Genomic DNA, 57,427 nt, shown 5'->3' on the forward strand with positions numbered 1-57,427 from the left:
ATCCTTTGCCCAGCGCAACAGCTGCGCCAAACCGTGATAGGCGTCGGGCAGACGATCCGAATGGTTTCGCGCCAGCCGTCGCATATCGCCACGGTCCAACCCTGTCAGGTCAACGCCTGCATCGGCTGCGGCATCCACGGTCAGGAAGTCCATTTTCTGCTGCAGGATTGCGGCGGAATTCACGCCGCGCGCCTCAATGATCGTTTCGACCAAGCCGTTTAGCCCGAGGAACTTGGCAATCTGGTTCCGCTGAGATGGGTCAAAAACGTATTTGATCGGCATATCGTCGGGTCTGTCGCCCATACAGATCACCGCCGGATGATCCAGATCGGGGAACAGGTAGAGCCCACCGAAGTGCGCCGTCCAGAAATTGCGCTGTTCAAAGGCGGTATGGCGCAGGCGGACGGGGTTGCGGGTGACGTCGCCGGTTTCCTTGGCCGTTTCGATCATCTTGGCGATCAGCACATCGTCGAACCAGGCATCCTCTTCGGTTTTGAACCGTTCGACCATGCCCGCCAGTTGCTGTGCCTTGCGCAGGGTGCCGCCTGCGGTGTCGGCCTCAATCTCGATTTTGCGCAGGTTCAGCAGATCGCGCGGCGTGGTGAGTTTTATGACCGAGTTCACCAGCTCTCCGGCCACCGCATCGGTGGCGGTCAGGGCAAACAGCTGCGCCTCGTTCATCTCGATGAACTCGCGCAGGATTTCGCGCGAGGTCGAGAATTTGACGTTCAGCAGAGGCGCGCGTTTCTGCTCGGTCGTCAAAAGAATGAACTGCCGGTTGACCCCGTTGGGGTTGAGGTAGAGCTCATCCTCCAGCTCAATCCCCACCTCGGGTGAATAGCCCGAGATATCGATGTGGAAATCCGTGAGCGCCGTGGTCTTGCCCGCCAAATGCTGCAGCGCACGGTTATAGCGCTCAACCAGAGCCGGGCTGGAGATGTGGACGAGATTGCCGAACATCAGGCCTTTTTTGATGAGGCGGATCATTCGGCCCACCTATGCGATGCCTGCAAATTGATGCCATTTATCAAACCTGCCCAATAAGGCGCAGTCAAAACCAACCCTCCTAGCAACAGTACTGATGACTCCAACCTTTCGTCCAAATTCAAGATCTCGAAAAGGTAATAAGCCACTGAGCCGATCACACCGATATACGCGGCCACTGCCATAAAAAGAGTGAGCGTCCACCAGAAGAAAAATCGCAGCCACATGAATCTACCCAAAGGAACTGGCAAGCTAAAACGAAAAGCCCAGCGGACGAACTTGATTCCAGCATAGGCTAGAAGAGCACATGTTATCAGAAAGACGACATCAAGCACTCAGGCACTCCTTACAAACGGATCGAGCATGTGTTGCACTCAGTTTACTCTCCGGCTGAGCCTACCTACAAATACTGCGGCCAACGCGAACAAAGGCAATGCAAACGCTCGTGCCGTGATCTGCAGGTTGAAACCTATGTAAGACGCCAAGCTGCCCTCAAATAGGATCAGCGATTCTTCCCATGTGGTGCCCTCGAACCCGCTGCCGGCGTTCACACCGAACTGGGTCAGGAACAGAACCACCACCGCGCCCAGAAAGCCGAGCAAACCCCAGCGCAGGGGCTGGATCAGACCCAAAACAAGGGCCAAACCGGTGATTGCGAGTGTCAATGTCACGTCTGTGCCCCCTTTGACCGACGGCGCGTATACGCATACGCGCCTCCGGCCAAGATCAATGCGGGCACGAACCAGAAAAATGCCATCCCAAGGAAATGTGATGGCATTTCACCGGGACCAAAGGCGTGGAGCAATGAGGTCGGGCGTAAGACAGACGCGCCGTTCATCCAGATTTCGAACAAGGCACTCCAGATATAGGCGACTGCAAAGACGATCAGCACCAGCATGCCAAAAGCGCGCAGGGAGGGCGGTCGACGGCGCGCGACCGAAATGCCGAAAAACAGGCACGAACCGATCATCGACCCGAAGATCAGGATCAGGCTGCCGGTCATATTTTGTCCTCCAAATACCGCCGCTTGGCCTCTTCCATCCGGCCCATCTCACGCACCGCGTTCTCAATGGCGACCTCGTCGCTCTTGTCGGCATAGCGGAACTCGCTGTCGGCGTAGCGGTTGATTTCCTGCATCACCATTTCCACCGTGATCGGCTGGCGCAGGTCCTCGATCATCGCTTTCTTGGTGTCGTAGTCGCGGAACAGGAACAGGTCGGGATTCTCCATCCATTCGTCGGGCAGTTCGAAATCCATCGCGCGGACTTTCACCGCATCGGTGATGTTCTTGATCGCGCGGCCGGTAAAGCGCTCATCCGCCTGCTGGATTGCCTTGAGATAGGTGCCCATCTTGGCAATCGTATCCATCTGGCCGATATCGCCGGAGACCCGGTCATAGACCTGCAGCAGAGCCTCTTCGTGCGGGCGGGAATGACTTTCGAAACTGGCAGCGACAGCCTTTTTGATTTCCTGCGCGGCATAGGCCTCGTGTTCGCCCAGCGGGATGTCGTGATTGCGGCCCATCAGCAGGTGCAGGATATCGATGTAATCCTCGCGCGTCTGCGGCCCGTCAACCAGGAACCGCGCGCCCGCCCGTTGGCGCAAGGCGTCGTCCACATTCTCGGGGTAGTTCGAGAACATGCCAAAGGTGCAGTTGCCCCGAACGACGGTGTTGGCGCCCGCAAAACTCTCCATCAGCACGGCGGTGATTTCCAACTGCCCGGCCGAGGATTGCCGGTCACCGCGCTTACCCGCCAGTTGGTCGATATCGTCGATGGTGCCGAAGCCGATGACCGAGGGGTCGATGATCGTGTTGATAAAGGCCTTCGCGTTCTGGCCTGACTTGCCCTGATAGCTGTCGATATTGTCAGTGCTCAGGTTCTGATAGCGGAACGGATAGCCCGCGTTCTGGCAATAATCGTTGATCAGCCCGGCCATCATCTGGATCAGAGTAGTCTTGCCGGTGCCCGGTTTACCGTCCCCCATGAAGGTGAAGATGAACCCGCCGAGTTCCGCAAACGGGTTCAGGCGGCGGTCAAAATCATAGGCCATCACCATCTTGGCCAGCTTCATCGCCTGATATTTGGCGATATGGTTGCCGACCACCTCGTTCGGTTTCTTGAACGTCATGGTCAGGGTGGTGGATTTGGCCTTGGAGGCCGGTTCGAACCCCCGGATCGTCAGATCATCAGCCTCGATGTGCCATGCGGCGTTCTGGAACGGGGCCAGATGGCCTGCTGACTGCGCGCGCAGCGCGGCCTTTTCCATCAGTTGCTCGGCATAGGCGCTGGTGGCGGCAATCAGGTGGGCATCGTCGGGGGCATGTTTGGCGAGGGTCTGGTCCAGCTCCCACAGCGCGCCATGCAGGGCAAGTTGGCCGTTATCAGTCAGAACCTCTTCGACCTCACCGATGTCAACGGTGGTTTCGCCCAGATGCGAGGACATCAGATAGGCCAGCGCATTGCCGAAGGTGTGGGACGTGATCAGAGCCTCCGCCGTCAGCAGTTCCGAAAACTCAGTTTTTCGCGCTGCAGGCAGGTCTCCGGCCAGATTGGCGCGTTTCAGGTCCGCCAGCGGGGTCTGTTCCGCATAGGCCTCACCCACAGCCAGAGCGATGGCAATCGCGCGGCGAATGGCCTGTTGAGTGGTCGCCTGAGGAGGCGAGACTAGCGTATCTCCATCATCCGAGGCCTCGATCCGTTCGACCAGATGCACTCCGGCTGCGCGCACGGTTCGGTGTGTCACCAGCCCCGGCGTCGTAGAGCGAAACCGCCGCCCAGTTGAAACGCCCGGAGACCGTTCGGTCGCCACCTCAACCGCTTTGGCTATCCGCGGCGCGTGTTCAAAACCGTTCAGCAAGGCGGTCGCTGCCGGATAATGCTTGCGAATATCGTCTTCGCGCAATTCCATCTGATCTGACGTCAAACTCATTTCAAAACCGCCCTTGCTTCATCTTTTCAAAAATACTCCCGCCGGAGGCCAAACTAATAGCGCAGCACCTGCCCGCTCTTGCTGACCACGAATTTGCGCACATCCCCAAATCCCGGCGGGTTGCGTTCAGCCAGCACCTGAAATGGGCGCTGGGGCAGAATGATTGATCGCTGTGTGCGTGTGGCCCCGGTTTCGGCCCCCTGCCCGCCGAACGGGTCCAGCGCGAAAACCTCGCGCTCGACTGTGGAAAACCACCCGGCGCGTTCTTCGATCACCTCTTCGCTTTCCAGCTCTTCTGTGGTCCATGCCAGTGCCCAGTCCTGACCTTGCGGTGCCTGTGCGTCCTCAAGCACCTGCCGCAACGGGCCGGTTTGCTCGGTATAGGCCGAGGAATACATCGGTCCCACGTGGATGCGGCGCAGATGTTTGGGGTGCAGGTCGTCGAAATCCTGATCGAAGCCTTTGGCAATGGTCACCAGTTTCAGACCGCCTAAGCTTTGCGCCATCAGATGCGCCTGCACTTCGGGCCAGCGGCGCTGGTCTTTAGGCAGGGCGGTTTTGCCGCTGTCCTCCAACTGCATCAGGTAGATGACCGGCAGGTTGATCTGGCTGTCATAAACCGCCCAGTGGATCATGAACTTGCGCCGCTCGCCCTCATTTCCGATCCAGTGGCATTCGGAATCATTGCGGGCCCAGAACAGCTGACCCTTTAGCAATTCCTCGTAATAGAGCCTTTGAGACAGGGCGAATTGCAGCTTGGTGGGGATTTCCTGATCGCCAATGATCGTCCGCACCATGTCTGTTTTCAGATCATCTTCAGACGGCATATTCGCCAGATGCACCTGCGCCTGTTGCGCGTCATTGGCCATGGTCAGCAGCTCGGCCGCCACCGGAAATCCGCTGTCACGCTTGTCCATGGCGAGGCTGCCAAAGAACCGGCCCGTATCGCGCCCGACCAGCAGGTATTTCATGGAGAGCGCCCGGAAGGTGTAGAGCAGCCCCGAAAGGTAACGCGACACGATCCGCACCTCTTGTTTCGAGATCGCGCCCTCAGCCTCCATCGTCGCGGCCACGCGCAACAAGTGAACGGTGATCACCTCGAATTTTCGAAAATAGCGGCGCGAGGAGAAGGTGTCGGTTAGTCCCACATGGTCTTTAGTGGGGTCAGTCATGCATCACCGCCACCAAAACCACCTAGGTCCGGGCCAGGTGACTGACTGCCGTCGCTTTGGACATTAGTTGGCACACTGTTAATTCCTTGCGATCTGCGAAACATTTCCAGTCGATAGCCCGACCACAAAGCACCGAGAACACCAACGCCACTCAAAAGGTAAAACCCATTCGCCATCATCGTCAGAAAACAGATGAGGAAAACGAGGCCAATTGCACCCCAAACAAGCTCACCGTTCCGTTCTACCCAAGTCTTGTCTTTGTCTTGCTCTAAGAAAAATGGCATTCGTCGCAACCACTCTTTTTTACCCACCATACAAATTCTTATCATGCTTCTCGACAATCGAGGCGAACCGGCGGGCAAAGCGTTCGTCTGCCTTGGCCTTTTTCTCCAGCACATCACGGGCAAAGACCATGTGGTCCTCATGCGCCTCAAGCATGTCGGCCATCTTCTGGTTGGTCGCGGTGCCGATGGCGGCCATGGCGGTTTGCGCCTCTTGATCCGTCTGTACGCCGATCTCGTTGATGCGGTGGGCCACGTCCTGCTGCTGCGCGGTTTTCAGCGATTTGGTCAGGGCGTCATACAGCACCACACGCTGTTGCGTGTCTGTCTGCAGCTTGTTGATCAGCACCATCTGCGTCGCCGCCTGGTTCTGTAGGGAGTCGACCCAGGTCTTGCCCTTTTCGATGTAGCGTTCGAGCGTTTGTGACTTGGCCAGCTTGACCTGCTCTTCCTGAACCTTGGCATTGTATTGCTTGTTCAGCTCGGCCAGTTCGGTTTCCAATTGGGTCCGCGCGGCGGCGTCCTGTTCGACACTGATCTTGTTTTCCAGAGTGATAATCGTCGGATCCATATCCTGAATCTCAGCCCGCAGCGCCTCTAGTTCAGCAACAGTAGCCTCGCGGTCGTCCAGCGTACCGGTCAGGTTTTCCTCGACCTTCACCCGCTGTTCTTCCAACACGGATAGCTGCCCTTGCAGCAATTGAACGATTACGTCGGATTTGGCGATCAGGTCCTGCAGCTTGTCGTCGATATTGGCGGTGCGCATGCGTTCCTGCCGCATCGACTCGGATTTTCCTTTCGAGAAGATGCCGACAAACGTCTCCCACCCGGACTTCGAGCGCATCTCATCGAAATCCTTGGAAAAGGCGCTGGTGACGTCGTCCAGACCCATGATCAACTCAGCGATATTGGCGTTCATCACCTCGGTATGGGCGTGCACATCCTCAAGTGTGGCGTTTTCGATGTCGATGTCGGCCTCGGCAGAGCCGATCTTAGAACGCGCGGCTTCAATCCGGGATGTCAGCCCTTCGATCTGAGACTGGCTTTCGCGCACTTTTTGCTGCGTTTCCTCAATCAACGCATCAAACTGCTGGTTCGACATCTGTCCTATTCCTTTTTTAATTATGCACCCAACAAGATAGGAGATGTTACGATCATTTACATCCCCTTGGGCAACCAATCCTGTGGAACTTTGGCAAACTCCGCCAAAAAAAGATAGGCGGGTTGACACTTTGGCCTCAGATCGCATGAATGCGCCCCGGTAGGCAAAAAACGTCACGTTTACCATACGAAAACTGGATTGATCTGACCCCACGGGTGGCCATAGACAATCCGGGAGGCACATGTTTGAGTGCTAACAAATTTTTATTGCCGGAGGCTGACCCATGCTGGACGCGACAACCGACCTGAAATCAATCCTGAAAAACCCCGATCTGCTTGTAACCAAAGCCTATATCGGCGGTCAGTGGGTCGACGGGGATAATGGCACCTTTGCAGTGACCAACCCGGCGCGCGGCGACGTTGTAGCCGAAGTCGCAGACCTGAGCCGCGCGCAGGTCGCCGGCGCGATCGCACAAGCTGAGGCCGCGCAAAAGGAATGGGCCAAGCTGACCGGCAAGGAACGCGCCGTGATTCTGCGTCGCTGGTACGACCTGATGATGGAAAACGCCGAAGATCTGGGCAAGATCCTGACCGCCGAGCAAGGCAAACCGCTGGCCGAGGCCGTTGGCGAGATCGGCTATGGCGCGTCGTTCATCGAGTTCTTCGGCGAAGAGGCCAAGCGCGTTTATGGCGAGACGATCCCCGGTCACCAGCGCGACAAGCGGATCATGGTGCTGAAACAGCCGATCGGTGTTGCGGCCTCGATCACGCCGTGGAACTTCCCCAATGCGATGATCACCCGCAAGGCAGCTCCAGCGCTGGCGGCTGGCTGCGCCTTTGTTGCGCGCCCGGCCAAGGAAACACCGCTGTCCGCATTGGTCATGGGCGTTCTGGCCGAACAGGCTGGCATTCCGGCTGGTGTGTTCAACGTATTGCCGTCCTCCAGCGCCAGCGAGATTGGGAAGGAATTCTGCGAAAACCCCGGCGTGCGCAAACTGACCTTCACCGGCTCGACCGAAGTAGGTCGCATCTTGCTGAAACAGGCGGCCGATCAGGTCATGAAATGCTCGATGGAGCTGGGCGGCAACGCTCCGTTCATCGTGTTTGACGACGCTGATCTGGATGCGGCTGTCGAAGGCGCGATGATGTGCAAGTTCCGCAACAACGGCCAAACCTGCGTCTGCGCCAACCGCATCTATGTGCAGGCGGGCGTGTACGATGAATTCGCGGCCAAACTGAAAGCCGCCGTCGAAGCACTGAAAATCGGTGACGGTCTGGCCGATGGCACCACCACCGGTCCGCTGATCAACGAAGAAGCGGTCGCCAAGGTCGAGGAACACATCAAAGACGTTACCGACAAGGGCGGCGCGGTTCTGACCGGAGGTCTGCCGCATGATCTGGGCGGCACCTTCTTCCAGCCCACCATCGTGACCGGCGTGACGCAGGACATGATGGTGGCGCAGGACGAGACCTTTGGCCCGCTGGCGCCCCTGTTCAAGTTCGAAGACGAGGATGACGTGATCGCAATGGCCAACGACACGATCTTTGGTCTGGCTTCGTACTTTTACGCCAAGGACCTCAGCCGCGTCTACAAAGTGGCCGAGGCGCTGGAATACGGCATCGTTGGTGTGAACACCGGCATCATCTCGACCGAGCTTGGCCCGTTTGGCGGTGTCAAACAATCCGGCTTGGGCCGCGAAGGCAGCCATCACGGCATGGAAGATTATCTTGAAATGAAGTACGTCTGCCTGTCGGTCTGATCTGAAAAGACCCCGGAGCACAGCGCCGGGGCCATTCGGTTTGTCACAAAACTGCAAACAAACCGTCACATCCCTGCAATGACCCGCGTTCATCCCCCTCTCATTCAAGTGAGAGAGGATACCACCCGATGTCATTGCGCTATGTCTGCCTGACATCTGCCCTTGCCCTGACCGCCGGTCAGGCAGCGGCAGAAATGAATTTCAACCGAATTGCGTCTTTCCCCGTCGTCAAAAATATGGCCGAGGGGGCGGATACCACCCGCGAAACCTCGCCCGAGATCATCGCGGCTACCGCGGACGGTATGACGCTGGTCTATACCGACAGCCCGTTGGGTGTAGTTGGCATGGTCGACATCACCGACCCTGCGAACCCGGCCCCTCTGGGTGCAATGGATGTAGGCGGCGAGCCGACGTCGGTTGGGATTGTTGGCACGACGGCTTTTGTGGGCGTGAACACTTCGGAAAGCTATACCGCCCCATCGGGCAAGCTGGTCTCGGTCGACATTGCGGGCAAAGCCGAAACCGGTGCCTGTGACCTGGGCGGTCAGCCCGACAGCGTCGCCATTGCTCCCGATGGCAGCTTTGTCGCCGTGGCGATCGAGAACGAGCGCGACGAAGACCTCAACGATGGCGTCATCCCGCAGCTGCCAGCTGGTTCGTTGGTGCTGGTGCCGTTGATTGAAGGTGCTCTGGATTGCGCGGGCATGAAGATGGCCTCGCTGACCGGGCTGTCGGAGGTTGCGCCTACTGACCCAGAACCGGAATTCGTGGACATCAATGATCTGGGTGAAACAGTGGTAACCCTGCAGGAGAACAACCACATCGCCGTCGTCGACAAGGACGGCAACGTGGTCAGCCATTTCTCGGCCGGCGCGGTTGATCTGGAAGGCATCGATGCCACCGACGAACGCGGCGCGCTGATCTTCACTGAAAGCCAAAAGGGCCGCCTACGTGAGCCTGATGCGGTGAAATGGATCGACGACAACCACTTCGCCACCGCCAACGAGGGCGATTATAAGGGCGGCTCGCGCGGCTGGACGATCTTCCACAAGGACGGCGCGGTTGTTTACGAGAACGGCACCGGTTTCGAGAAAGCCATCATCCAGATCGGTCACTATCCCGACAAACGCTCGGACGCCAAAGGTGTTGAGCCTGAAAGTGTGACCGCAGCGACCTTCGGTGACACACCAATGATCTTTGTAGGAGCCGAGCGCGCCTCGGTTGTGGGTGTCTATGACGCCACCGATCCGGCCAACCCAGTTCTGAAACAGCTGCTGCCCTCAGGCGTTGGTCCCGAAGGTTATGTTGCGATACCGGAACGTAACCTGCTGATCTCGGCTAATGAAAAGGACCTGATCGAAGACGGTGGCCCGCGTGCACACGTGATGATCTACGAATATCAGGACGCCCCGGCCACCTATCCGCATCTGACGTCCGCAGGCACGGGTGAGCTGATCGGCTGGGGCGCGCTGTCCGGTCTGGTGTCTGATGAGGACGGCATGATCTACGCGGTCAACGACAGCTTTTATGGCTTCCAGCCTTCGATTTTCAAGATCGACCCCAGCCATAAACCGGCCCGCATTGTGGATGTGATCCGCATCCACCGTCAGGACGGCAACCCGGCACAGAAGCTGGATCTGGAGGGCATCACGCTGGACGATAAAGGCGGGTTCTACGTCGCCTCAGAAGGGCGTACCGACCGTGTTATCCCGCATGCGATTTACCACGTTTCCGCTGATGGCCTGATCAAGGATCGCAAAGGCGAGATCGGCCTGCCACCTGAGCTTATGGCCGTCGAAAAGCGTTTTGGTTTTGAGGGCATCACCCGCGTTGGCAACACCCTGTGGATGGCGGTTCAGCGCGAATGGAAGGACGACCCTGAAAACCACGTGAAACTGGTGGCCTACAACCTTGAGACCAAAGAATGGGGCGCGGTGCACTATCCCAAAGCGGACCCGGAAGAGGGCTGGGTTGGCCTGTCGGAAATCGTGGCCTTTGGCGACCACGTCTATGTCATCGAGCGCGACAATCAGCATGACCACCGCGCCGTGACCAAAAAGGTCTACCGTATCCCGCTGTTAGAGATGACCCCGGCCCCGTTAGGCGGTCCCCTGCCCGTGGTCAACAAGCAAGAGGTCCGCGACCTGCTGCCTGATCTGACCTCGACCGGTGGTTACGTTCTGGACAAGATCGAAGGTCTGGCCATCCTGCCCTCGGGCGAAGCGTTTGTGATGACCGACAATGACGGCGTCGACGATGCTTCGGGCGAGACGATGTTCTGGTCGATTGGTTTGGTGACAGCCGCGAACTGAGCGCTATCTCGAATTATGTTGAGCCCCGCGTATTGCGCGCGGGGCTTGGTGGTCAATGCTCTAGAAACCAAGGCGATACCTCAGTTAGGAATTGGTTTTTATCAGTGATTTTATCGCGCGTATCGAAAATGACACTGCCCCGTTCTTCTCGCAGACCCATCAAGAAATTCGTGACATTTTGGGCGCCGGCAATACCAGGAGCTTGGTAGCAAATGGCTTGTCCGGATTTCCGGGAGTTTACACCAACGCAGTGTTGAGTTTAATCAAAGCGAATAGACCGCAAAGCCAAGGGTAAGCCGAATGAGCATAAGTGAGGCTGAGAATCTGACCGAATTGGCAGATCGCTATGGATCAGACAAAGGTTCATCAAAACATCGATACACCGAACTCTACCATTTGCTGTTTCACCCTTACCGTCATAGCGAAATTGTTTTTCTAGAGATGGGCCTTCTGATCGGTGGACCTGAGCACCGGGTCGACAAAGATCGAGCTACCAAAGATTGCCCCTCGATTCGAATGTGGCTTGAGTACTTTTCGAAGGCACAAATTCATGGCTTGGATGTCTCCGATTTCTCGTGGTTTGAACACGAACGCTTCACATTTCACCGGTGTGACATGAATAACCGAGAGGAAATTGCGAATACAGCAGGCAAGATTGACCCGGCGCCAGATATCGTGATCGATGATGCAAGTCATGCAAGTCATCATCAACAGAGTGCTTTTTTAGAGGTTTTTCCGAAGCTCGCTTCAGGAGGGCTCTATATTATCGAAGATTTGAGGTGGCAGCCAAAAACCTATGAATTAGCGGGCATAACAAAGACTGCCGCACTTTTTCGTAGCTTTCAGAATGACCGAGAATTTACACATTCAGACCCATCCATAGCCGAAGAATTTAACGCACTAATTCCTCAGATTTCGGCCTGCATTATTGAACCTGCGCGGTATCAGAAACACCGCAAAGACCAAGTTCTGGTCGTGCACAAAAAATGAAGAACTAGCCCGCATCTTCGTTGGGGGTAAAACCAGAGCGTCCTCTATCGCAATCCGTTGAAATCTTCGACCCCCCAACGAACTGCAAACACCTGAAGCGTGGATTTTTTTCGCCAAGCGCGACGATACCTCAATACCCTAGTGGCTCTATTTGAGAGCCTCGCTATAACACAACGCCCCGCGTCTGGAGGAACGCGGGGCGTGTGGTGCGATAATCCAGAGAGGAACGATTATCGCGGCGTATAGCGGTCGCCTTAGTTCACGGCTTTGGCGTCGACCACGTCCTTTTCAATGGCATTGGCCGAAGAAATCTCGATCCGGCGCGGTTTCAATGCCTCGGGCACTTCGCGCTTCAGGTCGATGTTCAGCATGCCGTTTTCATGGCTCGCGCCGATGACCCGTACGTGATCAGCCAGAGCAAAGCGGCGTTCGAACGCGCGGGTGGCGATGCCACGGTGCAGGTAGCTGCGCTCTTTGTCCTCGGCGGCTTTTTTGCCAGCAACGATAAGGGCGTTTTCTTTCATTTCGACCGAAAGGTCATTCTCCGAAAAACCGGCGACTGCAACCGAGATGCGATAAGTGTCGGCATCGGTCTTTTCGATGTTGTAAGGCGGGTAGCTCGGCTGAGCCACATCATTGGTCAGCACGCGATCCATCATGTCGGCGATCTGGTCAAAACCAACGGTGGCACGGTGCAGGGGTGCAAAATCAAAACTACGCATGTGTCATATCCTCATATCAGAGCGATCTGTGTTCTGCCCTCCGTTCGGACGGGCATCTGGTTGATACGGGCCCCGTTCGTGGCGACCCGATACAGTTCACATGGGTAGCAATTTGATCGAGTTCAACCCCCGCCCGAGCTGATGAATTTCGCGCCGGAATTCGACTTGCCGGACCCGACCTGCAACCGGCGGATCGTTGCCTGTGGACGCGGCGCATCGCGTCGCAGGTCCGCCTTTAGTTCGGCAACGATTCCAGATAGTTCCATGCCAAATCCTACTTTCTGATACCCGTTGGACGCGACTGCGGAAACCACCGACAGAATCTGCCAACGCGGGCCGTTTTTGGCAAGTAAGGCAGAACCTGAGGACCCAAAGGTGATATCGCAGTTGAAAGTTATCAATCCCTGGTCTCGATCCAATATCCGACAGGACCTTTCACGTGTAATCGCCTCGGACCGGCCGCGCCCGTATGAGGCCAGGCTGACCTCATTTCCCGAGACCCTACCCTGATGCAGGGCAAAAGGATCGGCGATGGAATATGGGATTGGCTCGTCCAGACGCATCAGAGCCACATCAACCTTCACCCGCGGTGCTGACACCGGGCCGTTTGCCACGAAATCCGGGTGCGCCGCGATTTGAATTACTTTGCGGTCGGCTAATGCGTCCTCGCCGCTTAACCCCGCCCGAAAAGTCACCATTCCCGGCGGGTACGGTTCGCCGGTGGCCTTGTCCAACGCACAGTGAGCAGCGGTCAAGACCAGATCCTGCGCAATCAGGGTGCCTGTGCAAAACCCGTCATCGCCGATGTCCAGACGTCCAACCGCCTCCCACCCGTAAAGGTCATCGCGGTCCGTCAGTTTACGCTTGGCGGTCTGGGCGTAAGTTGCAGAAGCGGAAATTGAAAAAAACAAAAGAAAATTCAGAAAAAAGCGACTCATGGTTTTATGAACCTTGCTCCAATATTGCGGCGTGTCCCTCCTTGGGAGGAAGATACGCCAAATCCGCGGCCAGCCGACAATTCTGCCTGCAGCAGCTCCAATGAATCTTCGACCGCGGTGCCGACGGCCACGCGCTGCCCGTTGAATTCGGCCTTGGCTGCGACGACCGAAACGATGCGCGGCCGGTCCCCTTCAAAGGAAAAGACCGGTGCGCCCGACGACCCGAACTCGACGTCACAGGACAACACCAAAACGTTGGATGTGCGCGTCATGACCGAGCACACTTCTTGCAACGAGGGAGCCTCGGCCCGATCCTGCGCGTAGGACACGACCCCCACTTCGGCACCTCGGGCCGGACGGTCTCCGGTCTCGAACGGAATTACGCTCGTATTGCGGATCGGTTGCCACAGCTCGATCAGCGCGATGTCATTGTATAGCCGCGAGGCCGTTGCCTCGGTGCTGTATTCGTAGTCCGGGTGAACAACAGCGCGACGTGCGGCCCGATAGGCCGATGCACGCCCAAGACGCCAGGCGGCCAGAAACTCGACCTCTGCCAGGTCAATCCGCTGACCAGTTACCTTATCGAACAGACAATGGGCAGCCGTCAAAACCTGGGTCGGAGAAATCAGTGTCCCGGTGCAAAACCCGGCGCCGTCCTTGATATCCAGGCGCCCGACCGCCATCCACGCGCGCCCCGCATCGGTGGTGTCCAGGCTTTTCAACCCGGTATCCTGGGCTGCGGCGGACAACGGCGTCAAAGCCAGCGCCAATGCTGTGATCCAGTTTCGCAAACGGCACTCCGGCTTTGCTGTTGACGTATTTTCCTACGTCTCCGGTGCGGCAAAAATAGGGCGATGACGCCCGCGTCTGTTTAACGGGGCGAGTGGTGCGCAGTTGCATCAGCATGGCCTATCTAAGGACCGGAACCTTAGGTTTGGCTGGTTCACGCAATGCACGCGGCACAGGCCCACCCGTTGCCCAATCCAAAAGCTCGACCGTGTGCAGCACGGGAATGTCCGTGCCAGAGCCGATCTGCATCATGCATCCGATATTGCCCGCCGCGATCACGTCCGGCTTTTTGGCTTCCAGCGTTTTGACCTTGCGGTCCTTCAGCTTGCCCGAAATATCGGGCTGCATCAGGTTGTAAGTTCCCGCGCTGCCGCAGCACAGATGACTATCTGTAGGCTCTAACACAGCAAAACCGGCCTGTTTCAGCAGAGTTTTGGGATGAGCTTTGATCTTTTGACCGTGCTGCAAAGAACAAGCTGCATGATATGCAACGGTCAGGCCCCTTTCTTCACCTTCAGGCAGTTCCAGCTGGATCAGCAGTTCGCTGATATCCATTGCAATCGATGACACCCGCGCCGCGTCTTCGATTATGGGATCGTTGCGAAACATATGGCCATAATCCTTGACCGTCGTGCCGCAGCCCGAGGTGTTGATGACAATGGCGTCCAGCCCGTCGCCGTGCATTTCTGCGGTCCAGGCCCTGATGTTGGCCTTTGCGGCCTCATGGCTTTCGCGGGTCTTGCCCATGTGATGGGTCAGCGCGCCGCAGCACCCTGCCCCTTCAGCCACGACGACCTCGCATCCCATCCTGGTCAAAAGTCGAATAGTTGCGTCGTTAATGTCAGTATTCAACGCTTTTTGCGCACAACCCGTCATCAGCGCAACGCGCTTGCGCTGCGGTCCTTTAGCCGGAAATCTCTGCGGGTCGTCATTGCGACTGACGGGCGGGATATGTTTGGGCGCCATATCCAGCATGGCACGCAGCCGGGCGTCGGGCATCAGAAAGCGGAATGGCCGCCCCAGCTTCGCCCCGATCAAAGCCCAGCGGAACCGCATCGGATAAGGCAGGATCTGTGCCAGTACCCAACGCAACGCACGATCCGAGAAGGGGCGTTTATAGTTCTCTTCGATGTATTCGCGCGCGTGATCGACCAGATGCATATAGTGCACCCCCGATGGACACGTGGTCATACAGGCCAGGCATGACAGGCAGCGGTCGATATGCTTGACCGTTTTCTCATCCGGCACACGCTCGTTTTCCAGCATGTCCTTGATCAGGTAAATGCGCCCCCGTGGACTATCCAACTCGTCCCCCAGCACCTGATAGGTCGGGCATGTGGCTGTACAGAACCCACAATGGACGCAGTTTCGCAGGATTTCATTTGATCTTTGGATCGCGGGATCTTGCAACTGCTCTTCGGTGAATGTCGTCTGCATCGCCTTACCCCATCAACCCCGGATTAAACAAACCGCGGGGGTCAAATCTTTGACGAATACCCCTGGTTAGAGCCGCAATACCGGGCGCCTCCGGTTGAAAACGCCCCAGTTCGGCCATTGTTTCGAACCCGGCTCGCACGATGTTTGCGTGACCGTCAAACGCGCCTAATTGCGCCCGCAGATCAGTACCAACCGGCACCAAGGCCCAGATCAACCCACCGCCCCAATCAAACAACGTCCGATCTGCCCGGATGCGCGCAACGATGTCCGGCGCATCCGAAGGTTTGACCGAAATGCGCCAGACATCACCGCTTTGTTCGTGGAAACCGGCTGCATCACGCAGGTCGGCCCACAATGTGCCGGGATGCTCAAGTTCGGCAACCTCGCCGAAACCAGACAGTAGGGATTTCAGTTGATCCGACCGGTATGTCACCGAACCCGCGAAACCTTCGAGGCGCAGTAAGGCGCACCCCATGTCTGGGTCGTACGCTGCTCCGCTGACTTCAAAAGGGGATTTCAATGCGGCGGACAGCGTCGCAATTGCGGTGGTAACATCGGGTACCTGAACAGACAGCGTTGCCGAGACTTCGGGCTTGGGCAGTACCTTCAACGACACTTCGGTCAAAACACCCAGAGTGCCCCAGGATCCCGCCATCAGCTTGACCAGATCATAGCCGGTGACGTTCTTCATGACCCGGCCGCCATTCTTGACGACCTGCCCCATGCCATCGACATAGCGCACGCCCAACAGAAAATCGCGGCATGCCCCTGCCTGTACCCGCCGGGGCCCAGATATGTTGGCCGCCACAACACCGCCTATGGTCGGTGTGCCACTGGTTCCCAGCAGTCCCCGGTGATCCATCGGCTCAAAGGCCAATTGCTGACCTTCAGCGTCCAATGCGGCCTCAATCTCTCCAATCGGCGTGCCGGCCTTCGCCACCAGCGTCAGCGCGCCGGGTTCATACAGCGTGATCCCGGTCAGCCCGCTGGTTTGAATCGCCATGTCCGGCCCCGCGACGCCACGCGTACCGCCGCCGGTAATTCGCACTGGTTCATCTAACCCGGCCACCATCTCGGCCAGTTCGGCTTCTGTCTTAGGTTTCATGGCAATTCTTCTTCTTTAGAGCCGATTATTCAGCAGCAATCCGCGCGATGCGCCGGGATTCAGACGCCTGCAATGGGAACACCTTGGCGGGGTTCAGCAACCACTTTGGATCGAACACGTCCTTTACTGCCATTTGCGCCTCAAGATCCGCAGGCGCGTATTGGTGGGACATCAGATCGCGCTTTTCGATCCCAACCCCGTGCTCACCTGTCAGGCAACCACCCACGTCTACGCAAAGCTTCAGGATATCAGCTCCGAACGCCTCGCATTTCTCAAGATCACCGGGTTTGTTGGCATCGAACAGGATCAATGGGTGCATGTTGCCATCGCCTGCATGAAACACATTGCCGACCGGCAAGCCGTATTCTTCGCTCATTTCACCAATCCGACGCAACACTTCCGGTAGGGAAGAAACCGGGATCGTCCCGTCCAGACACATGTAGTCGTTCAACTGCCCCATCGCACCAAAGGCCGACTTGCGCCCCAGCCAGATTTTCGCGCTTTCTTCGGCCGACTGGCTTTCGCGCAGTTCGACCGGATTGTGGCGCTTGGCGATTTCGATGATCTTTGACAACTGATAGTCCATCTCGGCCTCGGACCCTTCGACCTCGACAATCAGCAAAGCGGTGCAGTTGGGGTAACCGGCATGGGCGAAATTTTCACAGGCCTGGATGCACAGCGTGTCCATGAATTCGATCGCAACCGGCAAAATGCCGGACTTGATAATGTCCGAGACGCATTGCCCGGCAACTTCGTTATCATCAAAACCCATTAATACAGGCCGGGCACCTTCAGGTTTGCGCAGAATGCGCAGCGTGGCTTCAGTCACGACGCCCAACTGCCCTTCAGACCCGCAGATGACTCCCAACAGGTCCAAGCCGCCAGAGTCCAGATGCGCGCCGCCAATCTCGACCACGCTGCCATCCATCAGCACCATCTTTACGCCCAACAGGTTGTTGGTGGTCACGCCGTATTTCAGACAATGCGCCCCGCCTGAGTTCATGGCGATGTTCCCGGCAATGGCACAGGCAAGCTGTGAGGACGGATCTGGCGCATAGAAGAAGTCGTCTTCCTCGACCGCACCGGTCACGCTCAGGTTCGTGCGGCCTGATTGAACGCGAACGAAGCGGTTGTCATAGTCGACCTCCAGCACCTCGTTCATCCGGGCGACTCCAAGGATGACGCAATCCGCCGTTGGCAATGCGCCACCTGCCAAGGAAGTACCCGACCCGCGCGGAACGACTGGAACGCCTTCCTCGTTGCAAATGCGTAGAACGTCCGAGACCTCTTGCGTGGTCGACGGCAGCACCGCCAGCATCGGAGGGCACCTATACGCCGTCAATGCGTCGCATTCATAAGCACGTGTCTCGGACGGTTCATGAATAACCGCCTCTTCGGGCAAGACCTGCAACAAACGTTGAAGAACCACTGCCTTGCGGCGCAGAACGTCAGGATTTGGCGTTGGCATTTCCATGGCTGATCCTCCATTTGGTAAAATAATATTACCAATTTCTCCATCTGGCAAGTTCTCATGTCTGGCCCTAAGGTCGCCGCATGACGTGGATTGATCGGGCACAACTTTTTTCACCGCTGGACTATGCGGCAATTGCCGTGCTGCTAATTGCTTGGCTCTGGATCGGGTGGCGGATCGAAAATCCCTCCCCTAACAAGAGTTCTGTCACGATGATGATGGATGACTATCGTCGAGAGTGGATGCGGGAAATGGTCACTCGGCAGCCCCGAATGTTCGATGCGCAGGTGGTCGCGGCGATGCGGCAGGGCAGCACGTTCTTCGCCTCGACTACGATGATCGCCGTCGGGGGCGGGTTGGCTTTGCTGGGCAATACCGAACGCCTTGCCGGTGTCGCCAATGATCTGGCCATCGGCAGCGCACCGGCCATGGTGTGGGAGATCAAGATTCTGATCATCATCCTTTTTCTGGCCAATGCATTCCTGAAATATGTCTGGGCGCACCGGTTGTTTGGCTATTGCGCGGTTCTGATGGCCTCGGTCCCCAATGAACCATCGGACCCACAAGCCTATCCGCGCGCAGCACAAGCGGCCGAGATTTGCGTCACCGCGGCGCGCAGCTTTAACCGCGGTTTGCGCGTGACCTATTTTGCCCTGGCATCCGTTGCCTGGATACTTGGGCCGGTGGCGCTGTTGCTGGGCACGGCGATCACGTTTGGCGTTCTATACCGGCGCGAGTTTGCGTCGCATTCCCGGCTGGTCCTGCTGTCCCAACCGGGCGACACGGATTCGTGATCGCGAAGCCGACGGACACAGCCTAGGATCGCCACATGCGGTATTTGATTCTCAGCCTTCTTCTCGCCAGCCCGGCGCTTGCCGACCCTTCTGTGATTGAAAAAGTGGCGGCCAGCCAAAGCGGTGACACGTGGCGATTCGACGTGACGATCCGCCATCCCGACACCGGGTGGGATCACTATGCTGATGGCTGGCGCGTTCTGGACATGGACGGCAATGAACTGGGCATGCGCGTATTGCATCATCCACATGAGAATGAGCAGCCCTTTACACGCTCACTATCCGGGGTGGCGATTCCAGATGGCGTGTCTCAGGTTCAGATTCAGGCGCGGTGCAGTGTCGATGGCTGGGGTGACGAGGCGACGTTGGTCACACTGAACTGATCTTCAGAACACACCCAGCGCCAGACCCGCACCCAACGCAGCCCCAATATCACGGCACTCATCCAGTTGGTTTTGCGGGATGGTCTTTTCGGCCAGAATAGCCTCGGGCGTTTGCGCATGGGTACAGATGATTAGCGGCGACTGAACCTCTTTCAAGCGCCAACCAGTGGCGATCCGCGCAGTTTGGCGGGCCGCATTCTCGCCATCAGACCCGGCACAGATCATCTGGGCATAGGGCCGTCCTTCGATCTTGCCCAGCACAGGATAGTAGCAGCGATCAAAGAACTCTTTCATCAAACCTGAAATCGCGGCCAGATTCTCGGGCGCGCAGAAGATAAACCCATCCGCGGCCAGCAAATCCTCAGGGGTCGCCTGATCTGCAGTTTTCAGAACCGTTTCCGCTTCGTCCCGCGCTCCAGCCGCGGCGGCTTGGGCCATTTGACGGGCTCCGCCAGTGCGCGAATGGTAGACAATCAGAAGCTGCGCCATGTCAAACCCGGTGATAGGGACCGCCCGACAGGATGGTCGCGGCCCGGTAAAGTTGCTCGGCCAGCATCACACGGACCAGCATATGCGGCCAGACCATCGACCCGAATGAGATGGAAAAATCGGCCTCGGCCCGCAGATCAGGGTCTATTCCGTCCGCACCGCCAATGATCAATGCCAGATCCTGCCGCCCGGCATCGCGCCAGCCACCCAGTTTCTTGGCAAAATCAGGCGAGGACATCACCCGCCCGCGTTCATCCAGTGTGCAGATCACCGCGCCCTTGGGCAGGGCCTTGCGCAGCAACGCGGCCTCGGCGCCCATGCCTGCGTTTTTCTTGTCTTCGACCTCAACAACGCGCGCAGGACCAAGGCCCAGCGCGCGGCCGGTCCGGTCAAATCGGGTCAGATAATCGTCAAGCAGGGTCTTCTCCGGTCCGGCACGCAATCGCCCGACCGCACAAATGCTTATACGCATATTTCTCTCGCCTCCGGCCTGTTAATGCAGGCCGGGATGGCGCCTCAGTTGGCTGAGGCGCTGCCGCCCTGAGGCAGCCACATCTTTTCCAGCTGATAGAATTCACGCACTTCGGGGCGGAAGATATGGACGATCACGTCGCCCGTATCGATCAGCACCCAGTCGCCGGCATCCTTGCCTTCGACCTTCGAGGTGAAACCGAATTCCTGCTTGATGCGATCCGTCAGCTTTTCCGCCATGGCCGAGACCTGACGTGTCGAACGCCCGGACGCAATGACCATGTGATCCGCGACAGACGACTTGCCTTGCAGGTTGATCTGCACGACATCTTCGGCCTTGTCATCGGAAAGTGAGGAAAGGATACGCTCAAGCAGCTTGTCGCTGATTGACTGAGAGTGGGCCACTACATTGGCCCCATCATCGGCGGGCAAACCCGCCTGTGTATGTAGAGACAGGACATAGTCCTCCTTTGTTGCGCGCCGCCAAACCCCGGCGCAGGGGTACTAATAAGGTAACAAGGGGAATGCAACATTTCAATGAACGGGCGCTTTAGGGGCCGCACAGGCGCTCACTCTTTGGCGATCTGTTGCTGCTCTGCGCCGTCCGACAGCAGCCGAACCTCGCGCTGGGGGAAAGGAATCGATATCCCCTCGGCCTTGAAAGCATCCCAAAGGGCGAGGTAAACATTGCCCCTGATATTGGTAAGCCCCTTGGTCGGATCGCTGATCCAGAACCGCAGCACATAGTCCACGCTGCTGTCGCCGAACCCGGTTATATGGCAGACCGGCTCATGTGAACCGCCGCTGAGAACACGTTTCACCGATTTAACTGCCCGGATCGCGGTTGCGCGCACCTGATGCGGGTCGTCGTCGTAGCTGGTGCCGAAATCCAGATCCAGACGCACATAACGGTCCGAATGCGACCAGTTCACCACCTGATTGGTGATCAAGTCTTCGTTCGGGATCAGGTATTCACGCCCATCCCGCGTGACCACCGATACATACCGCGCGCCCAGCGCGTTGATCCATCCGAATGTGTCACCCAACGAGATCACGTCGCCCGGTTTGATCGAGCGGTCCATCAGGATGATGATCCCGGAAATCAGGTTCGACACAACCTTTTGAAGACCAAAACCGATGCCCACGCCGATCGCGCCTGACAACAGCGCGATGCCAGTCAGATCAAACCCAAGCGTGCGGATGGCCGCCATAAAGACAGCTCCGTACAGCAGAACTTGAATGCCTTTGGCCAACAGAACCTGCATCGAAGGCGTGATGTCGTCGTTCCTCTGCAATCCCCGCTCGGCCGTGCGGGTCCCGATGCGGGCCAACGTCAGCAGCACGCCGATCAGCAATGCGGCCTTGAGAATTCCCAGTGCCGAGATGTGCAAATCACCGATGGAGATCGCTACGCCGTCCAGAAACTCGGCCACATCATCGGTCAGATTCAGCGCAACCAGCGTTGCATAGACCCACATTGCCCATTTAAAGATCCGCCGCAGCGTACGGTTGCGGACAAGTCGCGCCACCAGCGCGATCGCCAGCCAAGCGGCGGCCAATGTCGCGATCACGCCGATAATGTAACTGTGCGACGGCCAGGTCACATTCTGCATGAACAGGTACAGCGTCCAGGACAACAAAACGAAATAGACCAGCGTTAGGCGCTGCATCAATTGAACCAGAGTGCGCAGCCGCCATTTGGGCCAGCCGGTGCGGGCACGTGCCCAGGCCTCCCACCGGTTTTGCGTAACCAGCTTGAGCACATATGCCAAAGCCCACAGGGCGAGGATGATGACCAACTGGTGCCGCCGCCAACCCGGCGTGACGATCAGATCGACAAGTTTGCCGAACTGCACGGAAAACCCCGCGACCATGTTTTCATAGAGTTCCGACAGCGAACTGGGGATCAGGTCTTGGTTCATACAGGTCTCCTGACCCGCAGCTTGGACAGCAACTCGGGGTGATGCAAGCCCGAGGCCGGATTGAACCTTGATTGACGGGCACACGCGATATATCTGAGGCCCATGAGAGTCTATTTGGCCCCTGCTCCGACACTGCAAGACCGCACGCGCCTGCGTGAACGGTTCTTTGGGGCCGCCCGCACGGTTCTGGCCCGCCTATAAGCGGCGCCCAGCCACTCGCCAGCTATTTCTCATTACATACGGGAGAGGACCGATGTCCCCCAAAACACTCTATGACAAGATCTGGGATGCCCATGTCGCGCACGAAGCCGATGATGGAACCTGCCTGCTTTATATCGACCGCCATCTGGTGCACGAAGTCACCAGCCCGCAAGCCTTTGAAGGGCTTCGCATGGCGGGTCGTCCGGTGCGCGCACCGGAAAAGACCATCGCTGTGCCCGACCACAACGTTCCGACCACTGCGGATCGCGTAAACGGGATCGAAAACCCCGAATCGCGTATTCAGGTCGAAGCACTGGATAAGAACGCCAAGGATTTTGGTATTCACTATTACCCGGTGAATGACGTTCGTCAGGGCATCGTGCACATCGTCGGCCCCGAACAGGGCTGGACCCTGCCTGGCATGACCGTTGTATGTGGCGACAGCCACACGGCCACTCACGGTGCGTTTGGTGCATTGGCCCACGGCATCGGCACGTCCGAGGTTGAGCATGTTCTGGCCACGCAGACCCTGATCCAGAAGAAGTCCAAGAACATGAAGGTCGAAATCACCGGCAAATTGCAGCCGGGTGTGACCGCCAAGGACATCACTCTGGCTGTGATCGGTGAGACCGGCACTGCCGGCGGAACCGGCTATGTCATCGAATATTGCGGTGAAGCGATCCGCGATCTGTCGATGGAAGGTCGCATGACCGTCTGCAACATGGCGATCGAAGGCGGTGCACGTGCGGGCCTGATCGCGCCGGACGAGACCACCTATGAATATGTCAAAGGTCGCCCGCACGCCCCGAAAGGTGCCCAGTGGGAAGCCGCTCTGACATGGTGGAAAACGCTGTTTACCGACGATGACGCGCATTTCGACAAGGTCATAACCCTGCGCGGCGAAGATATCGCACCTGTCGTGACCTGGGGCACCAGCCCCGAGGACGTACTGCCGATCACCGCAACTGTACCGAACCCCGAAGATTTCGAAGGTGGCAAGGTCGACGCAGCCCGCCGCTCAATCGAGTACATGGGTCTGGAAGCTGGTCAAAAGCTGAGCGATGTCGAGATCGACACCGTTTTCATCGGATCCTGCACCAATGGCCGCATCGAAGACCTGCGCGCCGCGGCCGAGATCCTGAAGGGCAAAAAGGTCAAGGACGGCATGCGTGCCATGGTCGTGCCAGGTTCGGGTCTGGTTCGGGCGCAGGCCGAAGAAGAAGGTCTGGCCGAGATTTTCAAGGATGCCGGTTTCGAATGGCGTCTGGCCGGATGTTCGATGTGTCTGGCGATGAACCCTGACCAACTGCAGCCGGGCGAACGCTGTGCAGCGACCTCAAACCGCAACTTCGAAGGCCGTCAGGGCCGGGGCGGACGCACCCATTTGCTGAGCCCTGCAATGGCTGCCGCAGCGGCAATCACAGGACGGCTGACAGACGTACGTGAATTGATGTAAGGTCCCATCACATCTAGATATTTGAGGGATTGAAAACATGAGTGACTGGGTCAAATGGCTCCTGCTGGGGCTTCTGTCCATAGCGTTCGGTATCTTTGTACTGGGCGCGCCAGTTGTGGCGTCTGTCGCCGTGACGGTGGTAACCGGTGTGTTGCTGCTGATCTCGGGCGCGCTGCAAGTTGTTGGCGGCTTTACGGTTGAAGGTACCGGCAACAAAATTCTGTCACTCATCATGGGTGCGGTGATGCTGTTTCTGGGCTGGTCCTTTCTGGATCACCCGCTGCAGGGAACCCTGACACTGGCAACCGTGATGCTGATCCTGTTCATGGCAGGCGGCATCGCGCGGGTCATTCTGTCGTTCCAGATGAAAGGAACACAGTTTTTCTGGCCCACGATGATCTCGGGCATCTTGTCGATCGTCCTCGCGGGCATCATCTGGACATATGTGGGAAGCGATCCTCAGGTGCTGCTGAGCATTTTGGGCATCTTCCTGGGCATTGAGATGCTGTTCAACGGGTTCGGCCTGGTCTTTATGGCGTTCTTCATCCGGAACGCACCCAACGACGCAACAACAGAAGCGAAACAAGCTTAAACGCGGGATACGGGCGCGGCCCTCTCTCGCAGGAGTGTAGACATGGAAAAGTTTGACAAAGTCCACGGGGTGGCCGCCCCAATGCCGCTGATCAATATCGACACCGATATGATCATTCCGAAAGTGCATCTGAAAACCATCAAACGGTCCGGCCTTGGTGTCGTGCTGTTTGATGAGATGCGCTACCATCAACATGGTGGCGAAAACGAAGACTTCGTGCTGAACAAACCCGCCTATCGTCAGACAGAGATTCTGGTTGCCGGTGACAATTTCGGCTGCGGTTCGTCGCGCGAACACGCGCCCTGGGCGATCAAGGACTTCGGCATCAAGGTTGTGATCTCGACCAGCTTTGCCGACATCTTCTTTAACAACTGCTTCAAGAACGGCATCCTGCCCATCGTGGTCGAAGAAGAACACCACGCGATCCTGATGGAAGACGCGCATAAAGGCGAAAACGCCCGCATGACCGTGCATCTGGAGGATCAGCAGATCACCACCTCGGATGGCGTTGTGATCGAATTCAGTGTCGACCCACATCGCAAGCATTGCCTGCTGAATGGTTTGGACGATATCGGCCTGACGATGGAAAAAGATCACCACATCGACAAATTCGAGGATCACGCAAGCCAGGCCCGCCCCTGGGTGTGATTCCAAGAACGAATCTGTGGATACTCAACCTATCGGGGTCGCCTGGGCGACCCCTTTCGCGTTCTTGGGGTTGTTGATCCGGCAACCACAACATGTGGTGTTCCCCCTCTGATACACGCCGAATTTGCGACGGAAATGATGCAAAGGCGCACCAGTTTCGCCATCTTTTTGCCTGAAATTCCGTGTTTTCTGCAGCTTGGCTTGAGCGGATTGCCGCTTATCGTCAGTGTTGGCGATAATAGAGGCACCCGTCGAATAATAATTATCGGGCACAAGTTGGGACGAAACCGTCAAAGAAGCGGTCAATCCGGTTTGAAAGGGTTTGGATAGTGATTGCGCGCACAACAGGGGCGGCGATTCGGGGATTATTGGTCGCACTTTTGGTGCTGACGCCCGCGTTGTACCTGCCTGTAACGTCAACGAATGGGACCGAGATTGTCGTCTTTCTCGCCATTCTCGCGTTTTTCCTGACATTCGCTGAATACAACTCCTCCTTTCCCAGCTTTATCGAATTCCGCGATGCGCCACCTGTGAACCGTTTGCGCTTTGTCGGCCTGATGTCGATGGTCACGTTCCTGACGTTGATCTGCAAAAACGCATATACGCCGACCGGCCTGACGACAGTTTTCTATTCCTTCGGCGTGGGCGTCGCGAATGTGGTCGACTTTCCCTATTCGCCAGTACGGCTGATCATCCTGATGCTGCCGACTGACGCAAGCGCCCCCCTGATCGAACTTGTCCGTATTTCTGCCAGCGTCGCGTATGTTGCTGCTTTGGTGACGATCGCCAGCTTTGCCTATGCGGTGAAAGTGCGCGGCTGGCCGACCGGAAATGGCGCCTTCAATGTCTGGACCAATCTTCCGTTGTTCGACCCCACCAAAGGCGGTGACGTAGTTACGCGCCTGCAGCGCGACGGTCGGCTGAACATTTGCATCGGTATACTGCTGCCGTTCCTGATCCCGGCGCTGATCAAACTGCTGACTGACTATGCCGATCCGATCTCACTGAGCAATCCTCAGACCCTGATCTGGACGCTCAGCGCCTGGGCCTTCCTACCGGCCAGCATGATCATGCGTGGCATGGCGACCCTGCGCATTGCCAATCTGATCGTCGAAAAACGGCGCGCCTATTCCACAGCCGAGTCTACCCAGACCGCATGATCCGCATTCTGATCCTGCTGCTGTTGCCCGTTGTGGCACAGGCAGAGACGATCCGTATTGCCACCTACAACACAGAACTCAGCCGCGATGGTCCGGGATTGCTGTTGCGGGATATTCACCGCGGTGATGATCAGGTGATGGCGGTTGTTGCCGTTTTGGCGGACACCCGCCCCGATATCATTGCGTTGCAGGGGATCGACTGGGATTTCGAGGGGCTGGCGCTGGCGGCGCTGGCAAATCGGTTGCGCGAGGCCGGATTGGATTACCCCTACACTTTCGCAGCCCAACCAAATTCCGGCCTGGAAACGGATCTTGATCTGGACGGAGATGGTCGCACCAACGGCCCCGGCGACGCGCAAGGCTGGGGTCGGTTCACCGGTCAGGGCGGGCTGGCCGTGATGTCCCGCTATCCCATCGCTTCGGATCAGATTCAGGACCTGTCCGACCTGCTATGGCTGGAACTGCCCGGCGCTGAACTGCCTCAACATGACGCAGGCCCCTACCCATCAGAACCGGCGCAGAACGTTCAGCGGCTCTCATCCGTGGCGCATTGGATTGTGCCCATCGAAACTTCGGTAGGGCAGCTGGATTTGATGACTTTTCATGCCTCACCCCCCGTGTTTGACGGGCCAGAGGATCGCAATGGACTGAGGAACAAGGACGAGATCCGCCTTTGGTCCGCAGTGATGGATGGGGCAGTCGGGCGCAAACCCGATCGTCTGTTTGTCATCGCGGGTGACGCCAATCTGGACCCAGTGCGAGGTGATGGACGCAAAGAAGCGATCCGAGAGTTTTTGAACGACCCCCGCCTTCAGGACCCTTCACCCGAAGACCCCTCAGGCGATTTGACAACGGTGGTCTGGAAATTGGTTGGTCCAATGCGGGTCGATTACGTCCTGCCATCGGCCCAATGGCAGGTGGTGGATTCCGGGGTGCACTGGCCCGTCGCGGGCTCTGAAGAACGCAAAACCGCCGAAAGCGCCAGCCGTCATCGGCTGATCTGGGTCGACCTGACACTGCCTCGCTGATACGGCACTTTGCGCCATGATCTGGCCTGCAAAGCAGACCTGACGCAATTTTCAGACGCTAACGGAAACAAACCTGTATTTTCCTTGCCGTCAGGCGGGATCGTCTCATTGACCCGATGCCGCACAGGCGCTAGGGCCTGTGCTGTAAAACGCAAGGAGATCCTTCATGTCCAACCCCTCGCTCCTCATCCTGCCCGGAGACGGAATTGGCCCCGAAGTCATGGCCGAAGTGCGCAGAGTCATCGACTGGTTCGGTGCGAAACGCGGCCTGGAATTCGACGTGAGCGAGGATCTGGTCGGTGGTGCCGCGTATGATGCGCATGGCAAGCCCCTGTCGGACGAGACGATGGCCAAAGCGCAAGAGGTTGACGCGGTTCTGCTGGGTGCTGTGGGCGGCCCGAAATACGACGATCTGGATTTCAGCCTCAAGCCCGAGCGCGGCTTGCTGCGCCTGCGCAAAGAGATGGACCTGTATTCCAACCTGCGCCCGGCACAGTGCTTTGACGCGTTGGCCGATTTCTCGTCGCTGAAGAAAGACATCGTTGCCGGCCTCGATATCATGATCGTGCGCGAGCTGACCTCGGGCGTCTATTTCGGCGAGCCGCGCGGCATCTTCGAGGAAGGCAATGAACGTGTTGGCATCAACACCCAGCGCTACACCGAATCTGAGATCGAACGCGCCGCGCGCTCGGCATTTGAGCTGGCAATGCGCCGGAACAAAAAGGTCTGCTCGATGGAGAAGGCCAACGTCATGGAATCGGGCATCCTGTGGCGCGAAGTTGTGAACCGTGTGGCCAAGGATTACCCCGAGGTCGAGCTGAGCCATATGTATGCCGACAATGGCGCGATGCAGTTGGTGCGTGCGCCCAAACAGTTCGACGTCATCCTGACAGACAACCTGTTCGGCGACATCCTGTCGGATTGCGCGGCGATGCTAACCGGCTCGTTGGGAATGCTACCGTCGGCCTCGTTGGGTGCTCCTATGGCGAATGGCCGCCCCAAGGCGATGTACGAACCGGTCCATGGTTCGGCCCCGGATATCACCGGTCAGGGCAAAGCCAACCCGATCGCCTGTATCCTCAGCTTCGCCATGGCCCTGCGCTACAGCTTTGATCAGCTTGAAGAAGCGGACCGTCTGGAAGCCGCAATCGAGAAGGTACTGGCCGACGGTGTCCGCACAGGCGACCTGCTGGCAGATGAAGGCGTCACGCCGGTTTCGACCACGGAAATGGGCGACGCCATTTTGGGCGCGCTCGACGACAGCCTCTGATCGGACCCACATTCAATTCAAAAGGCGGTGCCCAGCGCACCGCCTTTTTCAATTTCCACCGAAAATGTTGTTCAGCAGATTGTTGATAGCCCGATCCAACCCGGTTTGGTTCTTACGGCGCTGTTGCTGCGGTTGCGCTGTTCTGACCGGTGGGTCCGGGGCCAGCATCGGCAACGGCGTCGGTGTCATGCCTTCGGTCACGCGCAGCATGGTTTCTTTCCAGATTTCAGCCGGCAACCCGCCTCCGGTCACACCGGATAATGGGGTGTTGTCGTCATAGCCCATCCAGATGCCCGTTACGTAATCGGCCGTGAACCCGATGAACCACGCGTCCCGCGCAGCCTGCGTCGTGCCGGTTTTACCCGCGACCTGCCAACCGGGCAACTGAGCGCGCGCACCGGTGCCTTCGGACACGACACGCTCCATCATCCACGTCAGTTGTTTGGCGGCTTTGTCGTTGATGACCCGCTCACCAATGCCGGTTGTCGTCACCATGACCGGGGTTTGATCGCCCAACAGCTTCAATTCGGTCAGCCCATAGGGTTCCACCGCCGAGCCACCGTTCAGGATGCCGGCGTAAGCCCCCGTCATCTCAATCAGCGTGCTTTCCGACGCGCCCAGCGCCAGAGCGGGGCCTTGCGCCAGATCACTATCGATACCGAATTCGCTGGCCACCGTGCGGACATTGTCCAGCCCTGCGATCTCAGCCACTTTCACCGCCGGGATGTTTAGCGAGTTTTTCAATGCATCTGCCAGTGTAACGCGACCATAGAACTTGTTGGTGTAGTTCTTGGGACACCATTGGCCAGACCCCGGAATATTCACGCAGTAGGGTTCGTCCACCACCGTATCCAGCGGTGAATACCCCAGTTCCAGCGCAGTGGCATAAACGAAGGGTTTGAAGGAAGACCCCGTTTGCCGCAGCGCCTGCGTGGCTCGGTTGAATGCGCCGGACACGCGGGTCTTGCGCCCGCCAACCATGCCGCGCACAGCCCCGTCCGCCGACATCACCACGATCGCGGCCTGCGCCTTTGATCCTTCGCGGACCTTCTCCTGAAAGATGAACTGCAGCGCCTCTTCGGCCGATTTCTGGATACGTTGATCCAGTGTGGTGCGGATCACCACATCTTCGGTCGTGTTGCGTGTGAAGAACTCGGGCCCGCTGGCCATCACCCAATCGGCGAAGTAACCGCCGGCCCGCGCAGCAGCAGCTTCGGACAGTTGCGCGGGATTGCTGCGCGCACTGCTTGCTTGTGCCGAGGTCAGATACCCCTGTGCCTCCATCAGGCCAACCACCAGCCGCGCTCGATCCTGCGAACGTTGAAGGTTATTCGTCGGTGCATAGCGCGTCGGTGCCACCAGCAGACCAGCCAGCATAGCAGCCTGCGACGGGCTGACCTCAGCCGCCGAAATCCCGAAATAGCGTTGGCTTGCCGCCTCGAACCCGCGCGCACCCGCGCCCAGGAAGGCCCGGTTCAGATAGATGGTCAGGATCTCGTCCTTGGAATACTTGACCTCCATCGCCATCGCATAGACCGCCTCTTTGGCCTTGCGCCAAAGCGAGCCTTGACGGCAATCGGACTCATAGGCAGCTTCGGATTCCCATTCACTGGGCTCATAAGGCACACCCAGACACAACAGCTTGGCCGTCTGCTGCGTGACGGTCGACCCACCATGCCCCGACAGCGGTCCGCGCCCTTCGCTCAGGTTGATGCGCACAGCGCTTGCGACACCGCGCGGGCTGACGCCGAAATGGCGATAGAACCGCTTGTCCTCGGTCGCGACGACCGCGTTCTTCAGATGCGGCGAGACGGTATCGGCCGTGATCACCCCACCAAATTGGTCCCCACGCCAGGCAAAGACCTTGCCGTCCCGATCCAACAGGGTCACCGACCCGCGCGCCCGACCGTCTAGCAAAGCATCGACGTCAGGCAGAGAGGAGTAGACAACCCCAACCGCCAAAGCCAAGAGCATGGCAGCCACCGCGCCCACACGCCAGGTCACACCCCAGATCAACCGCCAAATCCAACGGAACATGCGGCGAAAGAAGCCGCCGCCGCCACCGGACGTCTTGCGGGTTTTCTTCCGGGCGGTTTTGCGAGTCGACGTCTTGCGCGCCGTCGCCTTCTTGCCGGCGGGCTTTGTCGTCCGCTTTGTTGCAGCGGGTTTACGCCCCTTTGAAGGGTATCTTTTGTCCGCAACAAGCGATGTCTTGCGACGCCTGGACTCAGTCATGCTCAAACTCTGCCCGGTTATCATTTTGAGGCACCATACCCTGCCACTGGCGCGAAGTAGAGGTATGAAATTCCGCTAACCGGCCTCTATAGTTCGCCCGATTTTTGGGCAGAAACGTTTTTTTGTGCAAAAATTGTGCACCTCACCCCCTTTTCCCCTGCGTTCACCCGCCCTGACCGTTTCTAACAGCGGTCAGTCACGCTCTCTTTCTGCAGGTGCAAACAAACCGGTTCCGCCGGACAGGAAGAGGGGACAGACGTGAAACTGATCATTGCGACAATCAAGCCGTTCAAGCTGGAGGAGGTGCGCGAGGCACTGACCGAAGCCGGCGTGCGCGGCATGATGGTGACCGAGATCAAGGGCTTCGGCTCGCAATCGGGCCACACCGAAATCTATCGTGGGGCCGAATACGCGGTGAATTTCGTGCCCAAGATCAAGCTTGAAATCGTGGTGCCCGCCACGATGGCCGACCAAATCGTCGAGACCATCACCAAAACCGCCAAGACCGGCAAGATCGGTGACGGCAAGATTTTCGTCCTTGATGTCGAGCAGGCGCTGCGCGTGCGGACCGGGGAAACGAACGAAGAGGCGCTGTAAGCGCCGCCACTCCAAAGCATTCGAGGACTGACAATGAACCTGATGAAATCTCTCATCCCAGCCGCCGCGCTAGTCGTGCTGCCGCAGATGGGTCTGGCGCAAGAGGCCGCCGAGGGCGAAGCCGCGCTGCACACCCAATATATTTTTACCACCCTGCTGTTCCTGATGGCAGGCTTCCTTGTCTTCTTCATGGCTGCAGGATTTGCCATGCTCGAGGGCGGTCTGGTGCGTTCCAAGAACGTTGCCATGCAGATGATCAAGAACATCGCGCTGTTTTCGATTGCCGCGATCATGTACTGGCTGGTCGGCTTCAACACGATGTATCCGGGCGACTTCAATGGTTTCTTTGCCCTTGGCGGTCCGACCGTGCTTGATGCCGTGGGTGTTGCGCCCGCAGACGCGGCGTTAGACTACGCGTCTATCGGTTCGGATTTCTTCTTCCAGCTGGTCTTTGTGGCGGCAACCGCATCCATCGTGTCCGGTGCCGTGGCCGAGCGCATAAAGCTGTGGCCCTTCCTGGTCTTCGTCATAGTGCTGACTGGTATCCTCTACCCGATCTCGGGATCGTGGAAATGGGGCGGCGGCTGGCTGGATGCCATGGGCTTTTCCGACTTCGCCGGTTCGACAGTTGTGCATTCGGTCGGTGGCTGGGCCGCTCTGGCGGGCTGCCTGATCCTTGGCCCCCGCATTGGCAAGTACAAAGACGGCAAAGTTCACCCGATGCCCGGCTCGAATCTGGCGCTGGCAACCCTGGGTACGTTTATCCTTTGGCTGGGTTGGTTTGGCTTCAACGGCGGCTCGCAACTGGCGATGGGCACCGTAGGTGACGTATCCGACGTGTCCCGCATCTTTGCCAACACCAACATGGCCGCCGCATCTGGTGCTATCGCAGCCCTGATCATGACGCAGGTGCTGTACAAGAAACCTGACCTGACCATGGTGCTGAACGGCGCGCTGGCCGGTCTGGTCTCGATCACTGCAGAACCGCTTGCCCCGACCCTGTTCGGAGCGCTGTGGATCGGCGCAGTTGGCGGCATCATCGTGGTCTTCGCGGTTCCGATGCTGGACAAGTTCAAGATCGACGACGTCGTCGGTGCCATCCCGGTTCACCTGTTCGCAGGCATCTGGGGCACCATCGCCGTGATCTTCTACGGCGAAGCAAACCTGATCACACAGCTGACCGGTATCGTAGCTTATGGTGTGTTCACATTTGTTGGCGCGTTGATCCTGTGGACAATTCTGAAGGCGACGGTCGGCATCCGCGTCAGCGAAGAAGACGAGATCAACGGCCTCGACATGGCAGAGCTGGGTATGGAAGCTTATCCAGAGTTTTCGAAAGGCTAAGAGCCAGCCACTCGAAAACAAAAAACCCGGGCGTTCGCGCCCGGGTTTTCTGATTTATTGAATTGAATCAGACACCGACGTCGATAATCGCCTTGGCCAAGATCGGAACCGTCGTCGCGTTCAAGCCAGCAATATTCAACCGGCTGTCACCGACCATGTAGATGCCGTGATCCGCGCGCAGCTTTTCGACCAGTTCCGGTGCCGCCCCCAGACGCGAGAACATGCCGCGGTGCTGGGCGACAAACCCAAAACGATCGGACCCACTTTGGGCCTGCAGCTCGTCTGCCAGTTGTTGGCGCAAGCCCAGCATGGACAGGCGCACCTCTTCCAGCTCAGCCGCCCAGTCAGCGCGCAGGGCTTCATCATTCAGGATCGTCGTCACCACCCGTGCGCCGTGATCCGGCGGGAACGAGTAGTTCTGGCGGTTCAGGAATGCCAGCGTGGACTGGTTCAGAGCAGTCTGCGCCGCATCATCACTGATGGCCATCAACAAGCCGGTCCGCTCGCGGTAGACACCGAAATTCTTCGAGCAGGACGCTGCGATCAGGCAACGTTTGACCGACGAGGCCACCAGGCGGGTCGCCTGCGCATCCTCTTCCAGTCCGTCGCCAAAGCCCTGATAGGCGATATCGATCATTGCCACGAGGCCGCGCTCGTTGATCAGGTTCACGACCTCCTGCCACTGCACCATGTTCAGGTTGGCACCGGTCGGGTTGTGGCAGCAACCGTGCAGCAGGATCACGTCGCCCGCATTCGCGGTTTTCAGGTCCTCGATCATGCCGTCGAAATCTACGCCACGGGTTTCACCGTCGAAATACCGGTATTGGACCGTCTCCATCCCCAGGTAGTTCAGGATCGACAAGTGGTTCGGCCAAGTGGGGTTAGACACGAACACGCGGGCCGATGGGTTGGCCATGCGGATCATCTCAAACGCCTGACGGCAGGCACCGGTTCCGCCGGGCGTCGCCACGGCAGCGATGTTGCCGCGTGGAACCGAGGTGCCCAGGATCAGGCCAATCATCGCATCGGCATAAGCCGGGTCGCCCGCCAATCCGGTGTAGGCCTTGCTCTCTTGCTCTTCCAGGATGCGCTTTTCGGCCGCTTTCACCGCACGCATCACCGGGGTCACGCCCTCGGCATTTTTGTAAACACCAACTCCCAGGTCGATCTTTTGATCACGCGGGTCTTCGCGATACGCCTGCATCAGCGCCAGAATCTTGTCGGCAGGCTGCGGTTTGAGGTTTTCGAACATCAGTTCTCTCCGGTTGCGACGGGCAGGGTCGGGAAGGCACCCCATTCGGCCCAGGAGCCGTCATAAAGCGAGTGGTCTTTCTTGCCCATGCGCTCAAGCGCAAGGCTGAGGATTGCGGCGGTCACACCCGACCCGCAGGATGTGATGGCTGGTTTCGACAGATCCACACCTGCGGACTCGAAGATGGCGCGGCATTCCTCGGGTGATTTCATCGTGCCGTTCTTGTTCAGCAACGTGCCGAAGGGCACATTGCGCGACCCTGGAATACGGCCTGGGCGCAGACCTTCGCGCGGTTCTGTCCCGGTTCCGGCAAAGCGGTCCGCAGAGCGCGCGTCGATGATCTCATGATCTCCCAGCTTGGCGGCGGCAGATACCTGCGTGACGTCACGGACCAGATGGTTCTGGACCCGGACGGTCATGTGGCGGTCGCGGATCACCGGCGGCAGATCTTCGATCCCATGTCTCTCGGCCTGCCATTTCGGCAGACCACCATCCAGAACGGCGATGTTTTCCTGCCCCATCAACCGGAACAACCACCATACACGGGCGGCAGACATCAAACCGGCCCCATCATAGACAACAACCTGGTGGCCGTCGCCCACGCCCATCGCCCTCAGGCGGGACATGAACTTTTCGACCGGGGGCGCCATATGCGGCAAGTCCGAGCGGTGGTCCGAGATATCATCAATATCAAAGAACCTCGCACCGGGGATGTGGGCCGCGTCATATTCGGCCTTTGCGTCCCGCCCTTGCTGAGGCAGATACCACGACCCGTCCAGCACCCGCAGATCCGGGTCCTTGAGATGGGCGGCAAGCCATTCGGTAGAAACGAGGGTTTTCGGATCGTCCTGCATAAAAGCCTCCCCTAAACGCGTTTGGTTTTTCCCTATACTTGGTGGGATGCTGGTTCAAGGCTGGATAACGCTAGCGCCCAAGTCGTTCTGGATTTACCGCACCCGACGCAGGCGAAAATACTGAATAATCCCGATGACGCTGATTATAATCCAGAACCCTTCGATCAGCATCGACGCCAGATTGAAGTTCTGCATCAACGAAAACACGATCAGAATCGAGCCGATCAAGTTCACCATCGGAAAAGCAAGGTCATCCGAGTTCATCATTCGCATCTGGGTGGCAAAATAAGCCGCAACTACAATCAATGCCCCGAATGAACCGATGGCATCCACGAAGGTCAGGCTGTCAAAAAATGCGGTCATTGAAGTGTTCGGTCCTGCTCTGGAAACTCAATTGGTTGCGAATAGTGATGCATGTTGAGGAATGCCGCCCCACGATCACCGGCGCGGTACCCGTGCGGCACGTCAGCTGCGAACCGCAACCCCTGACCGGCTTGTAGTGGAACCCAGTTTCCATTGCGCAGGACGTCCAGTGTTCCGTTCAGTACAAAAACCTCTTCGGTCACGCCGGCTGCATGGGCGGGTGATTCATGACTTTGATTCGGCGACAGATCTACGTGAAATGTTTCGGCGCCCAACGCGGGATCAAAGGGGAAGACAATCTTTACCTCGATGCTGCCCGGGAAAGTTACTGTGCTAAATACGCCGGTATCCTTTGTGTCGCGCATCGCAGCGGTGCCGATCAAAGCACTTAACGGAAGTTGGAAACCTTTTGCGATCTTCCACAAGGTCGCGATCGTCGGGCTTGATTCGCCGCGTTCAATCTGACCCAGCATGGCTTTGCTAACCCCGGTAAGTTCGGCCACTTTGGACAGGCTCAGCCCTGACGCTGCGCGAACATCCCTGAGTTTAAGTGTTAGTTCGTCCGATTCCATACCCAGGCCTTGCGATTTGTCTTGTGCGTTATAACGTACATATGATACGTGCGCTATAACGTACACACCCAATATCGCAGCTTGGGTAATAGGGAAACAGCATCATGCCAATGTACCGATCCAGAACCTCTACCCATGGCCGCAATATGGCCGGTGCCCGCGGCCTGTGGCGCGCCACCGGAATGGGTGACGACGATTTCGGCAAACCTATCATCGCTATCGTTAATTCGTTTACCCAGTTCGTGCCGGGCCACGTACACCTGAAAGATCTGGGCCAGATGGTCGCGCGCGAGGTTGAGGCCGCTGGCGGCGTTGCGAAAGAGTTCAACACCATCGCGGTCGATGATGGTATCGCCATGGGCCACGACGGAATGCTGTATTCTCTGCCCTCGCGCGAAGTGATCGCGGATTCGGTCGAATACATGGTCAACGCCCACTGTGCTGATGCGATGGTCTGCATTTCGAACTGCGACAAGATCACCCCCGGCATGCTGATGGCCGCGATGCGCCTGAACATCCCGGCGATCTTTGTCTCGGGCGGGCCGATGGAGGCCGGCAAGATCGACATCGCCGATCTGGACGCCAAAAAGATCGACCTTGTGGATGCAATGGTCGCCGCCGCAGACGACAGGTTCACCGACGAACAGGTCCAGCACATCGAAGAGAACGCCTGCCCAACCTGTGGCTCATGTTCCGGTATGTTCACCGCAAACTCGATGAACTGTCTGGCCGAGGCTCTGGGGCTGGCGCTGCCGGGCAATGGCTCGACCCTGGCCACCCATGCGGACCGCAAAGAGCTGTTCCTTGAGGCAGGTCGCCGGATCGTGGAAATCACCAAACGCCACTACGATCTGGACGAAAAAGGCTTCCTTCCGCGCGAAATCGCCACGTTCGACGCCTTTGAAAACGCGATGAGCCTGGATATCGCCATGGGCGGTTCGACCAACACGGTGTTGCACCTGCTGGCCATCGCACATGAGGGTGAAGTGCATTTCACCATGACCGATATGGACCGCCTGAGCCGTCAGGTGCCGTGTCTGTGCAAGGTCGCGCCCAATACTGAGAATGTTCATATGGAGGACGTGCACCGCGCCGGTGGCATCTTCTCGATCCTCGGTGAACTCAGCCGCGCGGGACTGCTGCACGAAGATTGCAGCACCGTGCATTCGGCGACCATGGGCGAAGCGATTGCCAATTGGGACATCAAGGTCGCCAACAACCCCGCAGCGCAGGACCTGTTCAAGGCCGCGCCCGGCGGTGTGCGCACGACGCAGGCATTCAGCCAGTCGAACCGGTACAAGGAACTGGATACCGACCGCGAAGGCGGTGTAATCCGATCCAAGGAACACGCGTTCAGTCAGGATGGCGGTCTGGCGGTCCTGTTCGGCAACATCGCGCGCGAAGGCTGTATCGTGAAAACGGCAGGCGTTGATCCCAACAGCCTGACGTTCACCGGCTCTGCCTATGTCTGCGAAAGCCAGGATCAGGCCGTGAACGACATCCTTACCGGCAAGGTCAAAGAGGGCGACGTGGTGGTGATCCGCTACGAAGGCCCGCGCGGCGGCCCGGGGATGCAGGAAATGCTCTATCCGACGTCTTACTTGAAATCCAAAGGTCTGGGCAAAGCCTGCGCCCTGCTGACCGATGGGCGTTTCTCGGGTGGCACCTCGGGTCTGTCGATTGGCCACGTTTCACCAGAGGCCGCCGAGGGTGGCGAAATCGGGCTGGTCAAGCAAGGCGACAAGATCGAGATCGACATCCCCAACCGGACGATTCATCTGGCCGTGTCTGACGAAGAACTGGCCGCTCGCCGCGAAGAGCAGGACGAAAAGGGATGGGTGCCCGCCGCACCGCGCAAGCGAAAGGTGTCAACCGCGCTCAAGGCCTATGCCAAGCTGGCGACAAGTGCCGCGAAAGGTGCCGTGCGCCAAGTCTGACGAAGCGGTTTCCAAACCACCCAAACTGCAATAACTTCAAAGGTCTCGCTAGTTCGTTTAGCGAGACCTTTTTCTTTTGTATTCAACGATATCCATAGCACAATCGGTGAGAAGCATGACATTCTGGCGCCCGCATAACGGTATCCGTGTCAAAGCCATCGGCTTACATTGGCGGGGGGACCGCCTTCTTGCTGCTGAAGTCCCAAATGACGACGGTCGCATCAAGGGTGTTCGCCCGTTGGGCGGATCGGTCGAATTTGGCGAAACATGGCGTGACGCGCTGAGACGTGAGTTCCGCGAAGAGCTCGATGTGACGGTTGAAGTCAGAGGGCAACCGCTGGTGATTGAGAACCTGTACCAGCATGAAGGGCATCAGGGGCATGAGATAATCTTTGTGGCCGAGATTCAGTGCCCCGAGCTTTTGAACTGGCCCGACACGCCGATTTCATTCACCGAAGACAATGGCCTGAGCTGGACAGCAGGATGGTTCAGTCTGGATGCTCTGGATACCGGCGGCCCAGAGCTGTTCCCGTCTGGCCTGAAAGAGTGCCTGATCAATCGCTGACTCGTTCGCCTAGTCGCCCAGTTTGGCGTGAACTTCGTCCAGATCAATCTCACCGATTGGCATCTTGTTGCCCGGGTTCTCAAAATCGTATTTGAACAACTCGAAATCGTGTTTGTAGATTTCGTAGACCAGGTGCATCGACAGGTCGTCAAAGTAGTCCTCGACCGGATGCGCGCGTTTGGGCCCATGGCCTTCGGATTCATTGAATCGCGGGATTTCGGACAAATTCACAGCGTGCGGTGTCTCTAACCGATCAAGGACACTTTGCATTCCTTCATTGAACTGCTCAGTCCAGAAAATCTGATCGTACTGCCCACCATTCACGATGAAGGTAGAAACATGCCCGGACATGGCCGACCAGTGAATGTCAGGATCCATCGGGCGGCGCCAGCGGATCGTATCACGTGCAAACAGCAAAAACCGGCGGAAACTGGCGATCTGATCGAACTCACCCTTGCCATCGTCGCCGCCAACTTCGATCCCGTAATTATAGATAAGCGTGGGCACCAGATTGCCCCGATACCGCTTGCCGTTGCGCTGAATGCCGCAGATCTTGTCGAAGAACGAGCTTAGAATTCGGGTGTAGGGATTGCGTACGCAAGTAAAGGCCAAGGACTTGTGATTGCGGACATTTCCCGAGATCTGATCCTGACTTGGACCGAAGGCCCATTTGTGCATTCCGTCCTTCGCGTCATGGATATCACCGTCAAAAAACTGCCCGTGATCCGAATAAAACATGATCTGACCAATGGTCGAACAGGCGCATTTCGGCACCACACGGTAAACCATGCTTTCGCTTTCGGTCATCCATGTACCGGGAAAACCCATCTGCTGTGCCTCCTTTGCTGATCTGGTCTCAAAATTGACGCGCCAGCATTTGAAACCAAAAAACCAAAAATATTCTATTTATTCAATCGCTCATCCTCAGTATCACGGTTGGAAACGGGCAGAAACGGAAAACAATAGGCCAATATGGCAAGAATTGCCTACATATTGCTTTGTCACAAAGACCCTGACGCAATCATCGCGCAGGCCGAGCAACTGACCGCAGCCGGGGATTGCATGGCGATCCACTTTGACGCGCGGGCCAGTGCCGCCGCTTTCGAACGCATTCGCGAGGCTTTGAAAGACAACCCCAATGTCACGTTTGCCAGCAAGCGCATCAAATGCGGCTGGGGGGCTTGGTCACTGGTTCAGGCCACGCTGAACGCCCTGCAGGCCGCTGTGGATGCGTTTCCCCGCGCCACTCATTTCTATATGGTGTCAGGTGACTGCATGCCGATCAAATCGGCTGAATACATCCACGACTTTCTGAACCAGCACGACGTTGATTTCGTCGAAAGCCATGATTTCCTGGAAAGCAACTGGATCAAGACCGGCATGGTCGAGGACCGGCTGATCTATCGGCACTATTTCAACGAACGCACACAGGCCAAGCTGTTTTACGGGTCGTACAATCTGCAAAAACGGTTTGGTTTGACGCGCGAGATTCCGTCAGATGTTCAGATAATGATCGGCAGCCAATGGTGGTGCCTGCGCCGCAGGACCATCGAAATGATCCTGGATTTTCTGCAAAAGCGCCCGGATGTGAAACGGTTTTTCTCGACCACCTGGATTCCGGACGAGACCTTTTTTCAGACGTTGGTGCGCCATCTGATCCCCAAGACTGAGATCGACAACCGCACGCCCACATTTCTGATGTTCTCGGATTATGGCATGCCGGTGACGTTCTACAACGATCACTATGACTTGCTTCTATCGCAAGATTACCTGTTCGCCCGCAAGATCAGCCCCGAAGCCCATGAGCTGAAGGACAGGCTGGGTCAGATGTACGCAACCGAAGGGATGACCTTTCACATCTCGAACGAAGGCCGCAACCTGTACAGTTTTCTGACAGGGCGTGGCCGGGTGGGGCGGCGCTATGCGCTACGGTTCTGGGAGGCGGGCAATTCACTGGGCCCCGAGCGCGAAGTGTTTCTGATCGTGAGTAAGAAATGGCATGTTGCCAAGAGGTTGGTGGATCAGATCGTCTCGGAAACCGACATTCCCTGCGTGGAATACCTGTTCAACGAAGAAGACACTTCTTTGCCTGATCTGGGCGGCATTGAATCGTCTCTGGCCAAGCGCACGCGGCACCGGCGCGCGGTGGCGCGCATGCTGTTTGAAAGCTTTGATTCCAACAAGCTGGTCTTGTGCGTGGATCCCGCAGATCTGGATATCATTCAGGATTTCTGCTCGGTTCAGGCCCGCAGCCATGTTCTGGAAATCGAGTGCGAGTACTCCGACGATTATCTGATCGGCCACGCCCGCCGCGTGGGGTTGGCCGGAGAAAGCAGTCCTCGGGAATCCGTGGCCCGTCTAATCCCAGCACTGCGCAGTTCACTGGTGCACGAATCCGAATTGATCCGCGAGGCAGAGTTCGACGGATACCTGCGTATCCGCGAGACCAACTCAAATATTGAGAATGAGACCGCGATTGCCGAGTTTCTGGGCGTGTCGCTGGACAAGGCGCAAGCCATCATGAGCCTTGACTATCTTTTTGCGGATTAACGCGGATCGTCCAGCGGCGCGCCGAAGCGCCGCTGGATAATTGGTTCAGATATCGAATTTGACGCCCTGTGCCAAAGGCAGCTCAGCCGAGTAGTTCACCGTATTTGTCTGACGACGCATGTAGGCTTTCCACGCGTCCGAGCCGCTTTCGCGCCCGCCGCCAGTTTCCTTCTCACCACCGAAGGCTCCACCGATCTCGGCACCAGATGGGCCGATATTCACGTTGGCGATCCCGCAATCCGACCCGGCCGCAGTCAGGAACTGCTCTGCCTCGCGCATATTCAGGGTGAACACGCAAGAGGACAGGCCTTGGGGGACGTCATTCTGCAGCTCAATCGCGTCATCAAAATCGTCATAGCCCATGACGTAGAGGATGGGCGCAAAGGTTTCGGTTTTTACCACCGCCGTCTGGCCTGGCATTTCGACAATGGCCGGTTCCATATAGACACCAGCAGGCACACCCTCGGTCACGCGACGACCACCGTGCACGGCTCCACCTTCGGCCTTGGCAGCCTCAAGCGCTGCGGTCATGGCCGTGCCCGAGGCTTCGTCTACCAACGGGCCAATCAACGTGCCTTCGACCAGTGGGTTGCCGATGGGCAATCCCGCATAGGCTTTTTTCAGACGGCCCACCAGTTCTTCGCGGATCGAGTTATGTACGATCAGGCGGCGCAGCGTGGTACAGCGCTGACCGGCCGTACCTACGGCCGAGAACACAACCGCACGGACAGCCATTTCCAGATCGGCCGAAGGACCAACGATCATTGCATTGTTGCCGCCCAGCTCCAGAATGCACTTGCCAAAACGCTGTGCTACGATAGGTGCCACGGCGCGACCCATACGGGTGGACCCGGTGGCCGAGATAACCGGAACGTCTTCGCTTGCGACCAAGGCCTCGCCCAGCGCCGCACCACCGATCAGGGTTTGCAGCAGGTTGTCCGGCGCATCGCCAAACCGGGCCAGCGCGCGTTCAAAGATTTTCTGGCAGGCCATCGCGGTCAGCGGCGATTTCTCGGACGGCTTCCAGATCACCGGATCACCGCAAACCAGCGCCAGTGCCGCATTCCACGACCAAACCGCTACCGGGAAGTTGAAGGCCGAGATCACCCCGACCGGGCCTGCCGGATGCCACGTCTCCATCATCCGGTGACCCGGACGTTCCGACGCAATGGTCAGACCATACAATTGACGCGAAAGACCGACCGCAAAGTCACAGATATCGATCATCTCCTGCACTTCGCCCAAGCCTTCGGATGTGATCTTACCGGCTTCCCAGCTCACCAAAGCACCCAGATCGTCCTTGGCAGCGCGCAGTTCCTCTCCCAACAGGCGGATCAGCTCGCCCCGGCGTGGGGCCGGTACTGTCCGCCATTCTTTGAACGCCGTTTTAGAACGGGCAAAGATGGCGTCCATGTCGGCAACGGGTGTCTCATGCACGTCGGCCAACACGCTGCCATCAATCGGAGACGTCACTTTGAGCGTGCCGCCGGTCAGTTCGGCCTCGGTCAGATCCAGATTGGCGAGGGTTGTTTGGGCTGTCATCACGATGTCTTTCATATCTCAGGCCGCCTTGTTCTGTTCGGTTACGTCGCCGGCGCGATAGAGCCGGCCAAATTCGGTGTTCAGGAAATCGGACAGGTTCACCTGTTCCTGCCGGGCAAACCCTTTCGCAGGCAAAGCACCTGTCCGCATTAGATCGACGACGCCTAGAACGCCTGCGGCCGTGGTGACCTGTATAGCGCTCCAGACCTGTCCGTTGATGGTGCGGGCAAAGCTCTTGTTGATCAGGGATTTCTCGCGTAGCGCGCCGTCGATCATGCCTTTTGCGGTGCAATAGACCAGCACCACATCCTGATCGGTGCGCGGCAGGGCGGTCTCAAAAATGTCCTTCAAAAGATCGCGGCGGTGTTCCAGACCCAGGTCTTTGAGAAGCAATTTCAGGATATCGCAATGGCCCGGATACCGGATCGAACGGTAAGACACCGCCCGCGCTTTGCCGTCCAGTGTTTCGGGCAAGGTGCCCAAGCCACCGGACGTGTTGAAGCATTCGTATTCCACCCCGTCATGACCAAGAAGCTCGTAGTCTTCCAGCGGAGCGGTCTTAACCCTTTCACCGTTTACGATGGCATCGCAAGGGTTGCAGTATTCGTTGATCAACCCGTCGGTGGACCAGGTCAGATTGTATTTTAGCGCGTTGGTCGGATAGAGCGGCAGCGCCCCCACCCGCATATGCAGGCTGTCGATTTCATCGAATTCCGCCGCCAGCGATGCCCCCGCGATACCAACAAAACCCGGCGCCAGGCCACATTGCGGCATGAATGCCGTTTCACTGCCTTGTGCCAAGTCACGCACGGCATTGGTCGCCGCGACATCTTCGGTCAGGTCAAAGTAATGTGCACCAGCGGCCTGGGCCGCTTTGGCAATCTTCGGCGTCAGAAAGAACGGGGCCGCGGAGATTACGGCATCGAACCCACCCAGGCTTTCGGTCAGTTGCGCTTCGTCGCTCACATCGATTTGCCGGGTCGAAATGCCCTGCTTGTTCAATGCTGATAACGCAGCCAAATCGCGGTCGGCGACTGTGACCGAGTAATTGGCCGATGACTTCAGCAAGGTCGCGATCATCTGACCGATCTTGCCTGCTCCGATGACACAAATGTTCCAGCTCAAAACGCGCCTCCTCTTTCATTTTTGAAAGTATGAGGCCGCTTCTGTCCGAAACGCAGGGGCAATCTTGACGAAATCGTGGTTATGCTTGTCATATTGACAAGATTTTTGTCAATTCGTCGTACCATCTGTGCGAGCTTTCGCGCTCGGCGGCACGATGAACGACATGATCACCCTATGGCTGCAACGCAATTGGCCCAATCAACAACGCCAGTGATTTTTATATTCAGATATTATACAGTACGCTCAATTGGACCCTTTTGTTCGCGCATATCAATATGTTCAATCGGTCCGCCCAGCGCGGGAAATTACGTCAGGCCGGTTTTCTATTCCGTATGACCGATGGGTGCCTGACCCATAAACAAGCTTCTGCGTTGGGTCTTTGACAATTTTCACGGCGAAGTTCAGGGGGGACAAGACGTGCCTAAAGATCCAATTGAAAGCTCTCAATCATTCAATCCATCCCAAGACGATCTGAACCTGATAGACGAGGTTCTGCCATCTAAGGATCTATCAGTCATTCATTCGAAATTCGAGTTCTACGAAGTATCCGAAGAGATGGTCCTGCCCTCTGAAGGTATGTTTGTGGTCCTTGGCGGCATGGTTCAGCTCCGGCAGGACAAAGCGGTTCTCGCGACCGCAGACACCGGGGACTATTTTTACGAAGAACATCTCGAAATCGAGGACATTCCCGTCAGTCTTCAGGCGCTTGCCACTCCGGGCACCCGATTGGCCTATCTGCCCAAACACCAATGGAAGGCAATCCCGGAAAAGATTAAAGATGCCTGTGAAGATACGCTGTTTGGCGATCTGGTCAGTGTGCATCTGAAGAACTATCAACAGCCGATCAATTGCTGCAGCGTGACCGCTGCAGCCCTTAGCATGTCGGCGCTTGGATTCAGCTACGAAGTCAACGACATCTTTCGCGAATGCGGCTTACCGACCTCGTTTGTCGTAAACGACGGAATATCGCTGGGCGAACTTTTCGATGTTGCCTGCACATTCATCCATACTCAGGACCTGCGCGATGTCATTCAGGTGCAGGCCTATTTCATGGATGAGGCCACGACATCCGTGGATCTGCTGCTTGAGGCAATAGACGAATCCAATCGGCTGGGTGGAAAGAACGATATTCTTGTGGCGAACTTTCAAGTCGGTGTCGCACATGGCAAGGAGAACATGCCGGGCGGCCATTTTGCCATTATCGCAAAGTGCAACCCAAGCACCGGCCTTGTGCATATGATGGACGTTCACCCGGAAAAGTACGGCAAGCTATGGGTGACAACCATTGATCGACTGTGGGCCGGGATGACCGACCGCGATGGAACATCGATGCGATCACGGGGGATGCTGCGGTTTTCGGCGCTAGACGCTGTCAAAACATACCTGCAAACCCTGAAGCAGGACTGCAATTATGTCGACAGTACGCAATACTTGGCCAAGGACCCCAAAAAGCGGCGCAACCTGTTCCGACGGGCCAGCCCGAACATGAATTCGATGGGCGTTCTTGCCGAAAGCCTGGCCATCCTTGGGGATGAACAGGTTGACGAAGACAAACTGCTGAGAGCAACGCAAACCGATTTGGCCGAAGCGCTTAGCCGTGTGTCGACAGCCCGGGAAATGCACGCGATGGCGCAGCGCTACCTCAGTCAGGAACCGGACGTGCATCTGGGCAGCACTTTCCGCAGCTACGCCAAACGTTCGGACAAAAACGTCAGTTCACCCGAAGACTGGTTCCACCACCAATTGCAAAGTCTGAACGAACACAAAGATCTTCGTCATCTGATGATCAATATCGATTTCAACAAAGTCCTGGGGTCTGAGGTCATACGCCCCCCTAAGAATGCGTTCCGTGAAACGGCCCTGTTGGAGGAGTTCTGGTGCCTGTGTATCGCTTATAAAGAGGCAACCGATATGGTGACGGTTGTGGACATGAGTCCCGCGACCTCACAGGTATGGCAGGCACCGCGCGGGCATTTGTTCCGCGGCCTTCGGGACCTCAAGGACCCGGCCTTGCTCGTGATCGAAAAACAGGACCCACCCGAAGACCCCAGCGACGTAGACCAGATCGTCAAAAACAACCCACTTGTTCTGTTTTATGCGGATGAAGACCCCTGGTCCTACATGCTGCGCAGTATCCTGGCCAATATCGGCATCACCGACATCAAGCTGATTGATGTCGAGGGGCATGGTGCAAATGTTATGAAAATGCGCCGGCAACTGATCGCCCGAACCGGTAAGGAAACCGTTCCGTATCTGTTTTTCAATGGCGTTTGTCTGGGTCGGCGAAACGACATCGTGGACAGTATCCTGAAAGGTGAATTTCAGAAGGACGTGGAAAAGGCCGGGTTGCCGGTTCTGCTGCGTCATGAATCCCCCAGCCTGGACAAGAACATCTTTGGGTACCCCAAGGGTGGGCTGACAGATGCCCCCAGCGAAAAGCGCAACGTATTGCTGTGTGCTTGCGGATCATCGGCGGCGGACAAGGTGCCGCAACTGGTGAAGAAAATCACCGATGCCGGCCACAATGTGAAACTGATCCCTTCAGTGTCCGCTGAAAGGTTCTTTCGCGATATAGAGATCGAAAAGGGCGTCGAGATTGAAAGGGGATATGAGCCCGAGAAGGTCGAGGACTATATCTCTCACAATGACTATTACCGCGACGACGACGAATGGAACTTCCGCTACACCAAGTTTGGCATGCCGCTGCGCGCCTCGCACCTTGCGTTGTGTGATTGGGCCGATTGCGTGATCGTGGCGCCCGTGACCTGCAATACAATGGGCAAGATCGCCAATGGGATTGCCGACAACCTTTTGACCTCGGTCTTTGTCGCCTGGCAGTACCGGAACAAACCGGCGATCCTTTGCCCGGCGTGTAACACCAACATGTGGAACAACGTCACAACCCAAAGGAATGTCGAAAAGCTGCGCGATCTGGGTGTTGATCTGGTCGGTCCCCGCAAAGGGCGGCTGTCGAACGGCATGATGGGGATCGGTATGATGGCCACCCCGGACCAGATCATGGAAGTTCTGGACGAAGCGTTCGAAGAACTAGCCGATCAGGAACACAACATCTGCAAATGGGCGCAAGAGGCCGCAGCTTCGGATGAGTTCGCGCAATGGCACCGTGTTTTCGACGCGATTGAAAACGGGATGGCCGGGATCGACATCGTGGATGAGCACAATGGCGATACGCTGTTGCATTACGCAGCTGGCGGCGAAGGTGAGTTGCATGAAAACGGAAAGGGCTTGGGCAAACCTGACATTGAGGCCGCGCAAGAGCTGATACGGCGCGGCATCAACGTGAATGCGACCAACGACCATGGGTTTACCAGCCTGCACGTGGCGGTGATGAACAACTCGGTTGATATGGTCAAAACACTGTTGGCCGCAGATGGCATTGACGCAAGTTCGTGCATCCACTTCCTGCAAAGCCCCAAAAACGCCGAGGACGTCAATGAAGCCAAAATCTCGAATGAAGTGCTGGCCATGCTGGATGACTGGGCCAACAGCCACACGCTTGCAGAGATCGAGGAAGAGAGCGAAGACGATGTCGTAGATGACCGTGAACGTACCTATCTCTACTTCACCTATGGCTCGTTGAAGAAAGGCTTCCCGAACCATGAGGCCCACACAGACGTGCTGGATGATTTCGTTGGCAAGGCCGTGACCCGACAGCGAATGCCCCTGATCGTGCCGCATGAGCCGCATTGCGACAATCCGAATTGTGGTTACCTGCATCGGATGGCCACGCTGGTCGACCAGAAAGGCCGTGGCAAACCGATCCACGGAGAGGTGTATCGGGTGACTTCGTCCGGTATGAAAGAACTCGACAAGCTCGAAGGTTTTCACGGACCCGGATCACCCGAGAACGTCTACGTCCGTAAGCGGATCAACGTGCTGATCGAGGGCGTAATGAAACCAGCATATGCCTATGTGATCGCGCAGCCCACCAAGTATCTGGATCAGTTGGAGAAGGGCGCAGCCGGGGTGGTCGGGGAATACACGCTGGACATGGCCACAGGCACATTAAAACCCGGGTGGCAGCCAACCGCCTAGTTTTGAACCTGTATCCCGACCTCATCCTTGGGGCTGTCCTTGAGGCTGAGGTTATAGGCCGTGATGATCACCATGCACGACAGGACAAAGGGCCAGAAACAGGCCTTGGGAATCAAGTTGTCTTTATAGTGGATGAACCACAGGGACGGCACGGCCTCGGCTGCAAAGAAGTAGGTGTTTACCGACACTGCCAGCAGCAGGAAATACATCAGGAAAAAGAACGATTCCATGTAGATCACGGGCGATCCGGCAAACCCTTCGCGCAGTTGTACATGCGCCAGCAGGATCACGAAAAACAGGACCGAGCAGGTGCCGATAACACTGGACGTACTGAAATCGTGCCGTTCCACCAGATTGGGGCGTCGCGTGACCGTCATGACGGCCCCGAACAGCAGCATCGTCACAACAATCAGGGGGATCATGTGGACGATAAAAGCATTCGCAAAGTTCCGTTTGATGACGAAATTATAGTGCAGCTCAGGCAGGTTGGTCTGATATTCGTTCTTGCCGATGCCAAGGGTCGTATCCAGATCGGACAGCCGGTAGTCGAAATAGGTGTTTTCACGCTCCCACGTTCCCATGACGATCCGGTTGTCGATGCCAAAGATATCGTTCGGCCCCGTGGCCGGATAGGCCGAAAAGTCAGGGATTAGAGCCACATTTACGTCAAACTCGCCCGGCCAGAAACGGACCCAGACGGTTTTGTGGTCAAACGGATAACTGGTATAGTCAAAGACCTGGCGCAAGGTCTGTTCAAAATACCAGCCGATCAACTCGGACCCGCCCTGATCTATCCTGTAGGCTTCTTCAATCAGGCCACTCGCTGCCCCGGCAGCTTCCGGCAGGATGAACCCCACTTCGCCTTCGGCTGGTTTGATGGCGTCATGCACACCGTCTTCATAATGCTGCCAGATATAGCCGCTGACATGCACATCACTGGCACCGGTAAAACTGAAGGATTTGATAAATATGCCAGTTTTGACCTGATAGCTTGGCAAATTTGGAAGGTCTTGCAAGTAAGCGTCGACCGACGCCTGATCTGGCAGTTGCGTCGGGTCCTCGTCGAAATGGTTCAGTTCAATCCAGAGTTTGAACAGAACAACGGCCAGACCCAGAGTAACAAAACCCGAGATCAGCCAGACTTTCTTTTCTATGCTCATTCAGCCCCTCACCTGATTAGTCCAGCGGCCCGACCAGCGATTGTTTGATGCCCAGGTTCTGAAACCGCGCCTTCAATTCATCGAAACCCTCGTGTGCCGTCAAAGGAATGCCCCAACCCCCACATTCAGCCAGTGTTCGAGCCTGCAGGATCGACAGATCGACCATCGGCAAGGGCTCATCCGCTGTGAAATCGGCCAGGGCATCTGCGTACCGTGTGGCCTCGTCCCACTGCTTGCGCGCCAGCATGACGGCAGCGGCGTCCGTATAGAAATGCAGGTGGCTATGGCCAACACAGCCTTCGGCGATGATCTTCTCGCCAAGCTTTAGGTTTTCATCCTGCGCAGTTGGGTCCTCTTCGGCCATGGCCAAAGCTGACAGCGCTTTTGGTCCGACAAAATTCCGACCGTGCTCAAGGGCAATGTCGACCGCGCGGCGACCGGTTTCGCGCGCCTGTTCCAGCTGCCCGGCATAGACGTGTGTGCGGGCAAGATGTTCAAGCGCCTGCGCCTCGAGGCGTTTTGCACCAACACGGTTTGCGATCTCGGCAGACAGGGTGAAGGCGTCCAGCGCCTGATCTATTTCTCCTAAAAAGGTGTGCGCAACGCCCAAACAGGTCTGCGCAACGCATTCCGGAACAAAGGCAAAATACTTCTGTGACACCTCAATGGCTTCCTGCGCATCCAGCTTTCCTTGCGCTATTTCGCCGGTATAGCTACGCGCGACGCTCAGATTGTGCAGGTTCGCGGCCAAATCACGGACCAAACCCTTTTCCCGCGCTCGTTCGACTGCCTGCGTGTAGAACCCCGTTGCGGTCTGCATCGTGGCATTCATGAAATTGGCGTCGCCAAATCCACTGAGCGCGCCAACTTCAAGTCGTGCGGATTCAAGCTTTCTGGCCAGTGTTAGAGCCTTTTCATTGCTCTCAAGCGCCTTTGTCACCTGCCCCAGCGGGAAGTATACATTGCCGCGCACATAGTTGATCTGGGCAATGTCACGGTCAGACCCGCAGCGTTCTGCGGCTGCCTCGGCAATATCCAGACTTTCCAGTGCTTCCTGATACAGGCTGGCCTGCCGCGCAGCCTGCGCCAGGCCGATTTGTGCACGGCAGATTTGTTCATCCGTTTCGGCCAGTTCTGCGGCCTCTTTGAATTCACGCAGGGCATCATTGGACAGGCCTTGCAACCGGTGCGTCTCACCCCGGGCGCAGAACAGATCAAAGCGAACCCCTGCGGGTGCTGGCAGTTCCAGCCCCCGTTCGATCAACGGGCTGGCATCGTCGAACTGAAAAACCTGTATCAGCTTGTCCGCGGCTTCCAGATAAGCCTGGGCCGCATGGGTTGCACCCGCGCGATCCAGATGTTGTGCCCGCAGGGTGGCGTCACGGTCCTCAAACCAACTCGCGGCCTGACGATGCAGGCGCGCGCGTTCAGATTTCACCAAAGTTGCATAAGATCCGTCGCGGATCAGCGCGTGGGCAAACATCAGATCGGCCTCAGCCTCGCGGATCAGGGCGGAGCGGATCAGGGTCGAGGTATCCAGATGCCCTTCACCCAGAACAAAATTCAAAACTTCGGGCGAGAACCTCTGCCCCAGCACGGATGCCGCTTGAATCGACGTCCGGCTGGTCCGGTCCAGCGAATCCAGACGGGACTGAACAATGCCCTGAATGCTGCCGGGAACGGATTCCTGTTTCAGCACATCGATATTGCGCAATAACTGCTCAAGAAACAGCGGATTGCCCCCGGCGCGTTTCACGCAGGCGTCTAACAGTTCAGGATCGATCCCGGTGAACTCTTCGACCAGTTGTCGGGCTTGTTCGTCCCCCATCGGCGCCAGTTCCAGCTTGGATATCAGGGCACCATCCGTCGCAAGTTGCCATTCGCGGTCGATCGGATCGCCTTCCACGCGGCTGGTCATTAGCAACACGCAGGGCAGATTACGTGTCATCGCCGCGATATGGGCGCAAGCTGTCAGGATCTCGGGTGAAGCCCAGTGGATATCCTCGATATGGATCAACAAAGGCGTTTCCTGGCTGCGGGCCGAAATCAGGTCGTCGATGACCTGACGCCGCCCCCGCAGACGGGTTGCATTGTCCATCACCGCATAGACCTCGGCCAGACCGGGGTCTTGTTCAAGCTCAAGCAGCGCATTCAGATGCGCGGCATTCGCCGCTGTTACCCAACCCTTGCTAATTGCATCCTTCGCGACAGATGCACAGGTTTCCGTATCATCCGTCGGCTCCAGCCCCAGAATACTGCGTGTCACGGATTGGATAGCTGAATGCCCCTCGCGCGCGCCGAAATCCATGACCACGCCATTGTGGACGGAATAGGACAGGCCGTCGGCCAGCTCAGCCACCTGTTCCGACAGGTGGGTTTTGCCGATGCCCGGCTCGCCCAGTACGATATGGACTTCACCCTTACCGTGCCGCTGGCATCGATCGAACGTTGCCGAAAACAGGGACAGCTCTCGCTCGCGGCCCACAAAGCGATGCCTGCGCGACCGGATGTTGCGCGCCATCCGGTTCAGCCGCCACAGCTCAACCGGATCACCAAGGCCTTTAATCGCCTTTTCGCCCATCGATTCACCGACGAAAAGCGGCCCTAACGCACGCTGAATGTCATGTGAAACCAGAGTTTCCCCCGGCGCTGCCATGTCGGTGATGCGCGACGCCAGGTTCACACCATCACCTGTCACAGTGTATTCCGTATGGGCCTGACTGCCTGTCGTACTGGCAATCACCTGTCCTGATGCAATCCCGATATGGCAGGTCAGCGGAGGGTTCAGGCCGGGCAGAACCGTGTGAATTTCCAGCGCGGCCCGTGCGGCTCGTTCGGTATCATTCGTGTGCGAGATTGGCGCGCCGAACACGGCCATGACCGCATCGCCAATATGCTTGTCGATCCGGCCACCGTATTTTTCGACGACCTTGTCCACCCTGGTGAAAAACGCGTTGAGCAGCGCGTGCATGTCTTCGGCATCCAGTTCGCTGGTCAACCGGGTAAAACCGGTCAGATCGGCGAACATGACTGTCACCTGGCGCTTCGCAGGCTCCAGCGATTCCTCAGGCTGAAATGGCGGGGCGGTTTCGAACGTCTCAAGCTCGGCAATCGCGCGCAAAAGCCGCCGGCGGTCGCCGACAGCAGTGACTCCGATTTCGATCAGGTCTTCACCCGTCAAATCGGGTAAAATTCCAAAATCAATTTTGTTATCCAAAAAGGCCTGCGCGTAGTCAGATAATCCAAGTGCGCTTAGCCAGTCCCTAAGGTCCTGAGACATTTCGCCCCTCTGAAGCCCCCAACTCCAAAGACAGACGTAGCACAACAGACCCGGATGAGTCTGCAAAGTTTGAATATTTTAATGTATATGCACACCCAATTGCCCGCGTGACAGGCAATTGGGTTTTTGGAATTAGATCTCGGCCTCTAGCCCGTCCGTCGACAGATCGTCCAGTTTCGGCATTAACCGCAGCAGCTCGTTTGCATATTCGGTCTGCGGGTTGGCGAAGAGTTCGTTGGTTTCTTGAAGTTCAACCACCTTGCCCTGCTTCATCACGGCCACCCGGTCGCACATTTGCCGCACCACCGGCAGGTCGTGGCTGATAAACAGCAGCGTCAGACCCAGATGCTCCTGCAAATCCTTCAGGATGTTCAGGATTTGCGCCTGAATGGACACATCCAAGGCGCTGGTCGGTTCGTCACAGATCAGGAACCGCGGCTGCGTTGCCAGCGCGCGGGCAATCGAGATACGCTGCCGTTGACCGCCCGAGAATTCGTGCGGGAATTTCAGCCCGGCCTCATGGCCCAGCCCGACCTGATCCAACAGTTCGTCTACGCGGCGCTTGATGTCGGACCCTTCCATCAGCTTGTGATGGCGGATCGGTTCGGCCACGATATCGTCTACCCGCATCCGGGGGTTCAGCGACGAATACGGGTCCTGGAAAATCATCTGGATGTTCTTGCGATACGCATCCAAAGCGGCCCTGTTGGTCAGATCACTGACCACCTGACCGTCAAAGGTGATCGTACCGCCATCAACCGGGTACAGTCCCGCGATCATCCGCGCGATGGTGGACTTGCCCGAACCGGATTCACCCACGACCCCGAATACCTCACCCGCACGAATGTCGAAGCTTACGTCGTCAACGGCGGTGAAATAAGTGCGGTCCCACGGCAGCAAGCCTTTGCGCTGCAGGAACTTCTTGGTCAGATTGCGAATCTCGAACATCGGTTTGCTGGTGTCATTGTCCACCTTGGGCCAATGCCGCGCCATATCGTCGATGGCAAAACGGGTCTCACGCCCGCCATAGCTGATCTGCGGGAAACGGTGCAGTTTCAGAGTCGGGCGCGGCACAGCGGCGATCAGCGACTTGGTGTATTCGTGCGCGGGCTGACCCATGACCTGAGACGTCGGGCCGGTTTCCACCACCTTGCCCGCATACATGACCGTCACCTTGTCCGTGGTATCCGCGATCACGCCCATGTCGTGAGTGATCAGGATAACGCCAACCTGCCGTTCCAGCGCCAGCTCTTTGATCAGGTCTAGGATCTGCGCCTGAACGGACACGTCCAACGCCGTCGTCGGTTCATCCGCGATAATCACGTCCGGCTCGGTACAAAGCGCTAATGCGATGACCACGCGCTGCCGCATCCCGCCCGAGAACTGGTGCGGATATTGGTCCAACCGCGTGTCCGGGTCAGGAATGCCCACCCGGTCGATCAGATCACGGGCACGCTGGTTCGCCTCGGCATCCGTTCCGCCCAGATGGGCCTGGATCGTCTCGGTCAGCTGTTCGCGCACTGTAAACAACGGGTTCAGCGAGGTCAGAGGATCCTGGAAGATCATCGAGATTTTCTTGCCACGCAGGCCGCGCATTGCGACGGCATCCAGACCACTGATCTGGTCGCCGCTCAGTTTGATGGTGCCGCTGGCAATCCGGCCGGGGCGATCCAGCAGACCCATGATGGCCGCTCCGATTGTGGATTTGCCCGCACCGGATTCGCCTACCAGACCGTGGATCTCGCCCGGTTCAACGGACAGGTCCACGTGGTCCACGGCGGTAAACAGTTGGCGGCGCGTCGGGAATTCGACCGTCAGGTCGTTGATCGTCAGAAGGCTCATGTAATCACCGCAGCTTGGGGTTCAGCGCGTCGCGCAGCCAGTCGCCCAGCAGGTTGACAGACAAGGCCAGCGCCAGAAGGGTGCAGGCCGGGAAGAAGAGGATCCACCACTCACCCGAGAACAGGAAGCCCTGCCCGATACGGATCAGTGTTCCCAGCGACGGCTGGGTCGGCGGTGCACCCACGCCCAGAAAGCTGAGCGTTGCCTCGGCAATAATCGCCAGCGCCAGCGAGATCGTGGCAATAACCAGAACCGGGCTGAGGACATTGGGCAGAATATGGCGGAACATGATCGGAATTGGCCCGCGCCCGATCAGACGGGCGGCCTGTACGTATTCCTTGTTCTTTTCCACCAGCGCAGCGCCGCGTACGACCCGCGCAAATTGCACCCAATCAGACAGGGCAATTGCGATGATCAGAACATAAATCGCCATTTCGTTGCGGTATTCGGGAGGCGTGACGCCCTTGGCGATACCAAAGATGAGCATCGCGACCAGAATGGCCGGGAAGGTCAGCTGCACATCGGCAATCCGCATGATGAGCGTTTCGACCCAACCGCCAAAATACGCCGCAACCAGCCCAAGGATGACACCTATGATCAGCGCCAGCATCACCGCTGACACGCCGACAAACAATGAGATGCGCATGCCATATAGAATGGTCGAGAATACGTCGCGTCCCTGATCGTCGGTCCCCAAAAAGAAGGTTTCCTGCGTAAAGGCATTGGGCGTGCCCGGCGGCGTAAAGCCGTTCATCAGGTTCAGCGATGCCGGATCAAACGGATTATAAGGTGCGATGACCGGGGCAAAAACGGCGGCCAGCAAAAGGATCAGCACCACCAGTGAGGCGATCAAGGCAACCGGAGAATGCCGGAAGGACCACGCAAAATCGCTGTCCCAGAACTTGGCAAATCGCGATTTGGTGGGGGCGGTCGGGGTTTCGATGGTATCGGTCATGTGGCCCTCGCGTCGACACGCAGGCGCGGGTCAATGGCATAATAAAGAAGATCGACGATCAGGTTGATCGAAACGAACATGACCGAAATCAACATCAGATAAGCGGCCATGACAGGGATATCGACAAACTGGATCGCGTTGATGAACAGCAGGCCAACGCCAGGCCACTGGAACACCGTCTCGGTGATGATGGCGAACGCGATGATCGAGCCCAGCTGCAGACCGGTGATCGTGATCACGGGAACCATAGTGTTCTTTAGCGCGTGGCGGAAGTTGATCACCCGGTCCGACAAACCGCGAGCGCGTGCAAACCGGACATAATCGGCGCGCAACACCTCAAGCATTTCCGACCGGACCAGGCGCATGATCAGGGTCATCTGATACAGACCCAGCGTAATCGCGGGTAGGATCAGCGCCTTGAGGCCAGAAGTCGTCAAGAAGCCGGTGGACCAGTTGCCAATCATAACGGTCTCGCCCCTCCCGAAGCTGGGTAAGAGGTCTAATTCAACCGAGAAAATGTAGATCAATAAGATCCCGATCAGGAAGGTCGGCAGGGACACCCCGATCAGGGAAACGGTCATGATGACATTCGCAGCAATCCCTTGTCGTCGAATGGCTGTGAACACCCCCAGCGCAATCCCCATGGTGATTGCCAGAAAGCCGGAAACAAAAGCCAGTTCCAGTGTGGCCGGCGCGCGCTCGGCTATGATGGTCGAGACAGGACGTCCCTGACGATAGGACACACCGAAATTGCCTTGAACGGCATTTTTCAGGAACTTGTAGTACTGAACCGGAAACGGCTGATCCAGCCCCAGTTCAGCCCGCAGCCGGTCGATATCGGCTTGCGTACGCTCCTGACCCAGCATGTTGTCGATCGGATCGCCGACAAACCGGAACATAGAAAATGCAACCAGACCCACGACCAGCAGTACGATCACGGATTGGAGCATCCTTCGGACGATATATGCGAACATTCACTTTCCCCATTGATCCGCTTCTCTATGCACGGGTCGGCTAAATGGTCAAGGTATCGCTAACGGGATGGTATCAGAGCGATCCTTATTTCCTGCGTCATCGGTTTTATGCAGGGTACGATGCGGATTGGCGGTGCCGAACCGGCCCTCGCCAATCCAATGCTAAAACGTCTTCAGTTCACGGTCACCCAGCGCAGCAAAAAGAAGTTGTCGGGGCGCTGTGTCAGCTCGACATTACTGCGCGTGCCCCAGACCAGTGGCTGCACATACATGGGCACATAGACCTGTTCGTCCTGAATGATCTTAGCCACTTCGTCCAGCATGGCCTGACGCTTAGTCTCATCCAGCTCGGATTGGATGGCAGGCAGCAGTTCATCCACGCGTGCGTTCGAGAAGCCGCCGAAATTCCAGCTGCCCAGCTTTTTCTCTTCGTTTGGCGTCGCGACTAGGAACCGGACTGGGTGTTCCGCGTCAAACGTTCCGGGGCTCCAACCCAGCAGATACATGTCATAGTTATCCTCGCGCAGTTCGGGCCAGTAGTTGCGCACGGGCATCGCTTCCAGCTCGGCCGTGATCCCGATCTTGGCCAGCATGCTGACTACGGCTTGACACACCGCTTCGTCGTTCAGATAGCGGTCATTGGGGCATTTCAGTCCAAATGAGAATCCATCCGCGTATCCTGCCTCGGCCAGCAGAGCCTTGGCACCCTCAACGTCAAATGCGGGACGTTCGGCATGGGCCGCAGAATAGCCGCTCATGGCTGGGCTCACCAATTGCGAGGCCGCTTCGGCATTGCCGCGCATGATGGTGGCCAGAATGGCATCGACATTCACGGCCTGTGCCACCGCCTTGCGCACGCGTGGATCGCGGAACGGGTTGGGCTTGCCTTCATCGTCTGTGTATTTCAGCGTCTCGGCTTCATGATCAAAGCCCAGCATGATTACGCGGGCCTCGATCCCCTTGATGACTTCGACATCACTGTCTTCTTGCAGGCGCGCGACGTCCTGGATTGGCACCGGGTTGATCATATCCACATCACCCGACAACAGCGCGGCAACGGCGGTTGCGGGGTTCTGGATCGGGTTAAATTCGGCGCGGGTGATGTTGTGTTCAACGTCCCCCCACCAACCTTCGTGGGGTTCCAGTACTGTTTTCAGACCCGGCTCACGCTCGGTGACCTTGAATGCCCCGGTGCCATTGGCGTTGATGGTCGCAAAATTTCCGGCCTCTTTGTCCGGAACGGCGGCATCATTGGCTTCGGTCCAGCCCTGATCCATGATCATCCAGTTGGCAATCGAGGATGGAAACAACGGGTTCGGCGCGGTCGTCATGAAGTCTACGGTATAATCGTCAACGACGATGACTTCACTGATGGGCGCAAACCAGCTACGCGTATCCGCGGCCTCGCCCGAGGCGCGTTGATAGCTGAACAAAACGTCCTGCGCGTCAAAGGTACTGCCGTCGTGAAAGGTCACGCCCTCACGCAGCTTGAAGCGCCAGCCGTCGCCCTCTCCAATCGGTTCCCAGCTGACGGCCAGGGCAGGCTGAACGCTCATGTCCTTGTCGCGGCGGACCAGTCCTTCGTAGACGTTGTTAAGAAATCCCAGAACCGGAGCCGAATTGACCGCGTGCGGGTCCATGGTTTGCGGGTCCGTGGTGGAGGCCCATTTGAAATCTGCGGCCTGAACACTGGTGGCAGCCAGCATCGCAATGCCAATGGCGCTGTTCCTGAGGATCATTGTTATGTCTCCCTGTTTCTGTGGTCGAGTTTTCTTGGTTTTTGCCGCATGCGCAAGGAAATCTCAGATCACAACAAA

At 57.4% G+C, this 57,427-nt stretch carries 51 protein-coding genes (1 of these 51 running past the window's edge); 18 read left to right on the forward strand and 33 right to left on the reverse strand.

Annotated elements, in window-relative coordinates; translation table 11 throughout:
• The 8 genes in view from AC2FIO_RS19215 to AC2FIO_RS19250 are tightly spaced (at most 53 nt apart) and all read right to left on the reverse strand, a layout consistent with a single transcriptional unit that may run on beyond the window.
• A protein-coding gene (locus AC2FIO_RS19215; protein WP_496699641.1) for a DUF6638 family protein crosses the window boundary here: on the reverse strand, positions 1 to 987 show its 5' portion. 351 nt of this gene lie to the left of the window's left edge; the window shows 987 of its 1,338 coding nt (coding positions 1–987); it begins with the start codon at positions 985 to 987; its stop codon lies off the left edge, out of view.
• A complete protein-coding gene (locus AC2FIO_RS19220) occupies positions 984 to 1,319 on the reverse strand; it encodes a hypothetical protein (protein ID WP_496699642.1) in 336 nt (111 codons plus the stop codon). The genes AC2FIO_RS19215 and AC2FIO_RS19220 overlap by 4 nt, the downstream gene beginning before the upstream one ends.
• Positions 1,320 to 1,358: 39 nt before the next feature.
• The gene (locus AC2FIO_RS19225) at positions 1,359 to 1,655 is read right to left on the reverse strand and encodes a hypothetical protein (protein ID WP_496699643.1); all 297 of its coding nucleotides are present in this window, start codon (positions 1,653 to 1,655) and stop codon (positions 1,359 to 1,361) included.
• Complete coding sequence (locus tag AC2FIO_RS19230; RefSeq protein ID WP_282170860.1) at positions 1,652 to 1,987, reverse strand: hypothetical protein; 336 nt, start codon at positions 1,985 to 1,987, stop codon at positions 1,652 to 1,654. Before AC2FIO_RS19230 ends, AC2FIO_RS19225 begins: the two co-directional genes overlap by 4 nt.
• Positions 1,984 to 3,915, reverse strand: a complete 1,932-nt coding sequence (locus tag AC2FIO_RS19235) for an AAA family ATPase (RefSeq protein ID WP_496699644.1) — start codon at positions 3,913 to 3,915, stop codon at positions 1,984 to 1,986. The genes AC2FIO_RS19230 and AC2FIO_RS19235 overlap by 4 nt, the downstream gene beginning before the upstream one ends.
• 53 nt (positions 3,916 to 3,968) lie before the next feature.
• Complete coding sequence (locus tag AC2FIO_RS19240; protein ID WP_496699645.1) at positions 3,969 to 5,087, reverse strand: hypothetical protein; 1,119 nt, start codon at positions 5,085 to 5,087, stop codon at positions 3,969 to 3,971.
• On the reverse strand, positions 5,084 to 5,401 hold the full coding sequence (locus tag AC2FIO_RS19245; RefSeq protein WP_145974870.1) for a hypothetical protein: 318 nt from the start codon (positions 5,399 to 5,401) through the stop codon (positions 5,084 to 5,086). Before AC2FIO_RS19245 ends, AC2FIO_RS19240 begins: the two co-directional genes overlap by 4 nt.
• Positions 5,391 to 6,470: a coiled-coil domain-containing protein gene (locus AC2FIO_RS19250; protein ID WP_058276579.1), complete on the reverse strand. Its 1,080-nt coding sequence runs from the start codon at positions 6,468 to 6,470 to the stop codon at positions 5,391 to 5,393. The genes AC2FIO_RS19245 and AC2FIO_RS19250 overlap by 11 nt, the downstream gene beginning before the upstream one ends.
• Positions 6,471 to 6,753: 283 nt before the next feature.
• Between AC2FIO_RS19250 and AC2FIO_RS19255 the strand changes: the two genes are divergently transcribed.
• From AC2FIO_RS19255 to AC2FIO_RS19265, 3 genes are all read left to right on the forward strand, one after another.
• Positions 6,754 to 8,229 (forward strand): NAD-dependent succinate-semialdehyde dehydrogenase, encoded by a 1,476-nt coding sequence (locus AC2FIO_RS19255; RefSeq protein ID WP_058276539.1) that lies wholly within the window; start codon positions 6,754 to 6,756, stop codon positions 8,227 to 8,229.
• Positions 8,230 to 8,357: 128 nt separating this feature from the next.
• Positions 8,358 to 10,541, forward strand: coding sequence for an esterase-like activity of phytase family protein (locus AC2FIO_RS19260; protein ID WP_496699646.1), 2,184 nt, complete (start codon positions 8,358 to 8,360; stop codon positions 10,539 to 10,541).
• A 300-nt stretch (positions 10,542 to 10,841) separates the two neighbouring features.
• Positions 10,842 to 11,531, forward strand: a complete 690-nt coding sequence (locus AC2FIO_RS19265; protein WP_496699647.1) for a hypothetical protein — start codon at positions 10,842 to 10,844, stop codon at positions 11,529 to 11,531.
• Positions 11,532 to 11,785: 254 nt separating this feature from the next.
• Here AC2FIO_RS19265 and AC2FIO_RS19270 read toward each other — a convergent pair whose 3' ends face one another.
• The 6 genes from AC2FIO_RS19270 to AC2FIO_RS19295 all read right to left on the reverse strand — a co-directional run bounded on the left by AC2FIO_RS19270 (position 11,786) and on the right by AC2FIO_RS19295 (position 17,996).
• On the reverse strand, positions 11,786 to 12,253 hold the full coding sequence (locus AC2FIO_RS19270) for an Hsp20 family protein (RefSeq protein ID WP_058276541.1): 468 nt from the start codon (positions 12,251 to 12,253) through the stop codon (positions 11,786 to 11,788).
• A gap of 122 nt (positions 12,254 to 12,375) precedes the next feature.
• Positions 12,376 to 13,191 (reverse strand): trypsin-like serine peptidase, encoded by an 816-nt coding sequence (locus AC2FIO_RS19275; RefSeq protein ID WP_496699648.1) that lies wholly within the window; start codon positions 13,189 to 13,191, stop codon positions 12,376 to 12,378.
• The gene (locus AC2FIO_RS19280) at positions 13,188 to 13,982 is read right to left on the reverse strand and encodes a trypsin-like serine peptidase (protein WP_496699649.1); all 795 of its coding nucleotides are present in this window, start codon (positions 13,980 to 13,982) and stop codon (positions 13,188 to 13,190) included. The genes AC2FIO_RS19275 and AC2FIO_RS19280 overlap by 4 nt, the downstream gene beginning before the upstream one ends.
• 118 nt (positions 13,983 to 14,100) lie before the next feature.
• Positions 14,101 to 15,417, reverse strand: coding sequence for a glycolate oxidase subunit GlcF (gene glcF / locus AC2FIO_RS19285; RefSeq protein WP_496699650.1), 1,317 nt, complete (start codon positions 15,415 to 15,417; stop codon positions 14,101 to 14,103).
• Positions 15,418 to 15,421: 4 nt separating this feature from the next.
• Positions 15,422 to 16,522 (reverse strand): FAD-binding protein, encoded by a 1,101-nt coding sequence (locus AC2FIO_RS19290; protein WP_496699651.1) that lies wholly within the window; start codon positions 16,520 to 16,522, stop codon positions 15,422 to 15,424.
• Between the two features lie 25 nt (positions 16,523 to 16,547).
• Positions 16,548 to 17,996 carry an FAD-linked oxidase C-terminal domain-containing protein gene (locus AC2FIO_RS19295; protein WP_496699652.1) on the reverse strand — a complete coding sequence of 483 codons (1,449 nt, stop codon included), beginning with the start codon at positions 17,994 to 17,996 and terminating at the stop codon, positions 16,548 to 16,550.
• A gap of 80 nt (positions 17,997 to 18,076) precedes the next feature.
• Here AC2FIO_RS19295 and AC2FIO_RS19300 point away from each other — a divergent pair, with 80 nt between their 5' ends.
• Together AC2FIO_RS19300 and AC2FIO_RS19305 are read left to right on the forward strand one after the other, a co-directional pair.
• Positions 18,077 to 18,787: a DUF599 domain-containing protein gene (locus AC2FIO_RS19300; RefSeq protein ID WP_058273022.1), complete on the forward strand. Its 711-nt coding sequence runs from the start codon at positions 18,077 to 18,079 to the stop codon at positions 18,785 to 18,787.
• A gap of 35 nt (positions 18,788 to 18,822) precedes the next feature.
• Positions 18,823 to 19,170 (forward strand): hypothetical protein, encoded by a 348-nt coding sequence (locus AC2FIO_RS19305; RefSeq protein ID WP_282170871.1) that lies wholly within the window; start codon positions 18,823 to 18,825, stop codon positions 19,168 to 19,170.
• 3 nt (positions 19,171 to 19,173) lie between these two features.
• On the opposite strand, the gene AC2FIO_RS19310 is transcribed toward AC2FIO_RS19305, so the two are convergent.
• From AC2FIO_RS19310 to AC2FIO_RS19325, 4 genes are all read right to left on the reverse strand, one after another.
• On the reverse strand, positions 19,174 to 19,659 hold the full coding sequence (locus AC2FIO_RS19310; protein WP_282170872.1) for a flavodoxin family protein: 486 nt from the start codon (positions 19,657 to 19,659) through the stop codon (positions 19,174 to 19,176).
• Between the two features lies 1 nt (position 19,660).
• Positions 19,661 to 20,131, reverse strand: coding sequence for a 23S rRNA (pseudouridine(1915)-N(3))-methyltransferase RlmH (gene rlmH / locus AC2FIO_RS19315; protein WP_472722409.1), 471 nt, complete (start codon positions 20,129 to 20,131; stop codon positions 19,661 to 19,663).
• 44 nt (positions 20,132 to 20,175) lie between these two features.
• Positions 20,176 to 20,535, reverse strand: coding sequence for a ribosome silencing factor (gene rsfS, locus AC2FIO_RS19320; protein WP_058276550.1), 360 nt, complete (start codon positions 20,533 to 20,535; stop codon positions 20,176 to 20,178).
• Between the two features lie 164 nt (positions 20,536 to 20,699).
• A complete protein-coding gene (locus AC2FIO_RS19325; RefSeq protein WP_496699653.1) occupies positions 20,700 to 22,052 on the reverse strand; it encodes a mechanosensitive ion channel family protein in 1,353 nt (450 codons plus the stop codon).
• 102 nt (positions 22,053 to 22,154) lie between these two features.
• Here AC2FIO_RS19325 and AC2FIO_RS19330 point away from each other — a divergent pair, with 102 nt between their 5' ends.
• Genes AC2FIO_RS19330 through leuD form a run of 4 tightly spaced genes read left to right on the forward strand, consistent with a single transcriptional unit; the run spans position 22,155 to position 24,949 of the window.
• Entirely contained in the window at positions 22,155 to 22,253 is a 99-nt protein-coding gene (locus AC2FIO_RS19330; protein WP_108861670.1) for an isopropylmalate isomerase, read from the forward strand.
• A 52-nt stretch (positions 22,254 to 22,305) separates the two neighbouring features.
• Positions 22,306 to 23,709: a 3-isopropylmalate dehydratase large subunit gene (gene leuC, locus AC2FIO_RS19335; protein WP_058276552.1), complete on the forward strand. Its 1,404-nt coding sequence runs from the start codon at positions 22,306 to 22,308 to the stop codon at positions 23,707 to 23,709.
• A gap of 37 nt (positions 23,710 to 23,746) precedes the next feature.
• Complete coding sequence (locus tag AC2FIO_RS19340; protein WP_109311305.1) at positions 23,747 to 24,301, forward strand: HdeD family acid-resistance protein; 555 nt, start codon at positions 23,747 to 23,749, stop codon at positions 24,299 to 24,301.
• A 42-nt stretch (positions 24,302 to 24,343) separates the two neighbouring features.
• Positions 24,344 to 24,949, forward strand: a complete 606-nt coding sequence (gene leuD / locus AC2FIO_RS19345) for a 3-isopropylmalate dehydratase small subunit (RefSeq protein WP_058276554.1) — start codon at positions 24,344 to 24,346, stop codon at positions 24,947 to 24,949.
• 24 nt (positions 24,950 to 24,973) lie between these two features.
• Here the strand turns inward: leuD and AC2FIO_RS19350 are convergent, their stop codons facing one another.
• Positions 24,974 to 25,222: a hypothetical protein gene (locus AC2FIO_RS19350; protein WP_496699654.1), complete on the reverse strand. Its 249-nt coding sequence runs from the start codon at positions 25,220 to 25,222 to the stop codon at positions 24,974 to 24,976.
• Positions 25,223 to 25,278: 56 nt separating this feature from the next.
• Between AC2FIO_RS19350 and AC2FIO_RS19355 the strand changes: the two genes are divergently transcribed.
• The 3 genes from AC2FIO_RS19355 to leuB all read left to right on the forward strand — a co-directional run bounded on the left by AC2FIO_RS19355 (position 25,279) and on the right by leuB (position 28,407).
• A complete protein-coding gene (locus tag AC2FIO_RS19355) occupies positions 25,279 to 26,109 on the forward strand; it encodes a hypothetical protein (RefSeq protein WP_282170875.1) in 831 nt (276 codons plus the stop codon).
• Positions 26,106 to 27,137, forward strand: a complete 1,032-nt coding sequence (locus tag AC2FIO_RS19360; protein WP_496699655.1) for an endonuclease/exonuclease/phosphatase family protein — start codon at positions 26,106 to 26,108, stop codon at positions 27,135 to 27,137. Before AC2FIO_RS19355 ends, AC2FIO_RS19360 begins: the two co-directional genes overlap by 4 nt.
• Positions 27,138 to 27,303: 166 nt before the next feature.
• Positions 27,304 to 28,407 (forward strand): 3-isopropylmalate dehydrogenase, encoded by a 1,104-nt coding sequence (gene leuB / locus AC2FIO_RS19365; RefSeq protein ID WP_108861675.1) that lies wholly within the window; start codon positions 27,304 to 27,306, stop codon positions 28,405 to 28,407.
• 48 nt (positions 28,408 to 28,455) lie between these two features.
• Here leuB and AC2FIO_RS19370 read toward each other — a convergent pair whose 3' ends face one another.
• Positions 28,456 to 30,642, reverse strand: a complete 2,187-nt coding sequence (locus AC2FIO_RS19370) for a transglycosylase domain-containing protein (RefSeq protein WP_496699656.1) — start codon at positions 30,640 to 30,642, stop codon at positions 28,456 to 28,458.
• A 258-nt stretch (positions 30,643 to 30,900) separates the two neighbouring features.
• Here AC2FIO_RS19370 and AC2FIO_RS19375 point away from each other — a divergent pair, with 258 nt between their 5' ends.
• Positions 30,901 to 31,239 (forward strand): P-II family nitrogen regulator, encoded by a 339-nt coding sequence (locus tag AC2FIO_RS19375; RefSeq protein WP_058273036.1) that lies wholly within the window; start codon positions 30,901 to 30,903, stop codon positions 31,237 to 31,239.
• 33 nt (positions 31,240 to 31,272) lie between these two features.
• The gene (locus AC2FIO_RS19380; RefSeq protein WP_058276558.1) at positions 31,273 to 32,583 is read left to right on the forward strand and encodes an ammonium transporter; all 1,311 of its coding nucleotides are present in this window, start codon (positions 31,273 to 31,275) and stop codon (positions 32,581 to 32,583) included.
• 67 nt (positions 32,584 to 32,650) lie between these two features.
• Here AC2FIO_RS19380 and AC2FIO_RS19385 read toward each other — a convergent pair whose 3' ends face one another.
• The 4 genes from AC2FIO_RS19385 to AC2FIO_RS19400 form a co-directional block, all read right to left on the reverse strand.
• The gene (locus AC2FIO_RS19385) at positions 32,651 to 33,835 is read right to left on the reverse strand and encodes an amino acid aminotransferase (RefSeq protein WP_282170879.1); all 1,185 of its coding nucleotides are present in this window, start codon (positions 33,833 to 33,835) and stop codon (positions 32,651 to 32,653) included.
• Positions 33,835 to 34,689 (reverse strand): 3-mercaptopyruvate sulfurtransferase, encoded by an 855-nt coding sequence (gene sseA, locus AC2FIO_RS19390; protein ID WP_496699657.1) that lies wholly within the window; start codon positions 34,687 to 34,689, stop codon positions 33,835 to 33,837. Before sseA ends, AC2FIO_RS19385 begins: the two co-directional genes overlap by 1 nt.
• Before the next feature lie 93 nt (positions 34,690 to 34,782).
• Positions 34,783 to 35,052, reverse strand: a complete 270-nt coding sequence (locus AC2FIO_RS19395) for a CBU_0592 family membrane protein (RefSeq protein WP_282120956.1) — start codon at positions 35,050 to 35,052, stop codon at positions 34,783 to 34,785.
• Positions 35,049 to 35,624 carry a helix-turn-helix domain-containing protein gene (locus tag AC2FIO_RS19400; protein ID WP_472722419.1) on the reverse strand — a complete coding sequence of 192 codons (576 nt, stop codon included), beginning with the start codon at positions 35,622 to 35,624 and terminating at the stop codon, positions 35,049 to 35,051. The genes AC2FIO_RS19395 and AC2FIO_RS19400 overlap by 4 nt, the downstream gene beginning before the upstream one ends.
• Positions 35,625 to 35,728: 104 nt before the next feature.
• Between AC2FIO_RS19400 and ilvD the strand changes: the two genes are divergently transcribed.
• Together ilvD and AC2FIO_RS19410 are read left to right on the forward strand one after the other, a co-directional pair.
• Positions 35,729 to 37,561, forward strand: a complete 1,833-nt coding sequence (gene ilvD / locus AC2FIO_RS19405) for a dihydroxy-acid dehydratase (protein WP_108861683.1) — start codon at positions 35,729 to 35,731, stop codon at positions 37,559 to 37,561.
• Between the two features lie 115 nt (positions 37,562 to 37,676).
• Positions 37,677 to 38,126, forward strand: a complete 450-nt coding sequence (locus AC2FIO_RS19410) for an NUDIX hydrolase (RefSeq protein WP_496699658.1) — start codon at positions 37,677 to 37,679, stop codon at positions 38,124 to 38,126.
• Between the two features lie 9 nt (positions 38,127 to 38,135).
• On the opposite strand, the gene AC2FIO_RS19415 is transcribed toward AC2FIO_RS19410, so the two are convergent.
• Complete coding sequence (locus AC2FIO_RS19415; RefSeq protein ID WP_282120959.1) at positions 38,136 to 38,954, reverse strand: sulfotransferase family protein; 819 nt, start codon at positions 38,952 to 38,954, stop codon at positions 38,136 to 38,138.
• Between the two features lie 144 nt (positions 38,955 to 39,098).
• Here AC2FIO_RS19415 and AC2FIO_RS19420 point away from each other — a divergent pair, with 144 nt between their 5' ends.
• Positions 39,099 to 40,676, forward strand: coding sequence for a DUF5928 domain-containing protein (locus AC2FIO_RS19420; protein WP_496699659.1), 1,578 nt, complete (start codon positions 39,099 to 39,101; stop codon positions 40,674 to 40,676).
• Between the two features lie 45 nt (positions 40,677 to 40,721).
• On the opposite strand, the gene amaB is transcribed toward AC2FIO_RS19420, so the two are convergent.
• Positions 40,722 to 42,218, reverse strand: coding sequence for an L-piperidine-6-carboxylate dehydrogenase (amaB, locus tag AC2FIO_RS19425; RefSeq protein WP_496699660.1), 1,497 nt, complete (start codon positions 42,216 to 42,218; stop codon positions 40,722 to 40,724).
• Positions 42,219 to 42,236: 18 nt separating this feature from the next.
• Entirely contained in the window at positions 42,237 to 43,343 is a 1,107-nt protein-coding gene (locus AC2FIO_RS19430; protein WP_496699661.1) for a saccharopine dehydrogenase family protein, read from the reverse strand.
• 417 nt (positions 43,344 to 43,760) lie between these two features.
• On the opposite strand from AC2FIO_RS19430, the gene AC2FIO_RS19435 reads away from it, so the two are divergent.
• Positions 43,761 to 47,399, forward strand: coding sequence for a flavoprotein (locus AC2FIO_RS19435; RefSeq protein WP_496699662.1), 3,639 nt, complete (start codon positions 43,761 to 43,763; stop codon positions 47,397 to 47,399).
• Here AC2FIO_RS19435 and AC2FIO_RS19440 read toward each other — a convergent pair.
• The 6 genes from AC2FIO_RS19440 to AC2FIO_RS19465 all read right to left on the reverse strand — a co-directional run bounded on the left by AC2FIO_RS19440 (position 47,396) and on the right by AC2FIO_RS19465 (position 57,349).
• The gene (locus tag AC2FIO_RS19440) at positions 47,396 to 48,559 is read right to left on the reverse strand and encodes a hypothetical protein (RefSeq protein ID WP_496699663.1); all 1,164 of its coding nucleotides are present in this window, start codon (positions 48,557 to 48,559) and stop codon (positions 47,396 to 47,398) included. The genes AC2FIO_RS19435 and AC2FIO_RS19440 overlap by 4 nt on opposite strands.
• 16 nt (positions 48,560 to 48,575) lie before the next feature.
• Positions 48,576 to 51,839, reverse strand: coding sequence for an adenylate/guanylate cyclase domain-containing protein (locus AC2FIO_RS19445; protein ID WP_496699664.1), 3,264 nt, complete (start codon positions 51,837 to 51,839; stop codon positions 48,576 to 48,578).
• Between the two features lie 132 nt (positions 51,840 to 51,971).
• The gene (locus AC2FIO_RS19450; protein WP_496699665.1) at positions 51,972 to 53,681 is read right to left on the reverse strand and encodes an ABC transporter ATP-binding protein; all 1,710 of its coding nucleotides are present in this window, start codon (positions 53,679 to 53,681) and stop codon (positions 51,972 to 51,974) included.
• A 4-nt stretch (positions 53,682 to 53,685) separates the two neighbouring features.
• Positions 53,686 to 54,636: an ABC transporter permease gene (locus tag AC2FIO_RS19455; RefSeq protein ID WP_058273051.1), complete on the reverse strand. Its 951-nt coding sequence runs from the start codon at positions 54,634 to 54,636 to the stop codon at positions 53,686 to 53,688.
• Entirely contained in the window at positions 54,633 to 55,610 is a 978-nt protein-coding gene (locus tag AC2FIO_RS19460; protein ID WP_058273052.1) for an ABC transporter permease, read from the reverse strand. The genes AC2FIO_RS19455 and AC2FIO_RS19460 overlap by 4 nt, the downstream gene beginning before the upstream one ends.
• Positions 55,611 to 55,783: 173 nt before the next feature.
• Entirely contained in the window at positions 55,784 to 57,349 is a 1,566-nt protein-coding gene (locus AC2FIO_RS19465; RefSeq protein WP_496699666.1) for an ABC transporter substrate-binding protein, read from the reverse strand.
• Positions 57,350 to 57,427: the final 78 nt, after the last annotated feature.

The organism is Ruegeria sp. CDSB086 (assembly GCF_059611065.1).

Excerpts from the sequence above, each read along its gene's own strand:
- AC2FIO_RS19230 (WP_282170860.1), bottom strand. The coding sequence starts at position 1,987 with ATGACCGGCAGCCTGATCCTGATCTTCGGGTCGATGATCGGTTCGTGC.
- AC2FIO_RS19235 (WP_496699644.1), bottom strand. The coding sequence starts at position 3,915 with ATGAGTTTGACGTCAGATCAGATGGAATTGCGCGAAGACGATATTCGC.
- AC2FIO_RS19240 (WP_496699645.1), bottom strand. The coding sequence starts at position 5,087 with ATGACTGACCCCACTAAAGACCATGTGGGACTAACCGACACCTTCTCC.
- AC2FIO_RS19245 (WP_145974870.1), bottom strand. The coding sequence starts at position 5,401 with ATGGTGGGTAAAAAAGAGTGGTTGCGACGAATGCCATTTTTCTTAGAG.
- AC2FIO_RS19250 (WP_058276579.1), bottom strand. The coding sequence starts at position 6,470 with ATGTCGAACCAGCAGTTTGATGCGTTGATTGAGGAAACGCAGCAAAAA.
- AC2FIO_RS19255 (WP_058276539.1), top strand. The coding sequence starts at position 6,754 with ATGCTGGACGCGACAACCGACCTGAAATCAATCCTGAAAAACCCCGAT.
- AC2FIO_RS19260 (WP_496699646.1), top strand. The coding sequence starts at position 8,358 with ATGTCATTGCGCTATGTCTGCCTGACATCTGCCCTTGCCCTGACCGCC.
- AC2FIO_RS19265 (WP_496699647.1), top strand. The coding sequence starts at position 10,842 with ATGAGCATAAGTGAGGCTGAGAATCTGACCGAATTGGCAGATCGCTAT.
- AC2FIO_RS19270 (WP_058276541.1), bottom strand. The coding sequence starts at position 12,253 with ATGCGTAGTTTTGATTTTGCACCCCTGCACCGTGCCACCGTTGGTTTT.
- AC2FIO_RS19275 (WP_496699648.1), bottom strand. The coding sequence starts at position 13,191 with ATGAGTCGCTTTTTTCTGAATTTTCTTTTGTTTTTTTCAATTTCCGCT.
- glcF (WP_496699650.1), bottom strand. The coding sequence starts at position 15,417 with ATGCAGACGACATTCACCGAAGAGCAGTTGCAAGATCCCGCGATCCAA.
- AC2FIO_RS19290 (WP_496699651.1), bottom strand. The coding sequence starts at position 16,522 with ATGAAACCTAAGACAGAAGCCGAACTGGCCGAGATGGTGGCCGGGTTA.
- AC2FIO_RS19295 (WP_496699652.1), bottom strand. The coding sequence starts at position 17,996 with ATGGAAATGCCAACGCCAAATCCTGACGTTCTGCGCCGCAAGGCAGTG.
- AC2FIO_RS19300 (WP_058273022.1), top strand. The coding sequence starts at position 18,077 with ATGACGTGGATTGATCGGGCACAACTTTTTTCACCGCTGGACTATGCG.
- AC2FIO_RS19305 (WP_282170871.1), top strand. The coding sequence starts at position 18,823 with ATGCGGTATTTGATTCTCAGCCTTCTTCTCGCCAGCCCGGCGCTTGCC.
- AC2FIO_RS19310 (WP_282170872.1), bottom strand. The coding sequence starts at position 19,659 with ATGGCGCAGCTTCTGATTGTCTACCATTCGCGCACTGGCGGAGCCCGT.
- rlmH (WP_472722409.1), bottom strand. The coding sequence starts at position 20,131 with ATGCGTATAAGCATTTGTGCGGTCGGGCGATTGCGTGCCGGACCGGAG.
- AC2FIO_RS19325 (WP_496699653.1), bottom strand. The coding sequence starts at position 22,052 with ATGAACCAAGACCTGATCCCCAGTTCGCTGTCGGAACTCTATGAAAAC.
- AC2FIO_RS19330 (WP_108861670.1), top strand. The coding sequence starts at position 22,155 with ATGAGAGTCTATTTGGCCCCTGCTCCGACACTGCAAGACCGCACGCGC.
- leuC (WP_058276552.1), top strand. The coding sequence starts at position 22,306 with ATGTCCCCCAAAACACTCTATGACAAGATCTGGGATGCCCATGTCGCG.
- AC2FIO_RS19340 (WP_109311305.1), top strand. The coding sequence starts at position 23,747 with ATGAGTGACTGGGTCAAATGGCTCCTGCTGGGGCTTCTGTCCATAGCG.
- leuD (WP_058276554.1), top strand. The coding sequence starts at position 24,344 with ATGGAAAAGTTTGACAAAGTCCACGGGGTGGCCGCCCCAATGCCGCTG.
- AC2FIO_RS19360 (WP_496699655.1), top strand. The coding sequence starts at position 26,106 with ATGATCCGCATTCTGATCCTGCTGCTGTTGCCCGTTGTGGCACAGGCA.
- leuB (WP_108861675.1), top strand. The coding sequence starts at position 27,304 with ATGTCCAACCCCTCGCTCCTCATCCTGCCCGGAGACGGAATTGGCCCC.
- AC2FIO_RS19370 (WP_496699656.1), bottom strand. The coding sequence starts at position 30,642 with ATGACTGAGTCCAGGCGTCGCAAGACATCGCTTGTTGCGGACAAAAGA.
- AC2FIO_RS19380 (WP_058276558.1), top strand. The coding sequence starts at position 31,273 with ATGAACCTGATGAAATCTCTCATCCCAGCCGCCGCGCTAGTCGTGCTG.
- AC2FIO_RS19385 (WP_282170879.1), bottom strand. The coding sequence starts at position 33,835 with ATGTTCGAAAACCTCAAACCGCAGCCTGCCGACAAGATTCTGGCGCTG.
- sseA (WP_496699657.1), bottom strand. The coding sequence starts at position 34,689 with ATGCAGGACGATCCGAAAACCCTCGTTTCTACCGAATGGCTTGCCGCC.
- AC2FIO_RS19395 (WP_282120956.1), bottom strand. The coding sequence starts at position 35,052 with ATGACCGCATTTTTTGACAGCCTGACCTTCGTGGATGCCATCGGTTCA.
- AC2FIO_RS19400 (WP_472722419.1), bottom strand. The coding sequence starts at position 35,624 with ATGGAATCGGACGAACTAACACTTAAACTCAGGGATGTTCGCGCAGCG.
- ilvD (WP_108861683.1), top strand. The coding sequence starts at position 35,729 with ATGCCAATGTACCGATCCAGAACCTCTACCCATGGCCGCAATATGGCC.
- AC2FIO_RS19410 (WP_496699658.1), top strand. The coding sequence starts at position 37,677 with ATGACATTCTGGCGCCCGCATAACGGTATCCGTGTCAAAGCCATCGGC.
- AC2FIO_RS19415 (WP_282120959.1), bottom strand. The coding sequence starts at position 38,954 with ATGGGTTTTCCCGGTACATGGATGACCGAAAGCGAAAGCATGGTTTAC.
- AC2FIO_RS19420 (WP_496699659.1), top strand. The coding sequence starts at position 39,099 with ATGGCAAGAATTGCCTACATATTGCTTTGTCACAAAGACCCTGACGCA.
- amaB (WP_496699660.1), bottom strand. The coding sequence starts at position 42,218 with ATGACAGCCCAAACAACCCTCGCCAATCTGGATCTGACCGAGGCCGAA.
- AC2FIO_RS19440 (WP_496699663.1), bottom strand. The coding sequence starts at position 48,559 with ATGAGCATAGAAAAGAAAGTCTGGCTGATCTCGGGTTTTGTTACTCTG.
- AC2FIO_RS19445 (WP_496699664.1), bottom strand. The coding sequence starts at position 51,839 with ATGTCTCAGGACCTTAGGGACTGGCTAAGCGCACTTGGATTATCTGAC.
- AC2FIO_RS19450 (WP_496699665.1), bottom strand. The coding sequence starts at position 53,681 with ATGAGCCTTCTGACGATCAACGACCTGACGGTCGAATTCCCGACGCGC.
- AC2FIO_RS19455 (WP_058273051.1), bottom strand. The coding sequence starts at position 54,636 with ATGACCGATACCATCGAAACCCCGACCGCCCCCACCAAATCGCGATTT.
- AC2FIO_RS19460 (WP_058273052.1), bottom strand. The coding sequence starts at position 55,610 with ATGTTCGCATATATCGTCCGAAGGATGCTCCAATCCGTGATCGTACTG.
- AC2FIO_RS19465 (WP_496699666.1), bottom strand. The coding sequence starts at position 57,349 with ATGATCCTCAGGAACAGCGCCATTGGCATTGCGATGCTGGCTGCCACC.